This is a genomic window from Pseudomonas sp. MONT-RG-20F-20-E-7-02, from assembly GCF_022662395.1.
Classification (GTDB): Bacteria; Pseudomonadota; Gammaproteobacteria; order Pseudomonadales; family Pseudomonadaceae; genus Aquipseudomonas.
Genome location: NZ_JAKNQN010000008.1, coordinates 55,190 through 112,088 on the forward strand (window position 1 = coordinate 55,190; position 56,899 = coordinate 112,088).

Here is a 56,899-nt window from a genome sequence, read left to right on the forward strand (position 1 = left end):
AACAGACCGGGCCTGCTCAATCTATGCGAATGCGCCTTATGTTACTGGGCGGCGGGAATGCCCTCGGGCAGGCGCTGATTCGCCTCGGTGCAGAGGAAGACATCGGTTTCCTCGCACCCAAACCGCCCCAAGACGGCTGGGATGCCGCGAGCCTCACCCAATTGCTCGACGACACCCGTCCCGATGCGTTGATCAACCTCGCCTACTATTTCGACTGGTTCCAGGCCGAAGCCGTCAGCGAAACCCGCTTGGCTGCCCAGGAATTCGCCATCGAACGCCTGGCTGAGTTGTGTCAGCACCACAGCATCACCTTGCTGCAGCCTTCCAGCTACCGCGTGTTCGATGGCTCCCGTGCCACCGCCTACAGCGAAAAAGACGAGCCGGTGCCGCTTGGCCTGCGCGGCCAGGCGTTGTGGCGTATCGAACAGAGTGTGCGCGCGACCTGCCCGCAACATGTGCTGCTACGTTTTGGCTGGTTGCTGGATGACAGCGTCGACGGCACCCTCGGGCGCTTTCTGGCGCGGGCCGAGAAGCCGGATGAATTGCTGATGGCCGATGACCGGCGTGGCAACCCGACGCCGGTGGACGATGCCGCGCGGGTGATCATCTCGGTGCTCAAGCAACTCGATTGCGCGGCGCCGCTGTGGGGCACCTATCACTACGCCGGGCACGAAGCGACTACGCCGTTGGCGCTGGGCCAGGCGATCCTCACCGAAGCGCGTAACTTTCACCCGTTGGCGATTGAATCGCCTACCGCCCAGGCCCACGCGGCCCGGCCGGATGCGGCGGATGAACCGCAACACGCGGTGCTGGCCTGCAAGAAGATCCTGCACACCTTTGGTATCAAGCCACGGGCGTGGCGGGCGGGGTTGCCGGCGTTGCTGGATCGGTTTTACCGGCATAGCTGAGCGTCACACAAAACCAAATGTGGGAGCCGGTTTTGTGTAGGAGCTGGCTTGCCTGCGATGCTGACACCTCGGTGTATCAGTGATACCGAGGTGATGCTATCGCAGGCAAGCCAGCTCCCACACAAGCCCGCTCCCACAGGGGTTATGCAGTGTTACTTAGAACTTGTAACCAATACCTACCATGTAAACCATCGGGTCAACGTCCACATTGACCTTGGCGCGTGTGCCTTGGCCCAACGCGTTGTTGTCCACGGTGGCCTTGGTGCTGATGTCGATGTAGCGCGCCTGGGCGTTGATCATCCACTTGTCGTTGATCATGTAGTCGGCACCGATCTGCGCAGCCCAACCCCAGGAGTTTTCAGCCTTGAAGTTACTGAAGCCGGCCTGCTCGGCGCGGCTGCCGACGTGCTCGTCGTAGATCCAGGTGTAGTTGATACCGGCGCCCACGTACGGTTGGAAGGCAGATTTGTTGTCCAGCGGGTAGTACACGACGCTCAGGGTTGGCGGCAGGTGTTTCAGGGTGCCGAGCTTGCCATTGGCGGCGCCGAGGGCGGTGTTCTTGATCTTCACGTCATGCTCGAACGGCGTGGCCGCCAGCAGCTCGATCCCGACGTGGTTGGTGAGCATGTAGGCAAAGTTCAAGCCCAGTTGGGTGTCGCTGCTCATGGTCGCCTTGCCGCCCAGGTTGGTGCCGGCCAAGGGGCCCTGGTCAACTTTGACGCTGCCGCTGTCAGCCTTCGGATTCACGGTAATTGCACCGGCGCGAATCAGAATGTCGCCCGCTTCGTGGGCGTGTGCGACCGGGGAGGCGAGGGCGAGCGCGAAGAGGGACGCGCCGAGCAGAGACTTGTTCATGGGAGCTCCAAAAGGACGTTAAAAGTTGTACGTCCAATGGTAAAGATCGTTCCGTTCGATCCTTTGACTCAGCTCAATGAAAGGGCGATCAGGCCTTATTCCTGCAGCTCGTAGACATAAATCTTCTCGGCATCCATCTGGTAACCGGCATCTGCCAGCTCACTCGAAGACGGCTTGACCTGCATCGAACCTTCGATCCAATACGGCTGATACAGCTCATCAAGTTTCACCCCGACTTCGCTTTTCACATGCACGATCTGGTTCGACGGCGGTGGCGGTACGTGGATGCACGCGCCGAAATACGGCACCAGCAAAAACTCGGTGGTGCGGCCTTCCTCGCTGACTTCCAGCGGCACGATATAACCCGGCAGGCGGATGTGCTGGCCATCGAGGCTTTGCACCACCGGCGCGTTGGGCAAGTCCTGCTTGGCGGCCGGCGCCGACTCCACCGACAACGCATCGGCCATGTTCGACAGGTCGTGCAGCGGCTTCATATTGGGGATTTCCGGCGGTGCATCCGGCGGGATCATTTCCTGCCAGGACAAGTCCTTGGGCTGATCTTCCGCCCAGGCCGGCAGCGCCACCAACAGCAACAATGCAAACAGGGCACGACGCATCGAAGCCTTCCTCATAAACGTATGGACAGGCCATCGGCCAGGGATTGTCGATAGGCGCGCCACGCGGGCACGCTGCCCATCAACAGCGCCGCCGCGAGGATGCCGGCGAGCAGCGTCCATTCATATTCGCTGGGCCATGACATCGGCAAGTCCAGGCCGTAGTTGGCCTGCAAATACCCGCGCGATGCGGCGATGCACACGTACAGCAGACCAACGCCCGCCACCACGCCAGACAGCGCCAGGGCGAAGGCTTCGAAAATCAGCAATGTCGCGATATGCCAAGGCCGTGCGCCCACCGAGCGCAGGATCGCCATCTCGCGGCGGCGTTCATTGAGGCTGGTGAGGATGGCTGTGAGCATGCCGATCAAACCGGTCAGCACCACAAACAGCGAGATCACGAACAGCGCTTTTTCGGCGGTGCCCATCATGCTCCACAACTCTTGCAGCGCCACGCCGGGCAGGATCGCCAGCATCGGTTCGCCACGGAATTCATTGATTTCGCGTTGCAAAGTAAAGGTGGAAATCTTGTTGTTCAGCCCGAGCATAAACGCGGTGATGGCTTGCGGGGTCAGGTCCATATTGCGCGCCTGATCGGCGCTGATGCGGCCTTTGCCCTGGGCCGGCACGCCGTTGTGCCAGTCGATATGGATCGCCTCCATGCCGCCGAGGCTGATATGCAGCGTGCGGTCCACCGGCGTGCCGGTGCGTTTCAGAATGCCGACCACGGTGAACGGCTTGTCATCGTGCTTGACCAGGCTGACCACCGCGACACCATGGGCCAACACCAGCTTGTCGCCGAGCTTGTAATGCAGCGCATCGGCGACTTCGGCACCGAGCACCACTTCAAACGGGTCGGTGGCAAAGGCGCGGCCGCTGGCCAGTTCGAGGTTCTGTTTGCGGCCGTATTGGTAGTGCTCGAAGTAGGATTCGTTGGTGCCCATCACGCGGTAGCCGCGATGGGAGTCGCCGAGGGAAATCGGGATCGCCCATTTCACCTGCGGGCTGGCGGCGAAGTGCTCGTAGCTGTCCCAACGGATGTTGTTGGTGGCGTTGCCGATGCGGAACACCGAGTAGAGCAGCAAGTTGACCGAGCCGGAACGCGCGCCGACGATCAGGTCGGTGCCGCTGATGGTGCTGGCGAAACTGTTGCGCGCCTCAACGCGCACGCGTTCTACCGCGAGCAGCAAGCAGACGGAAAGCGCGATGGCGAAGGCGGTGAGGATCGCGGTAAAGCGGCGGTTAGCCAGGCTGGCCATGGCTAGACGAAACAAATACATCTCAAACCTCTGCGGGCGTGGCGGCGCGATTGAGTTCGGCCAGCGACAGGTGGCGGTCGAACAGCGGCGCGAGGCTCTGGTCATGGCTGACAAACAACAGGCTGGCACCGGCATCGCGGCATTCGGCGAACAACAATTGAATGAAGGCTTCGCGGGCGTCGTAGTCCAGTGCCGAGGTGGGTTCGTCGGCGATCACCAGTTCCGGTTGGCCAATCAATGCGCGGGCGGCGGCCACGCGCTGTTGTTGGCCGATGGACAGCGAGTCGGCGCGGCGCTCCAGCAGGTTTTTATCTTTCAAACCCAGGTGCGCCAACAAGGTCGCGGCGGCCTGGTCGACGCTGCCGTGGCGTTGAATCGCACGTTGCGCACGCAGCTTGGAAAAGTGACAAGGCAGCTCGACGTTCTCGCGCACCGACAGGAACGGCAGCAAGTTGAACTGCTGAAAGATGTAGCCGGTGTGGTCGACGCGAAAGCGGTCGCGGGCACCGGCCGACAGTTCGGTCAGCTCCTGGCCGAGCAGGCGAATGCTGCCCTGGCTGGGTTTCTGCACGCCGCCGAGCAAACCGAGCAGGGTGGTTTTGCCACTGCCGCTCGGGCCTTTGAGAAACAGGGTTTCCCCGGCTTCCAGGCGGAACGCGGGGATGTCCAGCAACTGTGGGTGGCCGGGCCAGTTGAAGCCCAGGTCAGACAGTTCAATCAGTGCTTGGGTCATAGGAAATCAGAATTTCAGGGTGGCTGCGGTGGCCGTCGCTTCAACACCTTGCTGACCGCTTGGGCCGATCAGTTGTACTTGAATTTTCTGGGTGGCGGGGAAGGTTTTGAACACTTGGGTCAGGTCGAGGTTGCTCAAGGCCGACGGCGTGGCGCAGGTGAATTGGTAGTGAGCGTGGATTTCGCTGTGATCGTGATGATGTTCGTGGGCCGCCGCGCCTTTGCCGTCGGTGGCGTGGGCGTCATCGTCGTCGTCATGATCGGCTTCCGGCTTGTCGCCGAACAACGGGCTGTTGAGTTCCTGGGTGCTGATCACGCAGCCGGCAGACTTGGGCAGGTTGAACAGGGCCAGCGGGTTTTCCAACTGCTTGCGGGCGGCAGAGACTTTGGCTTTGTCGGCGGGCGTCGTGGCCTGGTGTTCAAAACCCACGAGGTTCATGGCAGGGCTGTCGAATTCCAGCTCAAGCGCCTGGCCGTCGAGTACCGCGTTGAGGCGGCCGACACCGTGTTCATGAGCGCCGAGGCTGGCGTGTTCATGCTCATGATCGTGCTCATCGCCAGCGTGGGCGATAGCCAGTGGCAACAGGGCAAACGGCAAAGCAAGCAGCAGACGGCGCATGAGAAGGCTCCAGAACATGAAAGTTTTGTTATGTGATCTTATAACAATAGTGCCAGAGTTTGACCGCCCGCTTGGCGTTGCGCAAGCCGCGTGGGAGCATGCCGGTCAGAAAAGTGCAGGAGTAAGGACGATGTTGCGAATTCGTGGAACCGTCGGCGACGTGCCGGTGGACTTGACCCTGGAGCTGGACGACGGCGATTGGGCGCGGTTGGGCGCGCACTTGCAGGCGGCGCCAACGCCGAGCGCGCCGGCTGCGGCGCCAGTCAAACAGAACGATGATTTATGGCAGAACGCCCAGGACCTGCTGCGCAAGGCCGGGCAACTCAACGGGCTTGAGTTGCTCGATCAGTTGGAAGGCCTGGCCGGCGATGCCGCTTCCGGCAAACGCCTGCTGGTGCGCCTGCGCCATAGCGCCAAGGTGAAAGTGGCCAGCGGCGGGGATACGCCGCTGTACAGCTGGGTCGGCGATTAATACAGCGCGGCGAACAACTTGCGGCGGTACACGGTGACCAGCGGATGGTCATTGCCGAGCAGCTCGAACACCTGCAGCAACGTCTTGTGCGGCAGGCCTTCGCTGTAGCTGCGGTTGCGGATAAACAACTTGAGCAAGCCTTCCAGCGCCGCATCGTATTGCTGGCGCGCCAGTTGCTGAATGGCCAACTGATAGGCCGCTTCATCGTCCTGCGGGTTCTGCGCCAGTCGGCTTTTCAAGTCGGCGGCATCCGGCAGGTCGGCAGCCTGGCGCAGGAAAGTTATTTGCGCCTTGGCCCCGGCGAGGGCGGCTTTGTGGTCGTCGCTTTTTACCGCGTCGAGCACGGTTTGGGCTTCGCCCAATTCACCGCGTTCGGCCAGGCAGCGTGCGTACAGAATCAGCGCGCCGGCGTTGGTGTTGTCTTCGCCCAGCAGCGCGACCAGCACCGCTTCGGCGTCGCTGATACGCCCTTCGGCAAACAGCGCCTGGGCCTGTTCCAGCGGGTCAGCTGCAGCGGGTGGCGGCATCTGCACATGCGGCTCCAGCATCGCCCGCACCGCCGACTCCGGCTGCGCCCCGGCAAACCCGTCCACCGGCTGGCCATCCTTGAACAGCACCACGGTCGGCAAGCTGCGAATGCCAAAACGCGCAACGATATCCTGCTCGGCTTCGCAATCGACCTTGGCCAGCAGCAACTCGCCCTGATAACTCTCGGCAATCTGCGCCAGAAGCGGCATCAACGCCTTGCACGGTGCGCACCACTCGGCCCAGAAATCCACCAGCACGGGTTTTTCGAAAGAGTTCTGGATCACCGCCTGGTCGAAGTTGGCGGTGGTAACGTCGAAGATGTACGGCGTGGGCTCACTCATGGGGCGTCTCGAATAAAGCGGGAATGGGGCAACTATAAGGTGATGGAGTCCAGATCGCTATCGCGGGCAAGCCCGCTCCCACACTTGACCGCATTCCCCTTGTGGGAGCGGGCTTGCCCGCGATGGCTTTAAGCACGCCGCGAATGGTACAGGCTCACCTTCCGAAACTCCCAAGGCTCGGCCAAATCCGGCAACGTCAGTGCATCAAGGATTTCCAGGCGCTGATAAGCCTGGTGCTGAAAGTCGCGTACGCGTGAGTCTGCCACCAAGGCTTCGCGGCCGCGGGTGAGGAAGTGATCGAGCAGCGGCAGGTTGGCGCGGTCGTAGAGCACGTCGGCCACCAGGATCAGGTCGAAGCGGTCGGCTTCGGCGAAAAAGTCGGCTGAATAATTCAGCGCCACACCGTTGAGTTCGGCATTCGCCCGGCAGGCAGCCAGCGCCAGCGGGTCCAGGTCGCAGGCCACCACTTCGAGCGCGCCGGCTTTGACGGCGGCAATCCCGGCCACGCCGGAGCCGGCGCCAAAATCCAGCACGCGCTTGCCGGCCACCCATTCGGGGTTCGCTGCCAGGTAGCGTGCCAGCGCCAGGCCGCTGGCCCAGCAAAAACTCCAGTACGGCGGTTCATGCAAGATGCGCCGGGTTTCTTCGGGGCTGAAGGCGCGGTCCATGTTGTCGGCGTCCAGCAGCCACAACGACAGCTCGGTGCCCGGCAGCGGGCAGGGCACCAGTTGCGCGTCGCCGATCAGCTCGCTCAGGGCGCGTTGCAGGCCCAGCGGTGGCGTCATGGTGCCTTGACGAGTTGCAGGGGGCCGGTGGTTTGGGTGATCGCCTGGGTGATGCGCACGGCGGGCAGGTGCAGGATCAACTGGCCGGACTGGCTGGCGCGGCCGCGCAGTTCAACCCGCGCACCGGCGGGGAAGGCTTCCGGGTTGAAGCGCAAGCGGAAGGCCAGTGGCTTGCCGTTGCCGGTCAGCACGCTGCTGGCGAGCAGTTGTTGCGGGCGGTTGCGCTCGTCGATCACCAGCAAGGCCAGTTCGACTTCAGCGTTGGCCGGTACGCCGTTGAGGGTGCCGTTGATTTCACGTTGGTAAGCCGGCAATGGCCCGAGGTCTTCAATGCCTGGGACTTTTTTCTCTTGGGCGGGCGTTGGTTGAGGCGCCGAAGGCTTGGGGGCTTCGCTGCTGCAGGCGACCAGAACACTGAACAGGGCGAGTAAAACAAGTGGTCGTAACTGCATGTACGGCTCCAGAAAGGGCAAAATCCGTGGCTTGAAGATTAAGAAACATAATAGTCAGCCTATATACCGTAAAGGCTATGGCTTGTCTTGCCACGGGGATGCGCTACCATGGCCCTCCCTTTTTTTGTTGCCTGCCACCATGCACTGTCCCTTCTGCGGTGCCAACGACACCAAGGTCATTGACTCGCGTCTGGTCGCCGAGGGCGACCAGGTACGTCGCCGGCGCGAATGCCTGGCCTCTGGCTGCGGTGAACGTTTCACCACCTTCGAAACCGCCGAACTGGTATTGCCACGTCTGATCAAGTCCGACGGCAGCCGCCAGCCTTTCGACGAAGACAAACTGCGCGCCGGTATGCAGCGCGCCCTGGAAAAACGCCCGGTGAGCGTCGAGCGGCTGGAGGCGGCGCTGGTGCATATCAAGCACAAGCTGCGTGCCACCGGCGAGCGCGAGGTCAAGAGCCTGGTGGTTGGAGAGCTGGTGATGGGCGAGCTGCAAAAGCTCGACGAAGTCGCCTATATCCGTTTCGCCTCGGTGTATCGACGCTTCCAGGACCTCAATGAGTTCCGCGAAGAGATCGACCGCCTGGCCCGTGAGCCGGTCAAGAAATGAACCCACCTTCTGCTGAACAAGCCGTCCTCGACGCCCATTACATGGCCCGCGCCCTCGAATTGGCGCGCAAGGGTGTGTACACCACCCACCCGAATCCGCGTGTGGGCTGTGTGATCGTGCGCGATGGGCAGATTGTCGGCGAAGGCTGGCACGAGCGCACCGGCGAACCGCATGCCGAGCCGAATGCCCTGCGCGCCGCGGGCGACAAGGCGCGTGGCGCCACGGTGTATGTGACCTTGGAGCCGTGCAGCCACCACGGGCGCACGCCGCCGTGTGCCGATGCGCTGGTGACTGCCGGTGTGGCGCGCGTCGTCGCCGGCATGCAGGACCCGAACCCGGAAGTGGCCGGGCGTGGCTTGCAGCGTCTGGCGCAGGCCGGTATCGAAACCCACAGCGGCGTGCTGGAACAGGAAGCGCGCGCGCTCAACCCGGGTTTCCTCAAGCGCATGGAACACGGCCTGCCCTTTGTGCGGGTCAAGCTGGCGATGAGCCTGGACGGCCGCACGGCGATGGCCAGCGGCGAAAGCCAATGGATCACCGGCCCGGCTGCCCGCGCCGCCGTGCAGCGCCTGCGCGCCGAGGCCAGTGTGGTGTTGACCGGTGCTGACACGGTCTTGGCCGACGGCGCCCGCTTGACCGTGCGTGCTGCGGAATTGGGCCTGGATGAAGCCACCACGGCCCTCGCCATGTCGCGCCCGCCGTTGCGCGTGCTGATCGACGGCCGCCTGCGGGTGCCGCTCAACGCGCCATTCTTCAAGGCTGGCCCGGCGTTGGTAATCACCTGCGTGACGCCGGAAAACCAGTTTCCGCGCGGCCCCGAATGCCTGGTCGTGCCGGGCGTTGAAGGCCAGGTCGACCTGCGCTCGGCGTTGGTTGCCCTGGCGGCCCGTGGCGTCAACGACGTGTTGGTAGAAGCCGGCCCGAGCCTAGCGGGTGCGTTTGCCCAGCAGGGCTTGGTCGACGAATACGTCATATTCGTTGCCGGCAAATTCCTCGGCTCCGCCGCCCGGCCTTTGCTGGATTGGCCGCTTGAGAAACTGGCCGACGCCCCCCAACTCAAGATCACTGAAATGCGCGCTGTGGGCGACGACTGGCGAGTCACTGCCATCCCGCTACCACCAGCGAGCGTATAATTCTGACCGGGCGCTCAAGTGCCCGTCCCGTTTTCCAGGAGAAGGCCATGTTCACCGGCATTATCGAATCCATCGGCAGCATCCGCGCCATGACCCCCAAAGGCGGCGACGTGCGCCTGCTGGTTGAAACCGGCAAGCTCGACCTCGGCGACGTCAAACTGGGCGACAGCATCGCCGTCAGCGGCGTGTGCCTGACCGTCATCGAGCTGCCGGGCAACGGCTTTGCCGCCGACGTCAGCCGGGAAACCCTGGACTGCACCGCGATGAACGACCTCAAGGCCGGCAGCCCGGTCAACCTGGAAAAAGCCCTGACCCCGACCACCCGCCTGGGCGGCCATTTGGTCAGCGGCCATGTCGACGGCGTCGGCGAAGTGGTTGCCCGCAGCGAAAATGCGCGTGCCGTGGAATTCCGCATTCGCGCGCCCAAAGAGCTGGCCAAGTACATCGCCCACAAAGGCTCGATCACGGTCGACGGCACCAGCCTGACCGTGAACGCCGTGAATGGCGCCGAATTTGAACTGACCATCATTCCCCACACCCTCAGCGAAACCATCATGGCTTCTTACCAGCCAGGTCGCCGAGTGAACCTGGAAGTCGACTTGCTTGCCCGTTACCTGGAGCGCCTGTTGTTGGGCGATAAGGCCGCAGAGCCTGCTGCCGGGAACATCACCGAAAGTTTTTTGGCCGCTAACGGCTACCTGAAATCCTGACCAAGGGGGTGCCGCGTGGCGCTCAATAGCATCGAAGAACTGGTTGAAGACATCCGCCAAGGCAAGATGGTCATCCTGATGGATGACGAAGACCGCGAGAACGAAGGCGACATCATCATGGCCGCCGAGGCCTGCAAGGCCGAGCACATCAACTTCATGGCCAAGCACGCCCGTGGGCTGATCTGCATGCCCATGAGCCGCGAGCGCTGCGAACTGCTCAAGCTGCCGTTGATGGCGCCGCGCAACGGCTCGGGTTTCGGCACCAAGTTCACCGTGTCCATTGAAGCGACCACCGGCGTCACCACCGGCATTTCTGCCGCAGACCGCGCGCGCACGGTGCAAGCCGCCGCCGCCAAAGACGCCAAGGCCGAAGACATTGTCAGCCCAGGCCACATCTTCCCGCTGATGGCCCAACCGGGCGGCACCCTCGCGCGTGCCGGCCACACCGAAGCCGCCTGCGACCTGGCGCGCATGGCCGGTTTCGAGCCGAGTGGCGTGATCTGCGAAGTGATGAACGACGACGGCACCATGGCCCGTCGCACTGAACTTGAAGCCTTTGCCGCCGAGCACAACCTCAAGATCGGCACCATTGCCGACCTGATTCACTACCGCATGATCCACGAACGTACCGTTCAGCGGATTGCCGAGCAGCCGCTGGACAGCGAACTGGGCCAATTCAATTTGGTGACCTACCGTGATTCAGTGGAAGGCGACGTGCACATGGCCCTGACGCTGGGGAACGTTTGCGCCGAAGAGCCGACCCTGGTGCGCGTGCACAACATGGACCCGCTGCGCGACCTGCTGATGGTCAAGCAACCTGGCCGCTGGAGCCTGCGGGCCGCCATGGCTGCGGTCTCCGAGGCCGGCAGCGGTGTGGTGCTGTTGCTCGGTCACCCGTTGGATGGCGATGTATTGCTGGCGCATATCCGCGAAACTGCCGACCACACGCCGGTGAAAAAACCGACCACCTACAGCATTGTCGGTGCCGGTTCGCAGATCCTGCGTGACCTCGGTGTGCGCAAAATGCGCCTGATGAGCGCACCAATGAAATTTAATGCGATATCCGGTTTCGACCTGGAAGTTGTAGAATACGTGCCCTCCGAATAAAGGCTGGCTATTTTTGCCCCTTGTTCGCGGTTAAATCATCACTGAGGGACGCACTTTTCGCGTCCCGGCTCTTTAAGAGATTTGTCGAATGACCCTGAAGACCATCGAAGGTACCTTCATCGCCCCCAAAGGCCGCTATGCCCTGGTGGTTGGCCGCTTCAACAGCTTCGTGGTTGAAAGCCTGGTGAGCGGTGCCGTTGACGCCCTGGTTCGCCACGGTGTGAGCGAGAGCGATATCACCCTTATCCGTGCCCCTGGCGCCTTCGAAATTCCACTGGTTGCGCAAAAAGTTGCTCAACAGGGTGAATACGCGGCAATTATCGCCCTGGGCGCAGTTATTCGTGGCGGCACCCCGCACTTCGAATACGTGGCCGGCGAATGCACCAAGGGCCTGGCCCAGGTGTCCATGGAGTTCGGCGTGCCGGTTGCCTTCGGCGTACTGACCGTAGATTCCATCGAGCAAGCCATCGAGCGTTCCGGCACCAAAGCCGGCAACAAAGGCGCTGAAGCTGCCCTGTCCGCGCTGGAAATGGTCAGCCTGCTGTCGCAGTTGGAGGCCAAGTGATTTCCGACGAGAGCGATCAGTTCAACCCCCAGGACCCACGCCCTGCGGATGCCGGCAAGCCGTCCAAAAGCGAAAAACGCCGTAAGGCGCGTCAACTCGCGACCCAGGCGCTGTACCAGCGCTTGATGGCCAACGCTTCGCTGAACGAAATCGAAGCGCAGTTCCGCGTCGATAACGACTTCACGTTCGCCGACCAGAGCTACTTCCACGACATCCTGCACGGTGTGCATGCCAACCTGACCGAGATCGACACGGCCCTGGCTCCATGCCTGGACCTGACCATCGAAGAACTCGACCCGGTTGAACTGTGCGTACTGCGCCTCTCCACCTGGGAACTGCTCAAGCGCGTCGACGTGCCGTACCGCGTGGTGATCAACGAAGGTATCGAGCTGGCGAAAGTCTACGGTTCCACCGACGGCCACAAGTTCGTCAATGGCGTGCTCGACAAGCTGGCCCCGCGCCTGCGTGAAGCCGAAGTGAAGGAACACAAGCGCTAATCTGCGCTTGAGTTCCTGTGCCTTGCCTTACCAATGCGTTACTGTTTTGGTGAGTGGCTGTTGCTGCCAGACAAGGCGCCGCGACGACTCATAGCGTGCTATGGGGAGGAGCGGCAACGCAGTATGGCGGCAACAGACGCCGCCAAAAAGGAACCGCAGTGGTGAGGCAGGGCACATTGATGGGTGAGTTCGAGCTGATCCGCAACTACTTCGCCGCCGCGCCCTGTGCGCAGGGCGGCGAAGGCATTGCTCTTGGGATCGGCGACGACTGTGCCTTGCTGACGCTCCCCGCCGGGGAGCAGCTGGCAATCTCCACCGATACGTTAGTGGCCGGCGTGCACTTTGCCGACCCATGTGACCCGTTCCTGCTCGGCCAGCGCTCGTTGGCCGTGGCAGTCAGCGACCTGGCCGCCATGGGCGCCCATCCTCTTGCCTTCACCCTTGCCCTGACCACGCCGACCGTCGATGCCGATTGGCTGCAAGGCTATGCCCAGGGTTTGAACGCCATGGCGCAAAGCTGCGGCGTGGGCCTGGTGGGCGGCGACACCACGCGCGGGCCGCTGAGCCTGACCCTGACCGTGTTTGGCCGTGTGCCGGCCGGGCAGGCGTTGACGCGCAGCGGCGCGCAACCCGGTGACTTGCTGTGCGTAGGCGGTGAGCTGGGCAATGCTGCCGGTGCTTTGCCGTTAGTGTTGGGGCAACGCACGGCGGATGCGGCGATTGCTGGCCCGCTGCTGGCCCATTACTGGTCGCCACAGCCGCAATTGGCGTTGGGCCTGGCGCTGCGGGGAAAGGCTACGTCTGCCATGGATATCTCCGACGGGCTATTGGCCGATTGTGGGCATATCGCCAAGGCGTCGGCTGTCAGCTTGTTGATCGAGCGCCAGCGCTTGCCGTTATCCAGGGCTCTGCTGGCGTTTGTCGGCGATGACGAGGCGCGAGTCGCCGCGTTGAGTGGGGGCGACGACTACGTACTGGCGTTTACCCTGCCACCTGCTGAGCTTGCGCCTTTGTTGGCCAGTGGCTGGCCGATCCACGTGATCGGCCGGGTTGAGGCCGGGCAGGGCGTCACCTTGCTTGACCCCAAGGGCCAAGACATCACCCCGGCCGTGCGCGGCTATCAGCATTTTCGCGAAACTCCGTAAGCCCGCCACCTGCGCTACCCTCTATACGGATATTACGGTGTGTGAGGTTGTGTCGTTATGGATGTGTGTCGTTGGCTGCTGGTTGTGCTGTGTGCCCTCGTCTCGCTGGCCCAAGCAGATGACGCCCCGGTCCCCGGCAAAATCATGCTGGCCAGTGAAGAATGGAGCGACTACACCAACAAGGATGGCAGCGGCCTGGCCTGGGATGTCTTGCGTCAGGTCTTCGAGCCGGCGGGCATTACCGTGCAAATCCGCAGCGTGCCCTACACACGTTCGGTCGGCCTGGCCCAACGCGGCGAGGTAGACGGCTGGGTCGGCGCCTATCGTGATGAAGCCAGCGGCGTGTTGTACCCACACTGGAATTTCGACGCCGACCATATCTACGCCCTCAGCCTGGCAACCACGCCGACACCCAGCATCGCCACGCTGGGCAATTACCGCCTGGCCTGGGTACGCGGCTACAAGTACGAGGAATACTTGCCGAACGTGCACCGCTTCAACCAGATCGAACGCCGCGACGGCATCCTGCCCATGTTGCAGCACGCCCGCGCAGACCTCTATATCGACGCCCTCACCGAGGCCAAGTATGTGCTCAGCCAGGCGGATGACGCGGCGCAATTCAAGCTCACCCACATCGCCGAACTGCCGCTCTACATAGGCTTTGCCGACACCGAGCGCGGGCGGGCCTTGATGGCGGTGTATGACCAGCGTATGCCCGCACTGGTAAAGAGCGGCGAACTGAAACCGATTTTCGAGCACTGGAAACAGCCGTACCCGTTCTGACCTGCATAGAACCGGGATGAAGGCCAATCGAACCTATTGATCTTTATCAGCGATAATTCAGCTTAAGCGTCTGTAGGAACCTGCTGTTACAATGACGCCCTCTGTGAAATCTGAAATCAGGAGCACACGGTGCCCGTCGTTTTCGTCGCCGCTTCCAAGCTGCCTACCCCTTTTGCCACGTTCACCATGAACGGCTTTCTCGAAGAGGCCACCGGCCGCGAGCACGTCGTGCTCAGCCTGGGTGACATCGCCGACGGTGCGCCGGTACTGGGCCGCGTGCACTCCGAGTGCCTGACCGGCGACGCACTGTTCAGCCAGCGCTGCGACTGCGGTTCGCAACTGGAAGCCGCCATGCGCGCCATCGCCCGTGAAGGCCGTGGCGTGTTGCTGTACTTGCGTCAGGAAGGCCGTGGCATTGGCTTGATGAACAAGATCCGCGCCTACGAACTGCAAGATGGCGGCGCCGACACCGTTGAAGCCAACGAGCGCCTGGGCTTTGCCGCCGACCAGCGCGACTACGCGATCTGCCTGCCGATGCTTGAGCATCTGGGGGTGAAATCCCTGCGCCTGATGACCAACAACCCGCGCAAGGTCAAAGCCTTGACCGAGATGGGCATCACCGTGGCCGAGCGCGTGCCGCTGCACACCGGGCAAAACCCGCACAACAAACTCTACCTGGCGACCAAGGCCAGCAAGCTCGACCACATGATGGGCAACGAGCATCAGGGCGAGGTCGACCGCGCGTGACCCGTGGCCAGGTGAAGCGGCGACTGTCCTTTAACTGGTGGCAGTACCTGGCCCTGGCACTGCTCCCGCTGTTCGTGCTCAACCTGGTGTTTGGCCAGGCCCAATCCCTGCTTCCCGTGCTGGCCATGCCGTTCTTTATCGCCGGTGTGGCCTCGATGTTTCTGAGCCTGCGTTATTTTCATGGCTATAAACACGCGCTGATCGCCACCGCAAAAGCCCTCGATACCCCTGAAGAACCGGCTGCCTGGATCACTCTCGCGGCCCGTCGTCGCACCGCTCTGCTGGTTGCCGCCGTTCCGGCCTGGATCGGTGCGCTGGCGGTGTTCGTTGGCCTGGAAGCGGTGCCGCTGTTTTTGCTGGCGCTGTCGACCCTGGTGCTGTTTTACCTCTACCGCATCCCCCGTCAACTGGGATGAGGCGCCATTGGCTGGCGGTTATGCTGCTGGTATTCAGTGCCCAGGCGATGGCGGTCGAGCGCGTGGTCAGCCTGGCGCCTTCTCTCTCTGAAATCGTGGTTGAACTGGGCGCCGCCGACCTGCTGGTGGGCGTGCTCGACGGTGGCGAGCGCCCGGCGGCATTGGCGCAAGTGCCGTCGGTTGGGCAGTACGGGCAACTGAACATGGAGCGCCTGCTCAGCCTCAAGCCCGACTTGATCCTGCTGTGGCCCGGCAGTGTCGGCCCGGCTCAGCGTGAGCAATTACAGCGCCTGAACATCCCCGTGTATGTCGCCGAACCCCATAGCCTCGAACAGCTGACCACCCAGGTTCAGAGCATCGCCGAGCAATTGGGCCGCGCCAACGCCGGCCAGCAACTGGCCGCACAGCTACGCCAGCGCCTGGCCGAACTGCGTCAACGCTACCAGCGTGCCGAGCGGTTGCGGGTGTTTTATCAGGTGTGGAACCAGCCGCTGTACACCGTGGGCGGTGGGCAGATCATCAGCGATGCGCTGAGTGTGTGCGGCGCGCGCAATGTGTTCGATGACCTGAAGCTGCCCGCGCCGCAGGTCAGCATTGAGTCGGTGTTGCAGCGCAATCCCGAAGTGATTCTGGCGGGGGATCAGCCGCAGTTGGACGCGTGGAAGGCCTGGCCGCAGGTGACCGCCGTGGCGCAGGGGCGTTTGTTATTGGTGCCGGATAAAGGCCTCGAGCGGCCCAGCGGGCAGATGTTGGAGGCGGTGGCGCGGTTGTGTCAGGTGATTGCACCGAGCCGGTAAGGCCGCATGCGTGAGCAAGCCCGCCCCCCCACATTTGAACGATGACTGCCTTCAAGCGGTAGAGTGCGCCGGCTCGCAAAGAGGGGCGCTGGTCAAATGTCCGGCGTCCACGTCACCCCAACCATCCAGGTGCGGCCTTCTTCCCGGTAATGCTGATTGTTCTGGAAGTTCGGGTCCTGATAGTTGTACATCGCCCGGGCGTAGCGCTTGTCCAGAACGTTATCGACCTTCAACGACAACAATACTTCCCGGTTCAACGCCCAACTGCTACGCAGCCCCAGCAAGGCATAACCGCCCAGGCGATTACGGTTGTCTTCAGCGTCATAGCTGCGGCTGATGGCTTGCCAGCTGGCACCTACGCCCAACGTGTCGAATTGCCGGTCCAGGTCCAGGCTCAAGGTGCGCCGCGCGCGACGCGCCAGGGTGTGGCCAGTATCGCGGTCGCGCGGGTCGACGAATGCGACGCCCAGGTTGCCCTGCCAACCCCACAGTTCTTGCTTGAGTGCCGCCTCAAAACCGTTGATACGCGCCGACGCCACGTTTTGCGGCTTGTCGTTGCTGTCGAGAATGATCGCGTCGCTCAAGTTTGTGCGGTACAGCGAAGTTTCCAGGCGCGTGCTTTCACTCAGTTGGCTGCGCCATTGCAGCTCGTAGCTTTTGGAGGTTTCGGGCTGCAAGTCAGGGTTGCTGTACTGCGTCAGCGGGTAATAAAGGTCGTTGAAGGTCGGCGCGCGAAAGCCTTCGCTGTAGCTCAGCAGCACGTCATTGTCGGGGTTGATCGGCACGGTGAGGGTGCCGCTCCAGCTGTTCTGGCCGCCGAACTGCTGGTTCTGGTCGCGGCGCAGGCCCAGTTCGGTGGAGAACCACTCGCCGTGGAAGCGATGCTGCACAAAGGCGGCCCGGTTCCAGCGGCTGTTTTCGGTGAAGGTGCTGGAGCCGTGGAAGCGATCTTCGTACCAGTCGCCGCCGAGAATCAGGCCGTTCTGGTCATTGAGCGTCAGGTCGTTCTGCCAGTTGACCGAGTCGCGATAGGTATTGAACACGCTGAAAGCGTCACTGAGCTTATCGCGCTTGGTATCACGGTTTTCGCTGTGGCCCAGCTCCAGGCGCGATTGCCAGTGCTCGTTGAGCCTGGCGTCGACATAACCGCTGGCGCTGCTGACGGCGTAGTCGGTGTAGGGCTTTTGCCCGACCGTTTGCTGGGTCACGGCGTCGTAGCGACCGAAGCTGTTGTCGTACTCTGACTTGCCACGGTTATCCAACAGATTGAAACCAACCTCCAGTTCGTCGCTGAAAGCATGGCTGAGGTTGAGGCTGATGGATTGATTGCGATAGGCATCATGGTCGCCGTCGCTGGGAAACGACTCATGCGTTGAGTTGATACCCGCCGTGTCATCCAGGCTCGCGCCCAGGTTGAAACGCGTGTGTTCATCCCCGCCGGAAAGGCCAAGGCTGCGTTCCCAGGTCTGGCGGCTGCCAAACCCGAGTTTCAAGCGTGGCTGCAGGCCCTGTTCGGCATTGCGTCGGGTAAATATCTGGATCACCCCACCAATCGCATCGCTGCCGTAGATCACCGAGCGCGACCCGCGCAGGACTTCCACGCGTTCAATCTGATCGACGTTCAGGTATTGCAGCCCGCTGTCGCCGGAGGTGGTGTTGGCGATGCGTTGGCCATCGACCAGCACCAGGCTTTGTGCGGTTTTGGTGCCACGAATATAGATGCCCGGCAAACTGCCGCGGCCACCGGTGGGCGCCACTTGCACGCCGGGTACGCGGCTGAGCAGGTCGGTCACGCTGGTGGGTTGCAGGCGGTCGATGTCATCACGGGTGAACACCGTGTTGCGGCGCTGCTGTCGTTGCGCGCCTGTACCTGGCGGTTGGCGCTTATGACTACGTCGGGGAGTTTCAGCGCGTCGTCGCGCTCGAACGAATCGGCCAGCAGGTCGGGGGCGGGGAGCAGCAGCAAGGGCAGGGCAAAGCGAAGGTGGTTCATGGGCTGTCCATAGCATTTATCAGCAATACAAAACCAATGTGGGAGCTGGCTTGCCTGCGATGCAGGCACCTCGGTTTGTCAGTAAGACCGAGGTGATGCTATCGCAGGCAAGCCAGCTCCCACATTTTTTGGCCGGTTTCTACAGACCCAGCAGCGCCATGCGCGCGCGCACCGACGCCTCAATCCCGGCTTCATCCAGCCCGCATTCCGCGAGCATCTGCGCCGGCTTGGCGTGTTCAACGTACACATCCGGCAAGCCCAGGTGCAGCACCGACTTGAGGATGTTCTCCCGCGCCAGGAACTCGCTGACTGCCGCACCGGCGCCGCCCATGATGGCGTTTTCTTCAACCGTCACCAGCAGCTCATGGCTGGCGGCGATATCGCGCACAAGGGCTTCGTCCAGCGGTTTGACGAAGCGCATGTCGACCACGGTCGCGTCAATCTTCTCGGCGACTTTCAGCGCCTCGGCCAATTGCACGCCGAACACCAGGAACGCCGTTTTACTGCCTTGGCGACGTACGATGCCTTTGCCGATTTCAATCGGCTCAAGGTCTTTCTCGATCACTGCATTCGGGCCATTACCGCGCGGGTAACGTACAGCGGCCGGGCCGTTGTACAGGTGGCCGGTGCTGAGCATCTTGCGCAGTTCGTTCTCGTCGCTCGGCGTCATCACCAGCATGCCGGGGATGCAGCGCAAGTAGGACAAGTCGAAGCTGCCGGCGTGTGTCGGGCCGTCTTCGCCGACCAGGCCGGCGCGGTCGATGGCGAACAGCACGTCGAGGTTCTGCACCGCCACGTCATGCACCAACTGGTCATAACCGCGCTGCAGGAAGGTCGAGTAGATCGCCACGACCGGCTTGGCGCCTTCGCAGGCCATGCCGGCAGCGAATGTCACCGCGTGCTGCTCGGCAATCGCCACGTCGAAATAGCGCAGCGGGAAACGCTCGCTGAACGCCACCAGGTCGGAGCCTTCCTTCATCGCCGGGGTAACGCCCACCAGGCGCGGGTCGGCGGCAGCCATGTCGCACAGCCATTCGCCAAACACACCGGAATACTTCGGCCCGCCGGCTTTTTTCGGCGCGGCGGCGGGGGCGTCCACAGGTTCGAGCTTGGTGATCGCGTGGTAACCAATCGGGTCGACTTCCGCCGGGGCGAAGCCTTTGCCTTTTTTGGTGACGATATGCAGGAACTGCGGGCCCTTGAGGTCACGCATGTTGCGCAGCGTGGCGATCAGGGTGGGCAAGTCATGGCCGTCGATCGGGCCAATGTAGTTCCAGCCCAGCTCTTCGAACAGCGTGCCGGGCACTAGCATGCCCTTGGCATATTCTTCGGTACGTCGGGCAATTTCCCACGCACCGGGCAGGCGCGAGAGCACTTTCTTGCTGCCTTCGCGCATGCTGGCGTAGGTGCGGCTGGAAAGAATTTTTGCCAGGTAATTCGACAGACCACCGACATTGCGCGAAATCGACATGTCGTTGTCGTTGAGGATCACCAGCATATTGGCGTCCACTTCCGGCGCATGGTTCAGCGCCTCGAACGCCATGCCGGCGGTCAGCGCGCCATCCCCGATCACCGCAATCGCTTTGCGCTCGCTGCCTTGCAGGCGGGCGGCAATGGCCATGCCCAGCGCTGCACTGATGGAGGTGCTGGAGTGGCCGACGCCGAAGGTGTCGTACTCGCTTTCGGAGCGGCGCGGGAAGGCAGCCAGGCCGTCCTTCTGGCGCAGGGTGCCCATGCGCTCGCGACGGCCGGTGAGGATTTTATGCGGATACGCCTGATGGCCCACGTCCCACACCAACCGGTCATCCGGGGTGTCGAACACGTAATGCAGGGCGATAGTCAGCTCGATGACGCCCAAGCCGGCACCGAAATGCCCACCGGTCTGACCGACCGTGTAGAGCAATTCCAGGCGCAACTCATCGGCCAGGGTTTCCAGCTCGGCTTCACCCAGTCGACGCAGGCCGTCCGGCGTGGCAGCACGGTCGAGCAGGGGCGTGGACGGGCGCTTGCGGGGAATCTCTTGAAACGTCGTGGGCATCAGGCGAATCGTTATAGGTATAGAAGAGGCGGCAGTTTACCTCAAGCGGTGCAAACTGCCCACGCAGAGCGCCGAACTTGGCCGATATGCGGCTGCAATGGCCGCACTTATCAGTGGCGGCGTTCGACGATATACCGCGCCAAGTCACGCAGTGGCTCGGCCGCCGCGTCGAAAGGTCGCAGGGCGTCCAGGGCCTGGTCGCGCAGTTCCAGGGCATACGCCTTGGCCGCGTCGAGCCCAAGCAGCGCCGGATAGGTCGGTTTATCGCGGGCGGCATCCGCCCCTTGGCGTTTGCCCAGGGTTGCAGTGTCACTTTCTACGTCAAGAATGTCGTCCTGCACCTGGAATGCCAGGCCGACGGCCCGCGAATAGGTCTGCAGTGCCGCCAATTGTGGCGCTTCGGCACGGCCACTGGCCAGGGCGCCCAGGTGCACAGCGGCCTCGATCAGCGCGCCGGTCTTGTGGCGATGCATATGTTCGAGGGCATGTTGATCCAGCTTGAGGCTGACCGAGCCCATATCGATTGCTTGCCCACCGACCATGCCGGCCGGGCCTGCGGCCAGGGCCAATGCCGTCACCATGCGCAGGCTTATCTCGGCGTTGACGCTGTTCAAGCGCGGGTCCAGCAACGCGCTGAACGCCAGGCTCTGCAAGCCGTCACCGGCCAGGATCGCATAGGCTTCATCAAAGGCTTTGTGGGTGGTCGGCTGGCCGCGACGCAAATCGTCGTCGTCCATGGCCGGCAAATCGTCATGCACCAGGGAGTAGGCGTGAATCAGCTCCACCGCACACGCTGCGCCATTGGCCTGCTCGGCGGGGGCGCCCAGGGCTTCACACGCCGCATACGCCAGCAACGGGCGCACGCGCTTGCCGCCATTCATCACGCTGTAGCGCATGGCCTCATAGAGGCGATTCATTTCGGGGCTTGGCGCAACAAACAAGGGCTCGAGCGCCGCATTCACTCGGGCTTGGCTACTGGCCTGATACGCGTCGATCATTCGGGCTGTTCCGCATCGAAAGGTTCTTCGGCCAACTCCCCGTCACGTTCCAGCAACACCTGGACCTTCTGCTCCGCCTGCGCCAACGCGCTCTGGCAGTCGCGAGTCAGGCCGATGCCTTGCTCAAACGCCGTGAGCGAGTCTTCCAGCGACAACTCGCCGTTCTCCAGACGCTCGACCAGGGTTTGCAGGTCGGCGAGGGATTGTTCGAAATCGAGTGCTACTTTTTTGCGGGCCATGGCGGCTATTCCGGTAGACGGTAAACCGGCGCGACACTAGCAGACATGCGGATTCTGGGCAAATGAGTGGGGCGTCAGTGATCCTCTATTGAGTCGAGTAAAATGCTTATTCGGCTCATTTTGTGAGCCGATTACGCCTTTTATTCGGCTCAGCGCCCACTCGAACACTGCCCCTGCGCGTCGTTGAGCTGCGCTTCAAACGCCAACAACTGCGCCTGCATCCGCTGCAACCCGGCAATCTGCCCGGCCAGCTCCTGCTTTTTGCTGGCGATGGCCTGGTCTGCCCGTTCCAAGGGCAACCTATCACCCTGATGCCCGTGCAAGATCCCTTGCAACTCCTTGAGCTTGAATCCCAACTGCTGGGCGCATTTGATCAACGTCAGCAGTTCGACGCTTTGCGCCGAATAGACCCGATAACGGCCCTCCCGCTGCGGCGCTGGCAGCAGTCCAATCGCCTCATAGTGACGAATCGCCTTGATGGTCGTGCCCGACAGTTGCGCGGCTTTGCCGATGTACATGAAAACTCCCTTTTTCAAATAGTGCGCCGACCTGTTTCAGCCACTTTTCGCGCTGCGTCGCTGTTGATCCCAGTACCGGTCCGAACATCAGCGTCTGGGTCGGCTTGATGCCGCAAAAGGCCAGGGTCGTGCTGCGCACCTGATGAATGCCCGGCATGCGATAGACCCAGCGGTAATACCACGGCGGCGTGTCCAGGGTCACCAATAAATGGGCGGTGCGGCCCTGCAGCAGCTTATCCGGGAATGCCTTGCCCTTACGGTATTTGAAGGCAAAGCCGGGTAGGAAAATGCGGTCGATGAAGCCTTTCATCAATGCGGGGATGCCACCCCACCAGATCGGGAAAACCCACGCCAGATGAGTCGCCCAGAGAATATCGGCTTGGGCGCTGAGCAAATCGGGCTCCAAGGCTTGGGGCTGGGTGTAGCCGTTATGCAGGACCGGGTCGAAAGCCAGTCCGCCCAGGCGCAGGACGCGGACCTCGTGGCCGGCGATTTTCGCCGCGTGAATGTAGGTGTCAGCAACGGCTGAGCAGAAACTGGTGCTGGAGGGGTGGCCGAGAATGAGCAAGATGCGCTGAGTCATGGTGCCGAAGCCTGAAAGTGGGCCTTTCAGGGTAGGGTGTGCTGTATAGGGGAGAGTCAAGGCACGGCGCCGCAATGCGCCGATTTGCAAAGGCCAGCAGGACGTTTCTGTGATCTGTGCAAGGCCCTTCCTGAACCGTTCGCAGCCCCTTGTGACAGTAAAAACCACTGACTAGCCTGTGCCCCTCCAGTCAAGAGTGAAACGGGCATGAGCGAAACCTCTATCGGCTTGATCACGCCTCCTGTGGGCTACAGCGACTGGCTGAGCGATCTTAAATTGCGCATCCAGACGGCCCAACAGCGGGCGACGCTGGCGGTGAACCGCGAACTGGTGCTGCTTTACTGGCAGATCGGCCACGATATTCTGACCCGTCAGGCCGCGCAGGGTTGGGGCAGCAAGGTGGTTGATCGCCTTGCCCAAGACTTGCGCGCGGCCTTCCCCAAGATGAAGGGCTTTTCGCCGCGCAACCTCAAATACATGCGCGCTTTTGCCGAGGCGTGGCCGAATGCCGAATTTGTGCAACAGGCTGCTGCACAATTGCCGTGGGGCCACAATGTGGTGCTTCTAGACAAACTCCCCGGCCCCGAAACGCGCCGGTGGTACATCGCCCAGGCAATTGAACACAACTGGTCACGTAACACCCTCGTGATGCAAATCGAGCATCGCCTGCTGGAGCGCAGTGGCAAGGCCGTCAGCAATTTTGAAGATCATTTGCCCAAGCCCCAATCCGACCTGGCGCGCGAATCGCTCAAGGATCCTTACCGCTTCGACTTCCTCAGCCTGGCTTTGGATGCACAGGAGCGCGATATAGAAAACGCGTTAATCAAGCACGTCACCGACTTCTTGCTTGAGTTGGGCGCAGGTTTCGCCTTTGTCGGCCAGCAGGTGTTGTTGGATGTTGGCGGTGATGAGTTCTTCGTCGACCTGTTGTTCTATCACCTGAAGCTGCGCTGCTACGTAGTGATCGAACTCAAGACAGGCAAATTCAAGCCTGAACACCTCGGCAAGCTGAGTTTTTACCTGTCGGCAGTGGATGCCCAGCTTAAACACCCGCAGGACGGGCCCACCATCGGCCTGTTGTTATGCAAGAGCAAAAATGAAGTGGTGGCTGAATACGCATTGCGCGACAACAACCGGCCGATCGGCGTGGCGGAATATCAGTTGGTGGAATCGTTACCGGCAGAGCTGCAAACAAGTTTGCCAAGCATTGAGCAGATTGAGCGGGAGCTGGCAGGCTAGGTGCGTATAACGGTCACAGCCTGCCGTTCAGGCCAGGCTGTAACCGTTGAATGGATAAAATCAGGCCCTTTCCTTTTTGCCCGTGTCCATGTCCGTGCTGCCCCACGGCCGCCAGTCATCGGTGTGCCGTTCACTGCCGTGCGGCCCGCTGGAGCTGGTGCCGCCCGCCAGGAATTTCTCCCACAGGTTTTTGCTGTCGGGGTCGCTGTCTTTGTGCAGGTACGGCGCCAGACGCGCCAGGGAGCTGCCTTTTTTGTCTTCGGTTTCCTTGAAGTGTTTCCACTCATCCGACTGGTACTCGAACATCGATTTGTCGTCCGGTGTGTCGCGGCCGCCGTACATGTAGGTGGCATAACGCGCGTATTCGAGCTTGTCGCCCCAGTCGTCCTTGGTCACGCCGGCGTCGGCGAGGTCCTTGAAGAACTTGCCTTGGGAATCGGTGAGCTTTTGCATTTTGGCGTGCTCGACCGCTTCGGCAATCAGCGTGCCTGCTACCCCGAAGATCACACCGGCCACGGCGAAAACCGGCCCTGCAATGCGGGCGCCGATGGCAAGCCCGCGGACCACGGTTGCGGCAACATCACCGGCCAGCTTCCCAGCCAGGTGAGCACCTTTGGGGGCGAACATCGCGATGGTATTGGCGATCGCCATACCGGTGCCGGACGCACCACCGCCCAGCGTGAAGGCCGCGTCAGTTTTTTCCAGTGCGGTCTTGGCGTTTTTCAGTTTGCGCGCGCCGGAAACAATGTCCATCACGCCGCCGGTCAAGTCCAGGCCGGCACCGCCCATAAAGCGCAGGAACGAGCGCCCGGAGGCGATGGCGATTTCGGATTTTGACGCCGGGGTGCCTTTGCCGGGGATGTCCTTGACGCCCATCTGCTCGCCAAGGGACTTGGCGGCGTTGTCGTATTCCTTGACCTCATCGGCCGACAGGTTGCCCACATCGAGTTTCTTCAGGGTTTCGGAAGATTCTTTGACACGGGTACTGATGGAGGCAGCCAATGCGTCAGATTTTTCCGTGGTTTTCTTGCCCCAGATATCCGGCAGGTTCTCATCGATCAGGCCAAGCCATTCAGTGGCTTTGATTTTCGGCGGGCCCTTGCCATCTTTGTCCACGGCCGGGTCATAGGTTTTAGTGCCACCCAGGGTTTCTACGATGTTCGAACCGAACTTGAGAAAGTCATTGGTAAAGCTCAAACCGGACACCAGGTCTTTCGCGGCGGCGATTTTCTGGTCGTCGGTCATGTTGCCGCCGCCGTTGGCGAGCTGCAGCGCGCCGCTGACCAGGTTCATCGTGCCCGCCATGGCGCTCAGCCCGCCGGTGGAGCTGGCTGTGTGCAGCACGGTCTTCAAGGAGCCGGCGGCCGCCTCGCGATTGGCGCCCAGGCCCTTCAATTGGGTGTCGACCACCTTGTCGATGGCCTTCGGGTCGCCGCTGGCAGCCGCGAGACGAATGGCCGCGGCGATCTGTTTGTTTTCTGCCGGGGTCAGGCCTTTGATATGGCCGTCGAGGATGTCGATCTCATCCTTCATCTTCTTGTACATGTCGTAGGCTTTGTCGCCCTTGTCCAGGCCACCCAAAGCGGCGTTGATACCGCCCTTGATCATCGTGAACGAAGCCTTCAGGCCACTTTCGGCATTTTCCGGCGAGACTTTGTCGGGGTTTTCCATGTAGGTGTTGAGCTGGTGCGTCATCATGTTCTGGTCAAACGTCTGACGGCGCGCGGTGTAGCTGTCGGGTTCCAGAATGCGCAGCGACTCGAAATAGCGGTCCACGTCCAACTCAGCCGTTTCAGATTTTTTCGGATCACCCGAATCGTTCATGGCAATTACATAGTCTTCAAAGTTCAAGTTGGCCTCACGCGTGCCATCTTTGAAGAGTGCCGGGAACACTTGTTCGCGCACTTCACTTAACCGATCTTCCGACAAACTACCGACACTTTTCTTTAGTTCAGCGTCGTAACGGTCCTTAATGCCTTCCTTGCCCATCAGTGTGGAAATTTCCTTGGCGAGTTTGTCCTCGTCGACCATTTCCTTCACATCTTTGCCGTTCAACTTGGTCGGCGTTTTATCCGTCTCACGGTAAGTGCCGCTGCCCAGATTGATACTTTCCGCGTAGCCGTACAGGTCATAGCCACTGTCCAGCGCGGCCTGGGCGTCCATCAGCTTGACGATCCTGGCTTCATCCGAGTCTTCGGCCAGCTTGCCACTCTTGATGTCATCGCGGATGCCCTGCACAAAGTTCTCGGCCGTCTGGCCGCCCACGGTCTTGTCGTTGGGCAACTCCATGTCCATCAGCCCTTCGGCGCCGAAGGTCGGGATGTTGTACTTGTCACGCAGGGCCTGTACGTCTTGCGGCTCATCGGGCGGCGCGGCCTTGTCGGAATGGGTGGCGTCTTTGACGTGCATCAGGTCGCCTTTGAGGCTCGAGTAGCCGTACTTGCCGAAATCCTGCAAGCGGCCGGCCTCGGTGCCGTGGCGGGCTTCCTTGTCTTTGGTGAAGCCATCAATGCTGTCGTTGTCTTTATTCCTGGCATCGATGCCGGTCAGCAAGTTGCCGTTTTCATCGAGGCTCACCACGTGTTCCAGCACCTGGGTGGCGCGATACGCGGCGTCGGCGTCGTTCTCGAAGTCACCCACCTGCTTCTTGAGGTTGTCCTTCACATCGCTCTGGTTGCCAAGGTTTTTCAGCAGGGGCGTTGCGTCGATAATCTCTTTGGCCGAGCGCGTATCACCGTCGGGACGCTTCTGCTGATCGCCCAAATCCGACTTCACCACCTCGCCGCGCAGGCTCGAATAGCCATACTTGCCGAAATCCTGCAGGCGGCCCGCCTCAGTGCCATGCCGCGCCTCGCCATCTTTGGTAAAACCGTCGATGCTGCTGTTGCCGACGTCCTTGCCATCGGTCAGCTTGCCGTCTTCGTCGACGTATTCGACATGCTCCAGCACTTTGGAGGCGCGGTAAGCCGCATCCGCGTCCTTCTCAAAATCGCCGACCTGCTTTTTCAGGTTGTCCTTCACCCCACTCTGATTACCGAGTTTGGCCAGCAGCGGCGTGTCATCAATAATTTGCTGGGCCGAGCGCGTATCACCTTCGGGGCGCTTCTGGCCTTTACCTAACTCATCCTTCGGCGCAGCGGCTTTTTTGACCGATTTTTCCCAGGCAGCAACGGAGCTTTTATTCGTGACCGCAGCGTCCTTTGGGGTCGTTTCTACCTTCGCTACCATGGTGCTTCTCCTGATGTAATTGTTGCGCCGGCCACTTTTAAAACGCGCAGGGTCGCACAACTTCCTGGTTAACTACCCGAGGCTGTTTATTGAATAACAAGAGGGCGACCTTAGTTGGCAGGCCGCTGTGCAAGAATGCTGTGAATTGCAACGTCACGGAACTTAGCACGGACTTTTGCTCAATTCGCAAAGCCTTCACAACAATTCACAACGCCAGGGCTATTTGGGAACATTTATGCAGTAAGGCAAGCGCACACAAAAAAGCCCACCGTTCAAGGCAGGCTTATCGTAGAGCGCGGCAAGCGCAGTGTTGATGCGGTGTCAGCGCCGAATAACCGTTCATCAGATTGCGATGCTGTCGTGACAGCCTTGGGCGGGGGGGGCATTTAGGTCGAGCGGAAACACCAGGAAAAATCTCACGCGTGAGCTATTGAGTGGGCCGAGAATTACCTGTAGATTTTCTCACGCGTGAGTTTTTCACAACGAGGTCAGTACCATGAAAAGCAGCTCTCCATCGAGCCCGCCAGCAGGGCCCGATACCGATTCAGCAAGCCGCAAGGGAGAGCGCTTGAAGTCGCCCGCGAAAAAGCCGTCGAGCTTTTACATGAAGCAGATGCGCGCGGGCCTGGCAGCCGCCGGTTATGTGAAACACGAGACTTGGGTGCTTCCCGAAAACCGAAGCCTGCTCAAGCAGATGGAGAAACAGCTTCGCCAACCGATTCTGGCTGGCTCATTCATGTCGGAGAATTTCATGAGCGCAGGTACCAACTGGAATATCGATCGCCTCTTCACAGCGCTTCAGGCTCTGGATGAAGTGGTTTCCAACGACATTACGCTTTCTCTCGTTCAAGGCGCCGAATCCAGCATCAAGTTGGAAATGAACGACTTCGGGGGCTTGCCGATTTACATCGCGGTAGTGGGCGAGCAGATCATCGTGGACACCGTGCTGGTCGACGTCGAGTCCATCAACGACGTAACCGCCTTCAATGACGCGGTGCTGCGCAGCCGGGAAATGTTCCCGTTGTCTTCGATCGGTATCGAGTCCATGCCTAACGGGCAAGTTGTTTACAACATGTTCGGCGCACTGAGTTCCGACTCCAGCCTGACCAACATCGTGACCGAGGTGAAAACCCTGGTTGATAACGTGCAGCGCGCCAGCGAAGCCTTCGAACGTTTCTTCAACTAATTATTCTGGAGTATCCAATGACTCAGTCCATCTGGAGCAAATTGTTCACCGCGCTGCGTGGCGGTGCCAGCGAAGTCGGCGAATCGATCGTTGATCAACAAGCCCTGCGCATCCTCGACCAGGAAATTCGTGACGCTGACACGGCGCTGGCCAATGCCAAGCGTGAGCTGGTCAGCATCATGGCCAAGCACAAACTCGCGGTTGATCGCGTCGGCGAGTACGACGCCAAGATCAAGGACCTGGAGTCCAAGGCCATGGCCGCTATCCAGGCCAATCGTGAAGACCTGGCCATGGAAGTGGCCGAAGCCATTTCGACCCTGACCAACGAACGTGACGTCGAGCAAAAGCAGGCCACCGAGTTCGGCGGCTACGCCGACGGCATGCGCAAAGACATCACCAAGGCCGAAAGCCGGATCAAAAGCCTGCGCCAGCAAGTGGACATGGCCAAGGCGCGCGAGAGCGTACAAAAGGCTCAGGTCAGCGCGTCCATCGCCAGTGGCGGTGCCAACGGCAAGCTGGAAACCGCCGTCGGTACCCTGAACCGCTTGCAAGCCAAGCAGCAGCAACGCGCCGCTGAGCTGCAAGCCCAGGATGAACTGGCTGAGGCATCCACGGGTACCGACCTGGAGCGCAAGTTGCGCGACGCCGGCATCACGCCGGATACAGGCAGCGCCAATGCGATTCTGGAACGCCTGAAGCAAAAGTCAGCCGAGTAAGCATAAACGATAGGGCGAGCAACCGATAACCTGTGGCGAGGGAGCAAGCTGCCTCGCCACAGTGACAGTGTTCCTCTTTATATCGAGTTCAGGATGGACGCCATCAAGGGTTTCAAGACAATCGCAGGCCTGGCCGTGTTTATGGTCGCGCTGCAACTGCTCAATGTAGCCACCGGTTACAACCTCATGGCATTCGGCCTGATCCCGAGAACGGTGCAGGGGCTGTTCGGCATCCTCGCCTCACCTTTTTTACACGCGTCCTTCGCGCACCTGAGCGCCAACCTGATTGCCTTTTTGGTACTGGGCACCCTGGTCATGGTCGAAGGGCTCAACCGGTTCATCGCCGTCAGCGCGATCATTATTCTGCTGGGCGGCTCGCTGGTCTGGCTGTTCGGTTTCAGCGGCGTACATATCGGTGCCAGCGGCTGGGTATTCGGGCTATGGGCCTACCTGCTGTCTCGCGCCTGGTTCCACCGGAGCTGGAGCAACCTGTTCACCGCCGCTGTCGTGGCGGTGCTGTATGGCGGCCTGATCCTTGGCTTTCTGCCGCGGCAGGGCATTTCCTTCGAAGGTCATCTGTTTGGTGCGCTCGCCGGGTTTATTGCGGCCAAGGTACTTCTCTCTACGCCGCGCAGCAGGTTTAATGCCGGGTGAATTCCGAGGCGATGACGTCATCAGGAATCAAGTACCCAGGGAATCAGGGACGACATGTCGATTTTTCTTTTGCTGCGCCTCTACGCCGCCTCCCTCTTTCACCGCTTCGGCTGGGCAGGGCTGCTCATTGCCTTGGGCGTACACCTGAGCACGGCGTATCTGGGCCTGGTGTTTCTGGGCGAACACCACCTCACCGCGCCCGCCACGTTTATTTACTTCTATCTCACCACCACGCTCACTGTCGGCTATGGCGACCTCGCACCGCAGACCTCGGCGGGGCGAATTTTTGTCGCCACTTGGGTCATGCTCGGGGGCATTGCGCTGCTGACGGCAGCCATCGGCAAAACCACCAGCAGTGTTATCGATGCATGGAGAAAAGGCATGAAGGGCAAAGGCGATTTCACCGGCAAGGTCGGCCACACCGTGCTCATCGGCTGGGAAGGCGCGACCAGCGAACGGGTCATTGAGTTGTTGCTTCAAGACGAAACTTCGAACGACAACCTGATCGTCATTTGCGATTGCACGCTGGACGAAAACCCGATGCCGGGCAAAGCGGCGTTCGTCAGAGGCGAAAGCCTGTCCTCCACCGCGTTACTACGGCGCGCAGGTGTTCCCGGTGCCGAGCGGGTGCTGGTGCGAACCCCGTCTGACGACCTGACGCTGGCCACCGTGCTGGCGGTGAATCAATTGAGCCCTGTGGGGCATGTGGTCGCCCACTTCAATGAAAGTGAAATTGCCGCACTCGCCAGCTCCTACGCCCCCAGCCTGGAATGCACCTCAAGCATGGCCATCGAAATGTTGGTGCGCGCCTCTCAGGATCCGGGCTCGTCAGTGGTCATCAATGAGCTGCTGTGCGTGGGGCAAGGCGCCACCCAATACCTGATGAAATTGCCCGAGGCCTTTGAGGCAACGTTCGGCGACCTGTACATCCGGATGAAAGAACAGCACAACGCCACCCTCATCGGCTATCGCGCCCAAGGCGCTCAACAACCGTCAATCAACCCGCCTGGCGCCACGCGCGTTGAAGGCGGCGAACTCTTCTACATCGCCTCCACCCGCCTCAAGGAAATCTCCAATGGGATGGTTTAAACAGTTGATGGGGCTTGAGGCCCCGCAAGCGAATACAGAATCGAAATGGACCGCAGGCCAAACCCTGCCGGTCACCGGCCCGTTGGGCCTGGCGCCGGGCAAAGGCGTGATATTCGACACGAGCCTGAAATTGCTGCTCGATGAGAAAACCACGGTGGTGATCCCCGGCTCTCAGGAGATCTGGGCCAACGGCACCGTTGACCTCGGGCAATCGACCTGGCTGTCGCGCTACTACATGAACGACGAAGATTACTGGCTGCAGGTGCACACCACCGGCGACATCGCCGGGCAGGTCGAGTCGGTGATCCTGTTCAACTACCTGAGCGTCGTCACCCTCAGCAGTGAAGCGGAACTGCGTCGGCTGGCCGGGCCACAAAGCCTGATCGGGCTGCCGACCTACACCCACGATGGCGTTGAATACGCCCGTGTGTGGGGCAGCGAGGCTGGCCAGACAGAACTGGTGGCGATGACCGAGCAGGTGACCAACCCCGAGACCGCCTACACCGTCGAGCACCGTTCGATGCTGTACGCCCGCGACACAGGCCTGACCGATCGTCGAGAGTTTTTGCTGTTTTCCGTCGAAGAAGACGCCGAAGGCACCATCAGCCTGAGCACCTCGCTGGGCATTTCGCTGTACACAACCGACCTGAATGCGCTCTAAAAAAGGAAGAAATCCATGCTAGAAGCTCTCTCCATCTCCCTGAACAAAGCGGCCGTGTTCGGGTTTGTCACCTACATCCTGGGGGCTGCCGTCATCTTCGCGCTGTTCCAGTTCATCTACACCCGCGTCACACCGCACAAAGAGTTCGAACTGATCCGTGCGGGCAACGTGTCGGCGGCGGTCGCCCTGGGCGGTGCCATCATCGGTTTCGCCATTCCGGCCAGCAACGTGATTGCCTACTCGATCAGCATCCTCGACTTCGTCGTCTGGGCGGTGATCGCAGCCGTCGTCCAACTGTTGGCCTTTCTGTTGACCAGCCTGGTGCTCAAAGGCACGTCCGAGCGCATCAAGAACGGCGAACTCGCGGCCGGTATCTACGTGGCCGCCGTGGCCATCAGCGTCGGCATGTTGAATGCCGCGTGCATGACGCCTACCCAGAACTGATCGCGCACGGAGCTCCCGATGAAACGAAGCAAGTACGTCCAGCTGTCGCTGGCAGCGTCGGTCGCGATGGCGATATCCGGCTGTGGGCCGACCGAAAAAACCTACGATTTGCAGAAGAAGTACAACTTCCAGTCTGTTCAGCAATGCGCCGATGAAAAGCTGCCGGTCGACGTGTGCTCGGACGCCTATATGACGGCCATGGCCGAGCATCGGCGCATTGCCCCGGTGTACGACAGCCAGGCCGATTGCGATGCCGACTTTGTCGCCAACTGGTGTCAGCAGGACTCCAACGGCAAGTTCATCCCCAAGCTGGGCGGTTTCGAACTGACCGCCGCCGGCCAGGTGACGCAATCCCAAATCGATGCGGCCAACGCGCAAGTCGGCGGCGCCCAAGCGAACAGTGGTGGCTCAGGGTTCTCCACCAGCAGCCTGCTGACCGGCCTGCTGATCGGCAACATGCTCAGCAACAATCGCAACAGCTACCGTTCCGAGCCGGTGTACCGCTACCGCGATGATCGCGGCGATTACGGCTCTTCGACGCTCAACCAGCGGGTCTCGAATGGGGCGACATTCGGCCGGTCCAACCAGGCCAGGTACGGCAGCAGCAATTACACCAACACGCTGCGCTCCTCCAGCAAGCCGGTGTCCGTGGCGTCCTCTACCTCCCGTGGCGGCTTTGGCAGCAAAGCCAGCGCCCGCAGCGGCTGGGGCGGCGGCGGGTCGAGCAGTTAAGGAAACCGGGCCATGAAAAAGATCCACTGCGCAGAGCGTCATGACTGGAAACAGACCGCCGACAGCCTCGGCTTTCTGTTCCACACCATCGACGGCGAACCCTACTGGGACGAGCGCGCGTACTACCAATTCACGCTCGAGCAAATCGAGCGCGACCTCGAAGACCCGACCACCGAGATCCATGACATGTGCATGGACCTCGTGGCCCGCGTGGTTCAGAGCGAAGAGCTGCTGGAACGCCTGAGCATTCCCGCGCCGTTCTTCGACATGATTCGAACCTCATGGCTCGAAGGCCATCCGCACTTGTACGGGCGCATGGACTTCTCCTACAACGGCAGCGGGCCCGCCAAGCTGCTCGAACTCAACTACGACACACCGACCAGCCTCTACGAGGCGGCGGCGTTTCAATGGGGCTGGCTGGAACAGTGCATCGAACGCGGCCTGCTGCCCAAGCATGCCGACCAGTTCAACAGCATCGACACCAAACTGCACCAGGCCTTCGCCCAATTGCAGGTCAACCAGCCGTTCTACTTCGCCTCCATGAAAGACTCGGTCGAAGACAAAGGCACCACCGACTACCTGCGCCTCGTCGCGGAAAAGGTTGGCATCGAATCACGTCACATCGACATCGAAGACATCGGCCTGACCAGCGACGGCCGTTTCGTCGACCTCGAAGATCGCTGGATCCCGCACCTGTTTAAACTGCACGCCTGGGAATTCATCTTCCACGAGCCCTTCGGCACCGCGATTGCCCAGTGCGATACGCAGTTTTTCGAGCCCGCCTGGAAATCCATCCTCTCCAACAAAGGCATCCTGCCGCTGTTGTGGGAGTTCAACAAAGGCCACCCCAACCTGCTCGCGTCCCACCTGGATACCGAGCCCGGCAAAGCCGTGCCAAAGGGCTGGGTGCGCAAACCGTTCTTCTCCCGCGAAGGCGCCAACATCGAACTGCAAACCGCCGACGGCCTGATCGTAAAAGAAGACGGCCCCTACACCGATGCGCCGTTCATCCTCCAGGAGTTCGCGCCGCTGCCGCGCTTTGGCGACAGCTACACGCTGATCGGGTCGTGGGTGATTGGCGATCAAGCCGCCGGCATCGGCGTGCGCGAAGACAATAGCTTGATCACCAAAGACTCAAGCCGGTTCTTGCCGCACCTGATCCTCGACTGATGATCGCTGATCGTTCCCACGCTCCGCGTGGGAATGCCTCCTGTGACGCTCCGCGTCAGATGGCGAGCGGGCTTGCCCTAATGCTCAAATCAGCAAAGTTCAAATGTGGCAGCCCCCCTCAGCCTCAGCCCTGACGCGCCGTCAACGCCGCATACCCATTCATCAAATTCCGATAGTTAGGAATCCGCTGAGACAACAAATTCCCCAGCCCTTCCATGTCATTGCGCCAGTCACCCTGCAACTCACACGCCACCGAAAACCAATTCATCAACTGCGCCCCGGCCTGCGTCATCCGGCTCCACGCCGCCTGCTGCACCGTGGTATTGAACGTGCCCGACGCATCCGTCACCACAAACACCTCAAACCCCTCCGCCAGCGCCGACAACGTCGGGAACGCCACACACACATCCGTCACCACACCCGCAATGATGATCTGCTTACGCCCAGTCGCCTTGACCGCCTTGACGAAATCCTCGTTATCCCACGCATTAATCTGACCAGGGCGAGCGATATACGGCGCCTGCGGAAACATCTCCTTCAACTCCGGCACCAGCGGGCCGTTAGGGCCTTGCTCGAAACTGGTGGTGAGGATGGTCGGCAGGTTGAAGAACTTCGCCAGGTCGGCCAGGGCCAGCACGTTGTTCTTGAATTCGTTGGGGGAGAAGTCCTGCACCAGCGAGATCAGGCCGGTTTGGTGGTCGACCAGCAGGACTACGGCGTCGTCTTTGTTCAAGCGGCTGAGGGTTGGAGTGCTCATGGTTGAAATCCTTTTTTTGGTTGGGTTGGGTTGGGCGTTGCGTTCAACATGGGCATAGATTAATGGGTGGGTGATGGGGGATAAATCGGGTGGGAGGGATAATACTGTCAACTTAGAGGTGACAATTGCATTTTCGGAATGAAGATCTTGGGCTTTTGCATACGGGTGTTTAGCGTGAAATTGGTTTAATATTTTTGTTAATAATCACCTTATAGGTGCATATAGGGCATGAAAATAAACCATTTGCTGTCTGATTGGCCCGAAGGCGTTGTTGTGGCACAAGTGTGGCTACACGAGCATGGTGTGGGCCCAAGTCTCATCCAGAAGTACCAACACAGCGGCTGGGTAGAGCGAGTGGGCCATGGCGCGTGGAAGCGCAGCGGCGACAATATTGACTGGCAGGGTGGCGTATTCGCACTACAGCAAGGTGCCACGTTGCAGGTGTGGCCAGGCGGAGCGACGGCGCTGAGCTTGGCCGGTTACAGTCACTACATGACATTCGGCAAGCAGGCGGTCGATTTGTTTGGCACCCAGGGCGCGACGCTTCCTGGCTGGCTGCGTAAGTATCCGTGGAACGTTGATATAAACTTCCATGCCGGCGGACTTTTCCCTGCAATGGAAGACATGGCGTTACAACTATTCCAAGTCCCCTACAGCCGGTTTGAGATAAAAATCTCCACCCCGGAACGCGCCGTGCTTGAGCTTATCAATCAAAGTGACAACGAGGTGCTCTTCAGCAGCGTGGCTGATGTGCTCGACGGCCTGGCCACGCTAAGCCCCAAGCGTCTGCAATATCTGCTTGAGGCGTGCAATTCGATTCGCGTCAAACGCGTTTTCCTCCTGCTTGCGCGCAATGCGGGTCACGCATGGTACGAGCGGCTGGCCCGCTCCAGCATTGATCTAGGCAAAGGCAAGCGGCAAGTCATCCGGGGTGGTCGACTCGATAAAGAGTTTCTTATCACTGTGCCGGAGCGTTTCGCCAATGCCCCTTGATCCACGTTATGCCGCCCAGGTTCGATTGTTGGTGCAGGTCATTCCTTACGTTGCGTCAGAGCGCTGTTTTGCACTCAAAGGCGGAACGGCGATTAACTTGTTTGTGCGTGACCTGCCGCGTTTGTCGGTGGATATTGACCTGGCGTATTTACCCAATTCTGATCGCCAGCACGCATTGAACGATGCTCGTCTGGCGCTACAGCGGATAGCAGATGCAATAGGGCGAGGAATACCTCAGGCGGTTACAACCGTTCAAGGGAATCGAGATGACGAACTGCGGGTGCTTGTAAGGAGCGCTCAGGCGCAGATCAAGATTGAGGTTTCGCCCGTGCTGCGGGGGGCGGTGCATCAGCCGCAAACGCGTGATGTGGTGCCCCTGGTTGAGGATGACTTCGGGTTTGCTTCCATTGCAGTGGTCTCCTTGCCCGATTTGTATGGCGGAAAAATCTGCGCTGCATTGGATCGGCAACACCCCAGAGACCTGTTCGACGTAATGCTGATGCTTCGCGCAGAAGGACTGACTCGCGAAATTTTCGAGGGCTTTCTGGTCTACTTGATCAGCCATGGCCGACCTATGGCTGAATTGCTCGCACCCCGTTGGAAGGCGCAGGCGGGGATGTTCCAGGCTGAGTTTGCAGGCATGACCCGGGAGCCGGTGACGCTTAAGCAATTGGAGGCGACCAGGGAGGTGCTGCTTGCCGCGATACGCGAGCAGTTTAACGAACAAGATGCTGCTTTCCTGCTTTCGCTCAAACGAGGAGAGCCAGACTGGGCGCTGTTGAAATTGGTTGGGATTGCTCAACTGCCGGCGGTGCAGTGGAAGCTGAGAAATATCATGGGGATGTCTGCTGTGAAGCGGGCAGAGGCAGTAGCGAAACTGGAAGTCGTTGTGGGCCAATTATTGGAGGGCTAACGGTTTATGTCGCTGTTTTTTGATTTCTGCGACATGTTTTATGCTTGTGTCGCTGGTAGCGGCATGAGGTTAAACGTGTTTTTGAGACGGGTTTTCGCGAGATACCAGCCGACTATCCATGTAAAAAGTGCTTGAGTGCAACTGGAGCGGTGCAGAGGGGCGAGTGCCCTGATGACGGTCCCTAATTGTCCAACAGCTGTTTGGACAATTGGTTTGTAATTCTCACGCGCATTAAAAAGCCGGCTTGTGGCCGGCTTCTCGGGGACCGCTTCAGCTTGTTTTTGACAAACCTCACCAGCCTTCAAATCGCTCAGCCCACATCACGTCGGGCTGAATAGTAGGGGCATCCGCGGGAACTCCTCCGCATCGCCGGGCAGGGTGAATAGCGCAAAGCCACCCCCTGCCAAATGTGCGGCGGATGATACCCACATTCACCTCAAATGCCTACCTCCGGGTCCGATTTAGAGCCTTCCCAGCCCAGCAGGTGTTCGTCCAGTGGGACGGGGCGGCGGTTGTTGAGGGTGGACCACCAGAACACCCAACCCACGATCTGGAAGTTCTGTTCGAAGCGTTGCTCGTAGGTGAGGTATTCGTCGGGGTGTTCGCTGGCGTTGTGGCTGCGCATGCGCAGGCCGCCGCCGGGGCGGTTGTAGAGGTATTTGATGCGTAGCATGCCGTCGTGTTCGACGGCGTAGATTTCGCCGTCGGTGATTTGGCTGCGGCCGCGGTCGATGGCGAGGGTGGCGCCTTGTTGGATGATGTCGATCATGCTGTTGTCGACCATGTAGGCGCCTATGGCGCGGTCGGGGTTGACGTTGAGGGCTTCGAGGGTGTGCAGGGTGACGCGGATGCGTTCGTTGGAGGTGAAGGTGGGGTGGAGGGCGATCTCCACGTCGATTTTTTCCGGGAGGCAGGCGGGGCCTGTGAGGTATTTGCCGCTTTCTTCGCGGGTGCGCAGTCCTTTGGCGGTGTCCGGGCCTTCCAGCAGGAAGTTGGCCGGTGGGTGTTTGAGGCCTTCGCCGGTGCGCAGCCAACGGCTGGAGACGCAGAGCAGTTCTGCGATCTCGTTGAGTCGGCCCATGGGCACGCCGCGTTTGAACCAGTTGTTCACGTGTTGAGGCGTGACACCACGGTTCTTGGCGAAGTCGGAGGCGGAAAGATGAACTTCCCGTAATAACGCTTTTAGTCGATCACCTGATGTATTCATAAACGCAGAGTTTACTGGCCGGAAAAAGACATCAAATAAACTATGCGTTGAATGTCGCGTGTAGGGATTTGCTTAGTTGTAGGCCGATATTTCAATGTTTTAACTTTATTAAACGCTGCGCATTAAACATTGAACTTGGGGTTTAATTTTTCCCACAAAAAAAGCCCCGAATCGTCGGGGCTTTTTTGATTGCCGGGGCAATGAGGAGCGGGTATCAGCCTTTGTAGGCAGCTACCGACTTCATGATCTCGGCGCGGGCGGCGTCTGCGTTGCCCCAACCGTCGATCTTCACCCATTTGCCTTTTTCGAGGTCTTTGTAGTTCTCGAAGAAGTGCTTGATCTGTTCCAGCAGCAGTGGCGGCAGGTCGGTGTATTCCTTCACGTCCACGTACAGCTGGGACAGCTTGTCGTGTGGCACCGCGATAACTTTGGCATCGCCGCCGCCGTCGTCGGTCATGTTCAGGATGCCGACTGGGCGCGCGCGGATAACCGAGCCTGGGGTAACCGGGTAAGGGGTTACAACCAGCACGTCGAGGGGGTCACCGTCGTCAGCCAGGGTGTTCGGGATGAAACCGTAGTTGGCCGGGTAGAACATCGGGGTGGCCATGAAACGGTCAACGAACAGGCAGTCGCTGTCTTTGTCGATTTCGTATTTGATCGGCGCGTGGTTGGCCGGAATTTCGATGGCGACGTAGATGTCGTTCGGCAGGTCTTTGCCAGCCGGAATCTTGCTGTAGCTCATTGGGCGATGCCCCCGTAGTTGGCCATGAAACATGGCCGGATTGGCCTAAAAGTGGCGGCGATTATAGGCATATTCTGACGCCGATGCCATGCGTCAGACGTCGTACGGCGCTTGGCGTTCCGTCTGGTAGCGCGCATCGCCGGCTTGCAGTTGGTGCAGGCGGGCAAGCGGGTCCTGGCGATAAAAGCGGCTCAATTGTTCGTACACCTGTGGATAACTGTTGACCAGTAAATCCGGGGCACTGAAAAAGTATTCGCTGGTGACGGCAAAAAACTCCGCCGGGTTTTCGGCGGCGTAGGGGTCTATTTCGGTGTCGACGTCCGGGTTGGCGTCCAGCTGGCGGTTGAGGTCATCAAACGCGCTTTGCATCACGCTGGCCCATTCCTGCACGCGCATGTCGTGGTGCAGCGGTGGCAGGCCGTTGGCGTCGCCGTTGAGCATGTCCAGCTTGTGCGCCAGTTCGTGGATGACCAGGTTGTAGCCTTCCCAGTTGCCGCTGGCCAGCACGCCGGGCCAGGCGAGGATCACCGGGCCTTGTTGCCAGGCTTCGCCGCTGTGTTCGCCGTCCCACTCGTGTTCGACGCCGCTGGCATCGCGATGGCGCTGGGGGCTGATGAAATCGTCGGGGTACAGCACGATTTCGTGGAAACCTTGATACCAGTCGAGGTCGCCGAGGTTCATCAACGGCAACTGCGCCTGGGCGGCGAGCAGCAGGCGTTGTTCCTGGTGCAGCTCGACGCCGGGCAGGGCGGTGAGGTGTTTTTCGGCGAGGAACACCACGCAGGCTTCACGCAGCCATTGGTCTTGTTCGGCCGTAATGCCGTCGAGGAAGCTAAGGTGGTGGCGCACCCGCTGCCACGTGTCATCGGCAATCGGGTGCTTGGCCAGCAGGCGCTGGCGACGCCAGGCGCTGAGGGACCACATCGCCGGTTACTGCGGCTTGGCTTCGGAAGAACTGCGACCGAAGCGGCTGCGGAACACACCGATGATCATCGGCACCAGCGACAGCAGGATGATAAACACCACCAGCAGTGACAGGTTTTTCTTGATAAACGGCACGTTGCCGAAGAAGTAACCCAGGGTCACCAGGCCGCCAACCCAGAGGATGGTGCCGAACACACTGAACCCGAAAAAGCGCGGGTAGGGCATTTTGGCAATGCCGGCCACGAACGGCGCGAAGGTGCGCAAGATCGGTAGAAAACGCGCCAGGGTCACGGTTTTGCCGCCGTGCTTGTCGTAGAAATCGTGGGTTTTTTGCAGGTAGTCGCGGCGGAAGATTTTCGAGTTCGGGTTGCTGAACAAGCGTTCTCCCACTGTTCGCCCGATGACATAGTTGGTGCTGTCACCGAGGATCGCCGCCAGCATCAGCAAGCCGCCCAAGAGGATTGGGTCCATGCCGCCGCCTGCAGCGATGGCGCCGGCGATAAACAGCAAGGAATCGCCAGGCAGGAATGGCATGACCACCAAACCTGTTTCGCAAAAGATAACCAGGAACAGAATGGCGTAGATCCACACTCCGTAGTTTCTCACCAGCATGTCGAGGTAGACGTCGAGATGCAGGATAAGGTCGAGCGGGTTGAAATCCATGGGTGGCACCTGTGTGAATGGCCCGGCTCAGCAGGCCTGTGCGGAAGCTCGGGTAAGTAAGGCTACAAAGGCATGCCGTATTTCTTACAACCCTGAAAGGTCCGCATTATACGTATTGAGAGGTGAAAAGCGTGTTGGTTTTGTAGCGGGGGATGTCGTGGTTATTCCGGGCAAGTTTGCGCCTCAGGTCACTGCAGATCTAATTGTGGGAGCTGGCTTGCCTGCGATAGCTGAGTGTCAGTCAACACTAGGCTGACTGGCCTACCGCTATCGCAGGCAAGCCAGCTCCCACAGAAGACGAGTGGTGTTTGGAAGTCAGTCTTCACTGATCGGCAACACGTAGTTCTTGAACTCCGTATCTTCGCGAAACCCAATCGACTCGTACGTTTTCTGCGCCACTTCGTTGTCACTGCTGGTCGACACCCGCAGCCGCACCGCATGCGTCTCCTTGGCCATTTTCTTCGCCGTGCGCATCAGGTTGTCCGCCACCAATTGCCGACGCGCATCTTCTGCGACGTAGATGTCATTGAGGATCCACACACGTTTAAGCGACAGCGACGAATAGCTCGGGTACAGCTGGCAAAAACCCAGCAGGCGCTTGTCGTCATCATCGGCCAGGGCCAGGTAAATCACCGACTCCTTGCGGCGCAGGCGTTTTTCCAGAAAGGCCCGCGACGAGTCCGGGAACGGCAGCGCCCCATAAAACTCACGGTATTTGACGAACAGCGGCGTCAACAGGTCCAGGTGTTCAAGGGTCGCTTGAGTAATCCGCATGCCAGGCCTCAACTTCCAAAGGGGGGATGACCACACAAGCGGCCGTGACCGGATGCTGCCTAATGGCGCAAAAAAGCGCAATCGTGCAGCGATCAGTCATTCCGGCGGGCTGAGCAGGAAATTGCCTTTCATCAGGTCAGGATCATCCGATTCGATGGTCTGAACCTGCGCCTCGTCCTTGAGATTGACCCCCGACAGCTGCCGACGACACGCTTCTTTCATCAAGTAAAGCAGGCGGTGCGCGGCCATGCCGTAGCTCAGGCCTTCCAGGCGCACATTGGAGATGCAGTTGCGGTAGGCGTCGGTGAGCCCGACCTTGGGGTTGTAAGTGAAATACAGCCCCAGGCTGTCCGGCGAACTGAGGCCTGGCCGCTCGCCGATCAAAATCACCACCATCTTGGCGCCCAGCAACTGGCCGACTTCATCCGCCACCGCCACACGGCCCTGTTCCACCAGGATCACCGGCGACAAGGACCAGCCTTCAGCGTGGGTCTGTTCCTCCATGCGTGTAAGAAACGGCAACGTGTGTTTATGCACGGCCAGCGCCGACAGCCCGTCGGCCACCACCACGGCGAGGTCCACGCCGCCAGGGTTGGCGGCGGCATACTCGCGCAGGCGCTGCGCCGATTTGTCACTCAAGCGCCGCCCCAGGTCCGGGCGTTGCAAATACATATGCCGGTCAACGGCGGCGCTGTGCAGCAGCAGGCTGTCACGGCCGCGCTCAGCCATTTGGCTGCTCAGGCCCTCATGGTCGAACGGCAAATGCACGGCATCACGCGCTTGGGCGTGGGCGAATTGAAAATCCAGCTGCGCGCTGGTGGGGATGCTGGTGCCGGTGCGGCCTAGCGCGATGCGCGCCGGCGTAAGGCGGCGCAGTTCCAGCCACGGGTTGTCAGGCAGGTCGAGTTGCACAGGCGGCTCCTTCATCCCAATTGCTTCAAGGCGTGGCGAAATGCCGGTGGCAGGCTGTTGCCGAAGTGCACCTTGCCGTCGGCTTGCGTGAAGATGCCCATTTTCGCCAGCCACTGTTCAAACTCCGGCGCCGGTTTTAAACCCAGTGTTTGGCGGGCGTATAAGGCGTCGTGGAACGAGGTGGTCTGGTAGTTGAGCATGATGTCGTCGGAACCGGGGATGCCCATGATGAAATTGATCCCGGCCACGCCCAGCAGGGTCAGCAGGGTGTCCATGTCGTCCTGGTCGGCTTCGGCGTGGTTGGTGTAGCAGATGTCGCAGCCCATCGGCACGCCAAGCAGCTTGCCGCAGAAGTGGTCTTCGAGGCCGGCGCGGATGATCTGTTTGCCGTTGTACAGGTACTCGGGGCCGATAAAGCCTACAACGGTGTTGACCAAAAACGGCTTGAAGTGCCGCGCCACGGCATAGGCACGGGTTTCGCAGGTTTGCTGGTCGACGCCAAAGTGCGCGTTGGCCGACAAGGCGCTGCCCTGGCCTGTTTCGAAATACATCAGGTTCTGGCCCAAGGTGCCGCGATTCAGGCTCAAGCCCGCGTCATAACCTTCCTGCAGCACGCTCAGGCTGATGCCGAAACTGGCGTTGGCCGCCTCGGTGCCGGCAATCGACTGAAATACCAGGTCCAGCGGCACGCCACGGTTGATGGCTTCGATCGACGTGGTGACGTGGGTGAGTACGCAAGCCTGGGTGGGGATTTCGTAGCGCTGGATGATCGCATCGAGCATCTCGAGCATGGCGCAGATCGAGGCGATGCTGTCGGTGGCCGGGTTGATGCCGATCATGGCGTCGCCGTTGCCGTAAAGCAGGCCGTCGAGAATGCTCGCGGCAATGCCGGCCGGTTCGTCGGTGGGGTGGTTGGGTTGCAGGCGCGTCGACAGGCGCCCGCGCAGGCCCATGGTGCCGCGAAACTGGGTGACCACGCGGATCTTCTGCGCGACCAGCACCAGGTCCTGCACGCGCATGATCTTGGACACGGCGGCGGCCATTTCCGGTGTCAGCCCGGGCGCCAGGGCGCGTAGGGAATGTTCATCGGCTGCGTCGCTGAGCAGCCAGTCGCGCAGGCCGCCGACGGTCAGGTGGCTGACCACGCTAAACGCCTGTTTATCGTGAGTGTCGATGATCAGCCGGGTAACTTCGTCGCGCTCGTAGGGGATCAGCACTTCTTCGAGGAAGTGTTTCAACGGGATGTTCGCCAGCGCCATCTGCGCGGCCACGCGCTCGCCGTCGTTCTGCGCGGCGACGCCGGCGAGGAAGTCCCCGGAGCGCGCCGGGCTGGCCTTGGCCATCACGTCCTTGAGGCTGTCGAAGCGGTAGGTCTGTGAACCTACCGCGTGGGAAAAGCTTGCCATACAGTGTCTCCTTGGCGACGCGGGCAGAATGAGAGAGCACCCGCGTCGAGGTTTACGGCAGTTAGTGCAAGGCGGCCTCTGCGGCCTGGATCGCCGCGAATTCTTCTTCGGGCGTGCCTGCTACCAAGTGATGCCGGCTGTAGAAAGCAAAGTAAGCAATTAATACTCCATAGATGATCGCGGCGCCAATCACCACCCGTGGATCCACCAGAAAGCCCGCCACCACGGCCACGCAGGCCAGCACCAAGGCGACGCCGGAAGTGAAAATGCCGCCCGGCGTGCGATACGGGCGATCCATTTTGGGGCGACGGATGCGCAAAGTGATGTGCGCGGCCATCATCAGCACGTAGGAAATGGTCGCGCCAAACACCGCCACCAAGATCAGCAAATCGCCCTGGCCGGTCAGCGACAGGCCGAAACCGATAATGCCGGGGATCACCAAGGCCAGCACTGGCGCCTTGCTTTTGTTGGTTTGCGACAGCTTGCGCGGCAGGTAGCCGGCGCGAGACAGCGCAAAGATCTGCCGCGAATAGGCATAGATAATCGAGAAAAAGCTCGCAATCAGCCCGGCCAGGCCCACGAGGTTGACGAAGCTGCCCATCCAGGTCGAACCGCCGTAGGACAGTGCCAGTGCTTCAACCAGCGGGTTGCCCGACTTGATCAGTGCGTAAGTGCCCGCGCCGCCCGGTGCGATGACCAGAATCAGCAGGGCAAAACTGGTCAGCACCACAATGGCGCCGATCAGGCCACGGGGCAGGTCGCGTTTGGGGTTTTTGGTTTCTTCGGCGGCCAGCGGCACGCCCTCGACGGCGAGGAAAAACCAGATTGCGTAGGGAATCGCCGCCCACACGCCGACGTAGCCGAACGGCAGGAAGGTGCTCGCGCCCTTGGCCTCGGTGACCGGAATATCCAGCAAGTTGGCGACGTTGAAGTGCGGCACCATCGACACCAGGAACACGCCCAGGGCAATCGCTGCGATGGCGGTAATCACAAACATCAGCTTCAAGGCTTCACCGACGCCGAAGATGTGGATGCCGATAAAGATGATGTAGAACGCCAGGTAAATCATCCAGCCGCCAATGCCGAACAGCGACTCGCAATAAGCGCCGATAAACACCGCGATGGCGGCGGGGGCAATGGCGTATTCGATCAGGATGGCGGTGCCGGTAAGGAACCCGCCCCAAGGGCCAAAGGCGCTGCGGGCAAAGCCGTAGCCGCCGCCGGCGGTGGGAATCATGGAAGACAGTTCGGCCAGGGAGAAACACATGCACAGGTACATGGTGGCCATGAGCAAGGTGGCGAGGAACATGCCGCCCCAGCCGCCCTGGGCCAGGCCGAAGTTCCAACCGGCGTAGTCGCCGGAGATGACATAGGCAACGCCAAGGCCAACCAGCAGCACCCAGCCGGCGGCGCCTTTTTTCAGTTCGCGTTGTTGGAAGTAGTGGGAGTCGACTTTTTCAAAGTCGACGGAAGAGCCAGTGGGTTCGCTAGGCATGGGAAAGTACCGTCCATTCTTATTGTTTTTTTTAGCAAGAGCGATCGTTCCCACGCTCTGCGTGGGAATGCATCCGGTGACGCTCTGCGTCACCTTGCACCCGGCTTGAGCCCTGTGCAGACATCGGGACGCGGAGCGTCCCAGGCGGCATTCCCACGCAGAGCGTGGGAACGATCGGGGAGGGTTAGAAAAAGCCCAGCGGATTAATGTCGTAGCTCACCAGCAAGTTCTTGGTCTGCTGGTAATGGTCCAACATCATCTTGTGCGTCTCACGGCCCACGCCCGACTTCTTGTAACCGCCGAACGCGGCATGCGCCGGGTACAGGTGGTAGCAGTTGGTCCACACACGGCCAGCCTTGATCGCGCGGCCCATGCGGTAGGCGCGGTTGATGTCGCGGGTCCACACGCCGGCGCCAAGGCCGAACTCGGTGTCGTTGGCAATCGCCAGGGCTTCGGCTTCGTCCTTGAAGGTGGTGATGCTCACCACCGGGCCGAAGATTTCTTCCTGGAACACGCGCATTTCGTTGGTGCCCTTGAGCAGGGTCGGCTGGATGTAATAACCGCCGGCCATGTCGCCGGTGAGCTGCTCGACCTTGCCGCCGGTGAGCAGTTGCGCGCCTTCGCCCTTGGCGATTTCCAGGTAGGACAGGATCTTGTCGAACTGCTGCTCGGACGCCTGGGCGCCGACCATGGTGTCGGTGTCCAGCGGGTCGCCGCGTTTGATCTGCTCGATTTTCTTCATCACCACTTTCATGAAGTCGTCGTAGATCGACTCTTCCACCAGTGCGCGCGATGGGCAGGTGCACACCTCGCCCTGGTTGAAGAAGGCCAGCACCAGGCCTTCGGCGGCTTTTTCGATAAACGACGGTTCGGCTTTCATGATGTCGGCGAAGAAGATGTTCGGCGACTTGCCGCCCAGCTCAACGGTGGACGGAATAATGTTCTCGGCCGCCGCGTGCATGATGTGCGAACCCACCGGCGTGGAACCGGTGAAGGCGATCTTGGCGATGCGCTTGCTGGTGGCCAGGGCTTCGCCGGCTTCTTTGCCGAAGCCGTGCACCACGTTGAGCACGCCGGGCGGCAACAGGTCGCCGATCAGTTCCATCAGCACGTTGATGCCCAGCGGGGTTTGCTCGGCGGGTTTGAGCACCACGCAGTTACCGGCCGCCAGGGCCGGGGCGAGTTTCCACGCAGCCATCAGCAGTGGGAAGTTCCACGGGATGATCTGGCCGACCACGCCCAATGGTTCATGAAAGTGATACGACGCGGTAAGTTCGTTGATTTCGGCGCTGGTGCCTTCCTGGGCGCGGATGCAACCGGCGAAGTAGCGGAAATGGTCGGCGGCCAGCGGGATGTCGGCGTTGAGGGTTTCACGCACGGCCTTGCCGTTGTCCCAGGTTTCAGTGATGGCCAGCAGTTCGAGGTTCTGTTCGATGCGGTCGGCGATTTTCAGCAGCACCAGCGAGCGGTCCTGGGCTGAGGTTTTACCCCAGGCATCAGCGGCGGCATGGGCAGCGTCGAGGGCTTTGTCGATGTCTTTGGCCGTGGAGCGCGGGAATTCGGCGATGGGCTTGCCGTTGACCGGCGAGGTGTTGGTGAAGTAGTTGCCATCCACCGGCGCAACGAATTCGCCGCCGATGTAGTTACCGTACTTGGCCTTGAACGAAACGATCGCGCCGTCAGTACCGGGATGTGCGTAACGCATGGTGGTTATCTCCTGCTTTTATGTTTATTGGAGTACAGCGGTCTTGCGCTTGATAAAGCGTAGAGCAAAGGTCGGGCCACTGCTGTGCAGGCCAGGTAAATCAAGGGGATAGGGTTTGTCGCAAGGCGTTGCTGTGACAGGGTTGGTACAGGTCGGGTGACAGTTTGTGCCATAAACGGTACAGCCTGCGACGGGTGGGTCAGCCCGGGATTGCAATGGTCGGGAGGCTAGGGGATGCTGACTGTTCTCCCGCAGAGAGAATAATAAGAACATGCAAAACGATCATTTCAGTCGCCATGCCCAGCAAGTCCTTACCGTTACGCGCGGGCAAGACCTTGCGCACGGCCCCGCCAGCGACCCGTCCATCGCGCGCTCCTGGCTGCGGTGCATCGAGGACTACCACCTCGACCCCGCGCTGAGCATCGCCCCCACCGTGCTCGAACACGGCCGCTTGCTGGAAAGCCGCGAGCGTCTGCAACAGGTGCTGCACATTGCCGGCACCGAGATGAACAGCCTGCACCAACAGCTTTCCGGCGCCGGCCATGCGGTACTGCTCACCGACGCGCGCGGGGTCATCCTCAACTGCGTCACCGCGCCGTCGGAGCGCAAGATTTTCGAGCGCGCCGGCCTGTGGCTCGGCGCCGACTGGAGCGAGGCGTGCGAAGGCACCAATGGCATCGGCACCTGCCTGGTGGAGCGCCAATCGCTGACGATTCACCGCGACGAGCACTTTCGTGGCCGCCACACCGGCTTGACCTGTTCGGCGAGCCCGGTGTTTGACCCTCATGGCGAATTATTGGCGGTGCTGGACGTGTCCTCGGCGCGTGAGGCGGTGTCGCGCCAGAGCCAGTTCCACACCATGGCGCTGGTGAATCTGTCGGCGAAGATGATCGAAAGCTGTTACTTCCTGCGCCACTTTGAAAACCACTGGCTGCTGCGTTTTCACCTGCAGGCGGAGTCCGTGGGGCTGTTCAGTGAAGGGTTGCTGGCGTTTGATGGCGAAGGGCGCGTCTGCGCGGTCAATCAGAGCGCGCTGAATCTGCTCGGCCAGGTGCGCGGTGGTTTGCTGGGGCAGCCGGTGGAGGCGTTGTTCGACTGTTCCCTCGACGGACTGCTCGGTCGCGCCTGCGCCACTGCCACAGCCAGTTGGCCGCTGCGAACCCGTGATGGCCGGTGTTTGTTCGCCGCATTGCGTGGGCAGCCGCGCAGTGTGCCGTTGCCACTGGCCAAGCCCGAGGCGCCACGGCTACCCGGCATCTGCCTGGGGGATCCGGCCCTGCAGAATGATTTTCGCAAGGCGCTGAAGGTGTTCGAGCGCGACGTGCCGTTGCTGATCCGCGGCGAAACCGGTTGCGGCAAAGAGGCCTTTGCCAAGGCTGTGCACCACGCCAGCCTGCGCACCCGCAAGCCTTTCGTCGCCATCAACTGCGCCGCCATCCCCGAGAACCTGATTGAAAGCGAGTTGTTCGGCTATCGCGGCGGCAGTTTTACCGGGGCCCTTAAAGAAGGTATGCGCGGCAAGCTGCAAGAGGCCGATGGCGGAACGTTGTTTCTCGACGAGATCGGCGATATGCCCTTCGCGTTGCAAACCCGCCTGTTGAGGGTGTTGGAAGATCGCATGGTGGTGCCTATCGGCGGGGCTGCGCAGGCGGTGGACGTGCGCATCATCAGTGCTACCCACCGTGATTTGAGTGAGCGAGTCCAGGCCGGCAGTTTTCGGGAAGACTTGTATTACCGGCTCAATGGTTTGGAGGTCGCGCTGCCGGCACTGCGTGAGCGCACTGACAAGGCTCAATTGCTGGATTTCATTCTCGATCAGGAGTCAGCAGGGCAGGCGGTCACAGTAGACAGGGCGACACGAGAGGCGCTGCTGGCTTACGCCTGGCCTGGCAATGTGCGGCAATTACGCATGGTGTTGCGCACGCTGGTGGCGTTGGCTGAGAACGGCCGTGTTGTGGAGGCCGATTTACCTGTGAACGTGCGCACCCCAAGCGTTGCGCCTTTGAATACGTCGCTGCTGGATGAGGCGGAGCGAAAAACCCTATTGACTGCGCTTGAACAGCAACGTTGGCATATTACCCGTACCGCTGAACAACTGGCCGTCAGCCGTAATACGCTCTACCGCAAATTGCGCAAACATGGCGTGGTGGTGTCCAAGCGCAATGATTAGGGGGTAAAGAGGAATAGGCGCACGTGCGGGTGTTAGTTCATAGGGCAGCTCTATAGGGTTGTTAGTTATATTCAATCGATATAGCCGCTGCCTGGCTTAGTTGTTCTGGAACTGTTCGGGTGGTGACGGCCACTTAATAACTGAGGGCCAAGAGAGCCTCTGTTCAATGTCAAGTACTGGCAGGTTAGCTTTGCTGATCAGTCGGTCTGCGCTCATGTTATAGGGATTTAAAACAGCTCGCCAGTTTGGGGCTGTTCGAACGGTTGACTCTGAAAGTTGGCGCTCATTAAGTGGGCGTTAAACTTGGCCGGCTTTATACAATGTGTTCGCGAATCGCGCTGTTGATTCAGGTGCGTTTGTGAGCCGTTCATCAAAACCGTGAAAGAGATTACTTATGACTGTGCATAATATAAATATTGCGCCCTTTGGCTCGCCAACTAATGATGTCCCTCAGTCCAACCGTAGTGCGAGCAGTGCCCCGTCCACGACGCGTGAGAACACTTCGGCGGGTAGCACTGAGGCTTCCCGAGCGGCGGCGGATGTACGTCTCAAGCAAGATACTTTGAAGCAGCATTCAGCCGGATCGCGCCTGCGGGTTCCACCGGAGTCGACCTTGGGCGGGTGGCTTGAAGCGCTGAGGTTTGCGACCAACTCTTCTGCGTTCACGCAACTGGAGAACCTGTTCGGTGGGCGGGGTGCGTTTACTCACATTGAGCACAATAAAGGTGAGATCTGGTTTGACGGCGGGCACAAAAAAATAAATAGAGACTCGCCTGAACTTAACGCTATTGCGGGCGGTACAGCGTTGTTTGACAACTTGATGATCATCGCTAAAAAGTTGGCGCCTCATAGCACCTTCAGGCGTGACGATGTTTTTAAAATCGAAGAGTTAGGGCAAAGCATATACACGGTCGATTTGAACCTTGCTCGTCAATTTATTGATCGCCCAAAGCCGAACTCAATGGCTGATGATCACGTGCCTGCGACTATTTTAAACAAGACTGGCGAAGCCGATACCCAGCATAACCTGCTCGCCGCTTTGAAAAAACAGATTGAGGCGCCCGGCGCGACGCCGGACCTGGAATCCATCGTCGTAGAGATCGCACCGCACTCCGCCTTTTGGCGTGAAGAACAGCCGCAGCCGATCACGATGAACCTCAAGCAATTGATGGCCGCCTACGGTTTGCAAGTTCCAACCACACTGGAGGCACTTGCCAACTTGGAGTGCGTATTGTTCGCACCGCCGTTAAGTGCGCCACGTGAAGGTAATTATGGTGGGTTGCTGACTAAAAGTGTGCCGCTGGGCGAGGATGCTCAGAAAAAGATAATCGAAAGCGTCAGTGCCTGGAAGGCGCTTCAAACTCAGGTTCCGCTGGACGCAGAGGGTAAGGCTCCCAGTCTTTTTGAGTACCTGAAACGTGCGGTTCCAGAGTCTTTGAGGGCCCTGGCCGACACCCATCCAGAGGCGTTTCTCAAAGCCTTGATCGACACCCCTCAAGCCCATGCATTAGGTAAGCAACTGCAGGAAGCGATTGGCGCATTGCCTACCTCTACCAGTGGCCAGGAAGCACTGCTCACGGCATTGGGGTTGGAAACCAACAAGTCAGCAGCGGGGTTGGAACGCGATAATTTGGCCGGCTATAACTTGCGCCAACCAGACAATGTGGGGCGTACGCCAGCCGAGATCGTCAAGCGTTTTGAAACCCATATGGCAGGTATCGTCGGCCCCGAGATGGCGAAAGTAGCCACCTACCAATTGCTGGCGATGTCGGCTCCGGAGTTTTTGGTCACGGATGTGCCGGAATCGGTAACGTTTGGCTCCCCGCAATGGGTCATGTTCAGCGCTGAAGTATTTCGCCGCGAGCAGAGCACCCCCGGATCGTCGGCGGGCCAGAGCTATGTTCAGATCAGGGAACAAGCGGATCTGGAGCCCGTTACCCTGGAACAGGAGTCTCAGACGAAAGCTGCTGCTCTGCAGGCCGTGGTCGACTGGGGTCTGGCCAAAGGCATCATTAAGGAAAACAGTGAAGGCTATAGCGCTGAAACCATCGCGAGTGTAACGGCTGCCCTGGAAGAGGAAACCAGCCGTATGGCGACTGCTCTGAAAGGTGTTTTAGCGCCACTGCCGACTCGCCGGGATTTGGCGCTGGCGGCATTAACGCGGGTATACGGCGAAGAAAATGCACACCTGTTTGAGAAAAAAATACTCACCCGCCCCATGGGGCTGAATCTGAAAAAAGACTCCTTGTTGAATCTTTATATGTCTGGTGAGCTCACGGCGAGCTGGAGTTCTAAGGATTCAACCTTTACGACTGCCGTTTTACACGCAGGCATTAAAAAGCTGCCTGATATCAAGAAAGAATTCGTTGAGAAATTTGATGAGTACTCCGATAGCTTCAGCAAGGCTGCAGGTGAGATGTTCGCGTATCAAGTGTCGCAGCTCCCGGATGAAGATCTGAAGAGATTTGATTTTGGCAAAATGGAAATGAGGCATTTGAGCCAGCCGGCGGGTTCTAATTTTCCTAAAGACAGTGAGAGTAATGCGTTATTTCAGATGTTCGGAAGTGGTGCGTTTCTGATCACTACGGTATTGGAGGGTAAAAAGGTTGAGTATATTTACTCACCACAGTTAGGCAGGATTATCAAGAATGGTGACCCTCTGCCGGGCGTCCCTGAGGGGTGGAGTGTAAATTCCAGTCGCACCGCACCTTTCTTCAGTGTGAGTGTTGGGGGGAAACGTTACAACTTAAAACCTATTTGGAAGTACGGCGGTGCTGAGGAACTGCCACCGCCGCATATTCTTAAGCCGAGGAATACGCCATCGCCAAGGGTCGGCATTTTGGCCGGGCAGGTAACTGAACTTTATAAAAAAGCGGTCGATGAGCTTAAAGACGCGGCTAACGGTATGAGCGACTCCGAAAAAAGAAAAGCTCGAACGAAGATGTTCAAAAACTTCATGTTGAGCCTGCTTCCCTTCCACGACCTTGTAAAAAATATAATTGAAGGTAATAAGCATGAGGCGGTTGTCAGCGGGGTTTTTGACTTTGTCGGCTTGTTTATACCGGGTGCTAAAGGCGGCTTCCAAGGTGTTAAAGTCGGCGCCAAAGGGGTAAGTTCAGCCGTTGCTTTTTTCAAAGGGGCAGTCAAGTCAGGGGTTAAGGCTGCTAACCCGATAGGGGCGTTTTATGACTCCGGGAGTGGTTTGTTCAAAGTATGCAAGACCGCTTTGAATGCGGCGCCGCCTGTTAACTTGTCCTCGTTTTCGAGCAAACTTCGCATCCCTGGGCGTAGTTGGGACATCCCACACGGAGGTTACAAACAGACCATCGCCGAAGGCACATATCAGCCGCTGGGTGAAAGCGGTCCCAAGGTTCCCGTCGTTGCCGTGAAGCAAGGTAACAACTGGTACGGCTTTGATCACCAGGCGCTGGAACACTACGGCCCTCAGTTGCCAGGCTTCACGCCCATTAAAGTGAAAGAGTTGCGTGATCTTCGTTATGACACAGGTACTGCTGTAAAGGATGGTAATGGTCATGCTGAGACGGTAGGAGAGTTTCAGGAAAACGCGTCGGGCCCGACACCGCCCCAGCAGCCTATTCAACCGAAGGCAGCCCAGTAGGCACTGGTAAGACACCCGAACTGCATGAGGGTGACGTTCAATAAGGTGCGTATTTTGATCGTCACCGCAGGGAGGCGAGTTCAAACAGGCTGTTGAAGCGCGCTGACACACGTTGATGCGCCCATCGCCTCTGCGGACGTTTCACTGTGGTTCGAGGTCGAGTGAAAAGCGCTGTTGCGCGCCCTTGAGCAGCAGCGCTGGCCTATGAACCATACCGCCCAAACACTTGGCATCCGCTGCCGGAAGTTAAGAAAGTATGAAGGGAGTCACTGGTAATGTTACGCATTGAGTAGCGATAGCAGATTTTTCTTACTGGGAAAGTTAAGCGCTAGTGAGGGTGTTACATAGCGCGTGATGAAGGAATATTTTACAGCGTGCAAAGTTTCGTTTGGACATGACTTGCTGGGGAACCGATTGAGGGGGCAGGATCACACATAGGGTAGAGAGCAAGGAGGGCATCTCATTATTCAATGATATGTTTGATATAGGTTTTCTAACGATGCTAAATATTCCTTCGGTAAATGTTTTTGTTCCTTCTTTGGATCCTGTTTCTGACAGTGCCCCTGATGCGTTGGACCATAGTAGGGCGCCTAGGGGAACGACACGTCGTGGTTCTAGAGGAAATAACCATACAGTTGATACAGGATCCACGACAGGATCCAGTACAGGGTCCAGTACAGGAACTCCCCATAAAACCAATAAAGACACTCATGACGCGCCCCGTGCTACCCATGATGCCAGTAATAAAATTATCAGGCCCGAGAAAAAGCCCGGTCAGAAGACGGACGCCGAAGGCTGGCCGTTGAATAGTTCAAATCAACGGGTAGATGTTAATGGTCATGCGATAGACAAGCAGGGTTATAAGATCAATAAATATAACCAGCGTATTGATACTCAAGGGGTCGCTAAAGATCATAAAAACCGCCCAATTGACCCACAAGGTCGCCTGATCAATCGGGAAGGGCGGCTCATTAATGAGAAAAAAGAATTTATCGATAAGGACGGCAACCGAGTTAACAAAGAGGGCTATCGGGTTGATGCTTACGACAGGCCTCTGAACAAAGACGGAAAGGTGGCAAGGTCTATGGCAACTGCGGTGAAGGGTAATAATGAACCTCATAAGCAGACCGATGACGTTCCGAAACCGCTCAGAGGTCCTGGCAGCATTCATTCTCAACAGGCTGCGAAGCCTCCTGCGCCGCAACTCACCACTGATGACGCAGCCAAAAACGCGAGCTGGACCAGTAAGTTGCTCCAGTCGGGGGCAATCCCCTCGCGTCCAGAATTGGCTAGAACAGCAATTAACGGTGCCGTCTCAGAGTCAGCAGGTACGTTGGCAGCGATACCCATCAAAATAGGGGAAACTGTCCTTACAACCATGACGGCAGAAGAAATCAAGAAAAAATATCTGCCTGCACCGCCTACGCCCCCGGCTACCGCGCCTACGCCAGGTACGAATCAGTCCCCTGAAGCGGATAAGGCCAACACTGAGGCAGAAAATAAACTGCCGGCGGCGCTTCGCGTGCGCATGGAAAATGCCCAGGTCAATATATTCGAGACCATGAACGCGGTGGTGAAACTAACTTATGGCAACGGTGATAAGGAGCTGGGGCCGGGTGAAGAATGGCCGGTAGACCCGATAGCGATCATGGATAAGCTGGAAGAGCGGATGGATGCACTTGAGGGGGATATGAAAGACTTGGCAGAGAAATATAATGTAGCTTGCTATACTGATAAGTTGCCGCCAGAAGAGGCGCCCCCTGGCCTCGAAGGGCTCGAAACACGGACCAAGACACTAGAAGCTCGGCTTGATGTAGTGATGACGTCGCGAAAGGATATAGAAGAAAAAGTTGCACGTAGGTTGAACATCACCCCTTGAAGTGGCGCATATAAATCAAGGTGTCGGTAGCCTTGGTTCTTGGTGCACCAAACGAGTCTTACGCGTTCACTCAGTCTGGAGCTCTTGTGTTAACAAGGGCGCCAGACTTTTTTATGGCTTTATTAATTCAAGCGTCCACGTGAGCGCTGTTAATTTTCCCTGCACGTAACAACGCTTAATCCGATCATCGTGAGGTGAGGTATGACGGTTCCCGCTGTTAACTCGGAGCGTATTGGCGTTACTGGCACGGATGCTCGCCCATCAAGTATTAATACAGAGGCTGCATCGCCCAAGACGAGCAAACGTCGTCTCGTGCCAGATAACGAGTCTACTAGCGTGGCGGGTGACAACAACGCGCGTATGGAGATTTTACGCAAGACCGGCGAAGCCCGGATGCTGAATAACATGCTCGACGTTTTGAATACGCAGAGTGCGGCACCCGACGCCCAGGTGGATTTGGAATCCATTAGGGTACAGATCGCGCCGCATTCCTTGCTCTGGGACGAACAGCAACCGCAACCGATCACGATGAACCTCAAGCAGGTGCTCAAGGCCTATGGCTTGCAAGTGCCCACCACACCGGACGCCGTCGCCAACCTGGCGCGCGTGCTGGCCGCACCGCCATTAACTGCACCCAGTGTGGCTGATTACGGCGGGCTGTTAAGCAAAGACGTGCCGTTGAGCGAAGACAGCCAGAAAAAAATACTCGACACCGCCGGCGCCTGGAAAGCGCTTCAAACACAGGTGCCACTGACTTCTTCCGGCCAGGTCCAGACTCTTTTGGACTACCTGAAGCGTTCGCTGACACCGGCACAGCTTGCGCTGGCCAACTCAAATCCCGGTGCGTTTCTCAACGCATTGATCAATACCCCTAACGCCCAGGCATTGGGTAAACAATTGCAAGAGGCAATTGACGCAGTGCCCACTCAAACCAGCGGCCAGGAGGCACTGCTTACCGCGTTAGGGTTGGAGGCCGACCCTGAGGGAGGGCGGCAGCGCAATAATTTGGCTGGGTATGATTTGCGCCAGCAAGACAACTGGAAGCGGACGCCAGAGGATATCGTCTGGCGTTTTGAGAGGCACTTGGAAGGCCGAGTTGGTAAAGAGATGGCGAAAGTGGTGGCTTATCAGCTGTTGGCCATGTCTGCCCCGGAGTTTTTGGTCAAGGATTTTCCTCCCACGCTGGTTTACGGTTCACCGCAATGGGCATCGTTCAGCGCGGCGGTGTCGCGCCGCGAGCAGGACACGCCCGGCTCTACGGCTGGGCAAAGCTATGCTCAGATCATGCAATACGATGCGCTGGAACCCGTGACAGAGGCGGGCCAGTACCAGTCTGAGCTTGCGGGCCTGCAGTCGGTGATCGACTGGGGTATAGCCAATAAGGTTATTGATGAAAATAGTGAGGGGGACTACAGCGCACAGACCATTGAACGTGCAGCCGCTGCAATGGAGAAGCAAGTCGGTGAGGTAGTCGAAGCCGTCAAGACAATGACAGGCCCAATGCCGACTCGCCGTGAGCTGGCACTGGTTGAGTTGACACGGGTATACGGCAAGGAAAAAGCGCACCTCTTTGAGCTGGAAATGTTCAAAAGCGCCAGCCAGACGAAGCACAGCACGAATAGATATTCTCTGCTGGATCTTTATATGTCAGGTGAATTGAAGTCGCGCTTCCGTGTTCCTGATGGCAATGATTTTTCTGTGGGTGAATTTGCGGCTGATATTCTCCATCTGCCGGATATCGAGGAAAAATTCGACGAAGCGTTCCACCACTACACAGCCGGCATAGGCAACGCAGTGGGCGTGAACTTCAAGTATCAATTGTCGCAACTGCCGGATGAAGATCAGCAGATGCTGGAACGCGGGAAACTTACAGTCTTACACCTGAAGCCTCTGACGGGGTTCGACGAATCGAAGGCGATCGATACGCCAATGTTGCGTTGTATAAAAGAGGGCGGCGTTGTCATTGGCGCGGAGCTTGAGGGCAAGAAGGTTCGTTATTGGTATTCGCCAACCCAAGGGAAAATCTTCAAGCAGGTTGAGCCCTTTAATGATTACGGTATGCCCGTGCCTGCCGAGCTGTTCGGCAGTCCAAGGGGCAGGAATGACTCGCCTGCCTTTAGCCGAAAAGTAGGCGCCTACGATTTAAAGATGCTCGAATTGGACAAAAAGCATTTGGACTCGGTGGCGACAGCAGCGCCTTCAGCAAGGCACGCTGCGCTGGGCGATGCGGTGGGCTCTTTTTATACGCGAGAGTTCAATACGGCAAAAGCATCGGCCAAAGGGGAAACCAAACAGGAAAGGGAAAAGGCTCAAAGAAAGGCCTTCCACAGGTTCATGCTGGGCTTTGTTCCCTTCTACGACTTCGTTAAATGCATCGTTGAAGGCAAGACGGGCGAAGCGATTATTTATGGATTGCTCGATCTTATTGGGTTGGTCATACCCGCCCTTAAAGGCGGAATCAGTGCCGCGAGTTCGGGCGTCAAGGGGCTCAGCACAGGGTTCAGATTTCTAAAGGGTTTCGCCAAGGCTGGCGTGTTGGCTGCTAACCCGCTCGGGTGCATTTTTGATGCGGGGAAGGGGGTATACACGCTGGGCAAATCCGGGATCAGAAGGTTGGGGGGTACAGACTTTTCCGCGTTTAATAAATTGCGGCATATACGCGGTCGCAGTGGCAGTTGGAACATACCCAAGCCTGGGAAGAAAGGTGCCATTGCCGAGGGGGTTTACCGGCCTCTGGGCGGGAATACGGCACCTGTAAATGTCGTTGCGGTTGAATGTAATGGCAAGTGGTACGCCTGTGATCCCAAGACCCAAGGGCCTTACGGCGCTCCGTTGAAAGGTTTCACGCCCGGTGTCGGGTTTGCCAGGCAAGCAGCGCAAGCGACCGTTAGCGCAATTATCGATGCCGGGGTGAACTTTGGTATTGACCAAGCGTTAAAGGCCGTCCGACAGCCGCAGTTGATGCTGCACCCACTTCAACGCCAAACCCAGGCGCAAACCGAGTCCGCGCTACAGAACACCGCCGACAGCGTTGACCGGCTTGCCGATCAAACACGGCTCGCCCGCGTGCAGACACTTTGGCGCGAGCTCAAGCAGGCCAATAAGGACCTGACGGCGCTGGCAGGTGGCGAGGTACAAGACGTTGATCACGCGTCAGAAGGCAGGCTGGCCGACATT

52 protein-coding genes and 1 pseudogene (1 of these 53 only partly in view) are annotated in these 56,899 nt (G+C 59.4%); 28 read left to right on the forward strand and 25 right to left on the reverse strand.

Features of this window, described 5'->3' with window-relative positions; genetic code table 11:
• The first annotated feature begins 23 nt into the window (after positions 1-23).
• Positions 24-908 carry a sugar nucleotide-binding protein gene (locus tag L8I05_RS22370; RefSeq protein ID WP_116629445.1) on the forward strand — a complete coding sequence of 295 codons (885 nt, stop codon included), beginning with the start codon at positions 24-26 and terminating at the stop codon, positions 906-908.
• 156 nt (positions 909-1,064) lie between these two features.
• On the opposite strand, the gene L8I05_RS22375 is transcribed toward L8I05_RS22370, so the two are convergent.
• The 5 genes from L8I05_RS22375 to L8I05_RS22395 form a co-directional block, all read right to left on the reverse strand.
• Positions 1,065-1,763, reverse strand: coding sequence for an OmpW family outer membrane protein (locus L8I05_RS22375; protein WP_242171555.1), 699 nt, complete (start codon positions 1,761-1,763; stop codon positions 1,065-1,067).
• A 95-nt stretch (positions 1,764-1,858) separates the two neighbouring features.
• Entirely contained in the window at positions 1,859-2,380 is a 522-nt protein-coding gene (locus L8I05_RS22380) for a DUF3299 domain-containing protein (RefSeq protein WP_197626630.1), read from the reverse strand.
• An 11-nt stretch (positions 2,381-2,391) separates the two neighbouring features.
• Entirely contained in the window at positions 2,392-3,657 is a 1,266-nt protein-coding gene (locus tag L8I05_RS22385; protein WP_242171557.1) for an ABC transporter permease, read from the reverse strand.
• A gap of 1 nt (position 3,658) precedes the next feature.
• Positions 3,659-4,369 (reverse strand): ABC transporter ATP-binding protein, encoded by a 711-nt coding sequence (locus L8I05_RS22390; protein ID WP_242171559.1) that lies wholly within the window; start codon positions 4,367-4,369, stop codon positions 3,659-3,661.
• Positions 4,370-4,375: 6 nt separating this feature from the next.
• On the reverse strand, positions 4,376-4,987 hold the full coding sequence (locus L8I05_RS22395; protein ID WP_242171560.1) for a DUF2796 domain-containing protein: 612 nt from the start codon (positions 4,985-4,987) through the stop codon (positions 4,376-4,378).
• A 130-nt stretch (positions 4,988-5,117) separates the two neighbouring features.
• Between L8I05_RS22395 and L8I05_RS22400 the strand changes: the two genes are divergently transcribed.
• A complete protein-coding gene (locus tag L8I05_RS22400; RefSeq protein ID WP_242171561.1) occupies positions 5,118-5,459 on the forward strand; it encodes a hypothetical protein in 342 nt (113 codons plus the stop codon).
• Here L8I05_RS22400 and trxA read toward each other — a convergent pair.
• The 3 genes from trxA to L8I05_RS22415 form a co-directional block, all read right to left on the reverse strand.
• Complete coding sequence (gene trxA, locus L8I05_RS22405; RefSeq protein ID WP_242171562.1) at positions 5,456-6,328, reverse strand: thioredoxin; 873 nt, start codon at positions 6,326-6,328, stop codon at positions 5,456-5,458. The genes L8I05_RS22400 and trxA overlap by 4 nt on opposite strands.
• Positions 6,329-6,456: 128 nt before the next feature.
• Complete coding sequence (locus tag L8I05_RS22410) at positions 6,457-7,113, reverse strand: 50S ribosomal protein L11 methyltransferase (RefSeq protein WP_242171564.1); 657 nt, start codon at positions 7,111-7,113, stop codon at positions 6,457-6,459.
• The gene (locus L8I05_RS22415; protein WP_242171565.1) at positions 7,110-7,565 is read right to left on the reverse strand and encodes a YbaY family lipoprotein; all 456 of its coding nucleotides are present in this window, start codon (positions 7,563-7,565) and stop codon (positions 7,110-7,112) included. Before L8I05_RS22415 ends, L8I05_RS22410 begins: the two co-directional genes overlap by 4 nt.
• Positions 7,566-7,704: 139 nt before the next feature.
• Here L8I05_RS22415 and nrdR point away from each other — a divergent pair, with 139 nt between their 5' ends.
• From nrdR to L8I05_RS22470, 11 genes are all read left to right on the forward strand, one after another.
• On the forward strand, positions 7,705-8,175 hold the full coding sequence (gene nrdR / locus L8I05_RS22420) for a transcriptional regulator NrdR (protein ID WP_162530299.1): 471 nt from the start codon (positions 7,705-7,707) through the stop codon (positions 8,173-8,175).
• Positions 8,172-9,308 (forward strand): bifunctional diaminohydroxyphosphoribosylaminopyrimidine deaminase/5-amino-6-(5-phosphoribosylamino)uracil reductase RibD, encoded by a 1,137-nt coding sequence (ribD, locus tag L8I05_RS22425; RefSeq protein ID WP_242171566.1) that lies wholly within the window; start codon positions 8,172-8,174, stop codon positions 9,306-9,308. Before nrdR ends, ribD begins: the two co-directional genes overlap by 4 nt.
• A 47-nt stretch (positions 9,309-9,355) precedes the next feature.
• Positions 9,356-10,018, forward strand: a complete 663-nt coding sequence (locus L8I05_RS22430) for a riboflavin synthase (protein WP_029299435.1) — start codon at positions 9,356-9,358, stop codon at positions 10,016-10,018.
• 15 nt (positions 10,019-10,033) lie between these two features.
• Positions 10,034-11,125 carry a bifunctional 3,4-dihydroxy-2-butanone-4-phosphate synthase/GTP cyclohydrolase II gene (gene ribBA, locus L8I05_RS22435; protein WP_242171567.1) on the forward strand — a complete coding sequence of 364 codons (1,092 nt, stop codon included), beginning with the start codon at positions 10,034-10,036 and terminating at the stop codon, positions 11,123-11,125.
• Between the two features lie 88 nt (positions 11,126-11,213).
• Positions 11,214-11,690 carry a 6,7-dimethyl-8-ribityllumazine synthase gene (gene ribE / locus L8I05_RS22440; protein WP_003194576.1) on the forward strand — a complete coding sequence of 159 codons (477 nt, stop codon included), beginning with the start codon at positions 11,214-11,216 and terminating at the stop codon, positions 11,688-11,690.
• A complete protein-coding gene (gene nusB, locus L8I05_RS22445; RefSeq protein WP_159960246.1) occupies positions 11,687-12,187 on the forward strand; it encodes a transcription antitermination factor NusB in 501 nt (166 codons plus the stop codon). Before ribE ends, nusB begins: the two co-directional genes overlap by 4 nt.
• Positions 12,188-12,366: 179 nt before the next feature.
• On the forward strand, positions 12,367-13,332 hold the full coding sequence (thiL, locus tag L8I05_RS22450) for a thiamine-phosphate kinase (RefSeq protein WP_242171727.1): 966 nt from the start codon (positions 12,367-12,369) through the stop codon (positions 13,330-13,332).
• 57 nt (positions 13,333-13,389) lie between these two features.
• Positions 13,390-14,115, forward strand: coding sequence for a transporter substrate-binding domain-containing protein (locus L8I05_RS22455; RefSeq protein ID WP_242171569.1), 726 nt, complete (start codon positions 13,390-13,392; stop codon positions 14,113-14,115).
• 129 nt (positions 14,116-14,244) lie between these two features.
• A complete protein-coding gene (gene ribA / locus L8I05_RS22460) occupies positions 14,245-14,862 on the forward strand; it encodes a GTP cyclohydrolase II (protein WP_017135999.1) in 618 nt (205 codons plus the stop codon).
• A complete protein-coding gene (locus tag L8I05_RS22465; protein WP_159960240.1) occupies positions 14,859-15,278 on the forward strand; it encodes a nuclear FMR1 interacting 1 family protein in 420 nt (139 codons plus the stop codon). The genes ribA and L8I05_RS22465 overlap by 4 nt, the downstream gene beginning before the upstream one ends.
• The gene (locus tag L8I05_RS22470; RefSeq protein ID WP_242171570.1) at positions 15,275-16,075 is read left to right on the forward strand and encodes a cobalamin-binding protein; all 801 of its coding nucleotides are present in this window, start codon (positions 15,275-15,277) and stop codon (positions 16,073-16,075) included. The genes L8I05_RS22465 and L8I05_RS22470 overlap by 4 nt, the downstream gene beginning before the upstream one ends.
• Positions 16,076-16,167: 92 nt before the next feature.
• On the opposite strand, the pseudogene L8I05_RS22475 reads toward L8I05_RS22470, so the two are convergent.
• The 6 genes and pseudogenes from L8I05_RS22475 to L8I05_RS22500 form a co-directional block, all read right to left on the reverse strand.
• Positions 16,168-18,068, reverse strand: a pseudogene (locus L8I05_RS22475) (TonB-dependent receptor).
• A gap of 139 nt (positions 18,069-18,207) precedes the next feature.
• Positions 18,208-20,106: a 1-deoxy-D-xylulose-5-phosphate synthase gene (dxs, locus tag L8I05_RS22480; RefSeq protein WP_242171571.1), complete on the reverse strand. Its 1,899-nt coding sequence runs from the start codon at positions 20,104-20,106 to the stop codon at positions 18,208-18,210.
• 110 nt (positions 20,107-20,216) lie between these two features.
• Complete coding sequence (locus L8I05_RS22485) at positions 20,217-21,104, reverse strand: farnesyl diphosphate synthase (protein ID WP_242171572.1); 888 nt, start codon at positions 21,102-21,104, stop codon at positions 20,217-20,219.
• Positions 21,101-21,343: an exodeoxyribonuclease VII small subunit gene (locus L8I05_RS22490; RefSeq protein ID WP_003176346.1), complete on the reverse strand. Its 243-nt coding sequence runs from the start codon at positions 21,341-21,343 to the stop codon at positions 21,101-21,103. Before L8I05_RS22490 ends, L8I05_RS22485 begins: the two co-directional genes overlap by 4 nt.
• Positions 21,344-21,492: 149 nt before the next feature.
• Positions 21,493-21,861 (reverse strand): MerR family transcriptional regulator, encoded by a 369-nt coding sequence (locus L8I05_RS22495; protein ID WP_242171574.1) that lies wholly within the window; start codon positions 21,859-21,861, stop codon positions 21,493-21,495.
• Positions 21,800-22,444, reverse strand: a complete 645-nt coding sequence (locus L8I05_RS22500; RefSeq protein WP_242171576.1) for an NAD(P)H-dependent oxidoreductase — start codon at positions 22,442-22,444, stop codon at positions 21,800-21,802. Before L8I05_RS22500 ends, L8I05_RS22495 begins: the two co-directional genes overlap by 62 nt.
• Before the next feature lie 207 nt (positions 22,445-22,651).
• Here L8I05_RS22500 and L8I05_RS22505 point away from each other — a divergent pair, with 207 nt between their 5' ends.
• The gene (locus L8I05_RS22505; protein ID WP_242171578.1) at positions 22,652-23,683 is read left to right on the forward strand and encodes a PDDEXK nuclease domain-containing protein; all 1,032 of its coding nucleotides are present in this window, start codon (positions 22,652-22,654) and stop codon (positions 23,681-23,683) included.
• Positions 23,684-23,743: 60 nt separating this feature from the next.
• Here the strand turns inward: L8I05_RS22505 and L8I05_RS22510 are convergent, their stop codons facing one another.
• Complete coding sequence (locus L8I05_RS22510) at positions 23,744-26,911, reverse strand: hypothetical protein (RefSeq protein WP_242171580.1); 3,168 nt, start codon at positions 26,909-26,911, stop codon at positions 23,744-23,746.
• A 604-nt stretch (positions 26,912-27,515) separates the two neighbouring features.
• Between L8I05_RS22510 and L8I05_RS22515 the strand changes: the two genes are divergently transcribed.
• From L8I05_RS22515 to L8I05_RS22550, 8 genes are all read left to right on the forward strand, one after another.
• Positions 27,516-28,097 carry a YjfI family protein gene (locus tag L8I05_RS22515; RefSeq protein WP_119741422.1) on the forward strand — a complete coding sequence of 194 codons (582 nt, stop codon included), beginning with the start codon at positions 27,516-27,518 and terminating at the stop codon, positions 28,095-28,097.
• Between the two features lie 17 nt (positions 28,098-28,114).
• Entirely contained in the window at positions 28,115-28,813 is a 699-nt protein-coding gene (locus L8I05_RS22520) for a PspA/IM30 family protein (RefSeq protein WP_242171582.1), read from the forward strand.
• Between the two features lie 93 nt (positions 28,814-28,906).
• Positions 28,907-29,467 carry a rhomboid family intramembrane serine protease gene (locus L8I05_RS22525; RefSeq protein ID WP_242171584.1) on the forward strand — a complete coding sequence of 187 codons (561 nt, stop codon included), beginning with the start codon at positions 28,907-28,909 and terminating at the stop codon, positions 29,465-29,467.
• A 54-nt stretch (positions 29,468-29,521) separates the two neighbouring features.
• Entirely contained in the window at positions 29,522-30,556 is a 1,035-nt protein-coding gene (locus L8I05_RS22530; protein WP_242171586.1) for an ion channel, read from the forward strand.
• Positions 30,543-31,217: a DUF2491 family protein gene (locus L8I05_RS22535; RefSeq protein WP_242171588.1), complete on the forward strand. Its 675-nt coding sequence runs from the start codon at positions 30,543-30,545 to the stop codon at positions 31,215-31,217. The genes L8I05_RS22530 and L8I05_RS22535 overlap by 14 nt, the downstream gene beginning before the upstream one ends.
• A gap of 15 nt (positions 31,218-31,232) precedes the next feature.
• A complete protein-coding gene (locus tag L8I05_RS22540; protein WP_159960214.1) occupies positions 31,233-31,661 on the forward strand; it encodes a DUF350 domain-containing protein in 429 nt (142 codons plus the stop codon).
• A gap of 18 nt (positions 31,662-31,679) precedes the next feature.
• Entirely contained in the window at positions 31,680-32,393 is a 714-nt protein-coding gene (locus L8I05_RS22545) for a DUF1190 domain-containing protein (protein WP_242171590.1), read from the forward strand.
• A 12-nt stretch (positions 32,394-32,405) separates the two neighbouring features.
• On the forward strand, positions 32,406-33,563 hold the full coding sequence (locus tag L8I05_RS22550; RefSeq protein ID WP_242171592.1) for a glutathionylspermidine synthase family protein: 1,158 nt from the start codon (positions 32,406-32,408) through the stop codon (positions 33,561-33,563).
• Positions 33,564-33,687: 124 nt separating this feature from the next.
• Here L8I05_RS22550 and ycaC read toward each other — a convergent pair whose 3' ends face one another.
• Positions 33,688-34,320, reverse strand: a complete 633-nt coding sequence (gene ycaC / locus L8I05_RS22555; protein WP_242171594.1) for an isochorismate family cysteine hydrolase YcaC — start codon at positions 34,318-34,320, stop codon at positions 33,688-33,690.
• Between the two features lie 228 nt (positions 34,321-34,548).
• Here ycaC and L8I05_RS22560 point away from each other — a divergent pair, with 228 nt between their 5' ends.
• Together L8I05_RS22560 and L8I05_RS22565 are read left to right on the forward strand one after the other, a co-directional pair.
• Positions 34,549-35,313 (forward strand): type IV toxin-antitoxin system AbiEi family antitoxin, encoded by a 765-nt coding sequence (locus L8I05_RS22560; protein WP_242171595.1) that lies wholly within the window; start codon positions 34,549-34,551, stop codon positions 35,311-35,313.
• The gene (locus L8I05_RS22565) at positions 35,303-36,226 is read left to right on the forward strand and encodes a nucleotidyl transferase AbiEii/AbiGii toxin family protein (protein ID WP_242171596.1); all 924 of its coding nucleotides are present in this window, start codon (positions 35,303-35,305) and stop codon (positions 36,224-36,226) included. Before L8I05_RS22560 ends, L8I05_RS22565 begins: the two co-directional genes overlap by 11 nt.
• A gap of 436 nt (positions 36,227-36,662) precedes the next feature.
• Here the strand turns inward: L8I05_RS22565 and L8I05_RS22570 are convergent, their stop codons facing one another.
• The 9 genes from L8I05_RS22570 to L8I05_RS22610 all read right to left on the reverse strand — a co-directional run bounded on the left by L8I05_RS22570 (position 36,663) and on the right by L8I05_RS22610 (position 46,054).
• Positions 36,663-37,433: a helix-turn-helix transcriptional regulator gene (locus L8I05_RS22570; protein WP_177018070.1), complete on the reverse strand. Its 771-nt coding sequence runs from the start codon at positions 37,431-37,433 to the stop codon at positions 36,663-36,665.
• Between the two features lie 214 nt (positions 37,434-37,647).
• Positions 37,648-38,175, reverse strand: coding sequence for an inorganic diphosphatase (gene ppa / locus L8I05_RS22575; protein ID WP_003176323.1), 528 nt, complete (start codon positions 38,173-38,175; stop codon positions 37,648-37,650).
• A 93-nt stretch (positions 38,176-38,268) separates the two neighbouring features.
• Positions 38,269-39,099, reverse strand: a complete 831-nt coding sequence (locus L8I05_RS22580; RefSeq protein ID WP_242171597.1) for a M90 family metallopeptidase — start codon at positions 39,097-39,099, stop codon at positions 38,269-38,271.
• 6 nt (positions 39,100-39,105) lie between these two features.
• Entirely contained in the window at positions 39,106-39,762 is a 657-nt protein-coding gene (locus L8I05_RS22585; protein WP_159960201.1) for a DedA family protein, read from the reverse strand.
• A 315-nt stretch (positions 39,763-40,077) separates the two neighbouring features.
• Complete coding sequence (locus tag L8I05_RS22590; RefSeq protein ID WP_159960199.1) at positions 40,078-40,536, reverse strand: GNAT family N-acetyltransferase; 459 nt, start codon at positions 40,534-40,536, stop codon at positions 40,078-40,080.
• 96 nt (positions 40,537-40,632) lie between these two features.
• On the reverse strand, positions 40,633-41,463 hold the full coding sequence (gene eutC / locus L8I05_RS22595) for an ethanolamine ammonia-lyase subunit EutC (RefSeq protein WP_242171598.1): 831 nt from the start codon (positions 41,461-41,463) through the stop codon (positions 40,633-40,635).
• Complete coding sequence (locus L8I05_RS22600) at positions 41,460-42,854, reverse strand: ethanolamine ammonia-lyase subunit EutB (protein WP_242171599.1); 1,395 nt, start codon at positions 42,852-42,854, stop codon at positions 41,460-41,462. The genes eutC and L8I05_RS22600 overlap by 4 nt, the downstream gene beginning before the upstream one ends.
• A 61-nt stretch (positions 42,855-42,915) precedes the next feature.
• Positions 42,916-44,349, reverse strand: coding sequence for an ethanolamine permease (eat, locus tag L8I05_RS22605; RefSeq protein ID WP_197626652.1), 1,434 nt, complete (start codon positions 44,347-44,349; stop codon positions 42,916-42,918).
• Positions 44,350-44,533: 184 nt separating this feature from the next.
• Positions 44,534-46,054, reverse strand: a complete 1,521-nt coding sequence (locus tag L8I05_RS22610; RefSeq protein WP_159960184.1) for an aldehyde dehydrogenase family protein — start codon at positions 46,052-46,054, stop codon at positions 44,534-44,536.
• Between the two features lie 271 nt (positions 46,055-46,325).
• Here L8I05_RS22610 and L8I05_RS22615 point away from each other — a divergent pair, with 271 nt between their 5' ends.
• The 4 genes from L8I05_RS22615 to L8I05_RS22630 form a co-directional block, all read left to right on the forward strand.
• The gene (locus L8I05_RS22615; RefSeq protein WP_242171600.1) at positions 46,326-48,224 is read left to right on the forward strand and encodes a sigma-54-dependent Fis family transcriptional regulator; all 1,899 of its coding nucleotides are present in this window, start codon (positions 46,326-46,328) and stop codon (positions 48,222-48,224) included.
• A gap of 394 nt (positions 48,225-48,618) precedes the next feature.
• Positions 48,619-51,843 carry a hypothetical protein gene (locus tag L8I05_RS22620; RefSeq protein WP_242171602.1) on the forward strand — a complete coding sequence of 1,075 codons (3,225 nt, stop codon included), beginning with the start codon at positions 48,619-48,621 and terminating at the stop codon, positions 51,841-51,843.
• A gap of 499 nt (positions 51,844-52,342) precedes the next feature.
• The gene (locus tag L8I05_RS22625) at positions 52,343-53,722 is read left to right on the forward strand and encodes a hypothetical protein (protein ID WP_242171604.1); all 1,380 of its coding nucleotides are present in this window, start codon (positions 52,343-52,345) and stop codon (positions 53,720-53,722) included.
• A 201-nt stretch (positions 53,723-53,923) separates the two neighbouring features.
• Positions 53,924-56,899 carry the 5' portion of a hypothetical protein gene (locus L8I05_RS22630; protein ID WP_242171605.1) on the forward strand. It continues 225 nt past the right edge of the window, so 2,976 of the gene's 3,201 nt are visible here — the first part of the coding sequence; the start codon lies at positions 53,924-53,926; the stop codon falls past the right edge of the window.

Coding starts and splice junctions, on each gene's coding strand:
- L8I05_RS22370 (WP_116629445.1), top strand. CDS start 24: ATGCGAATGCGCCTTATGTTACTGGGCGGCGGGAATGCCCTCGGGCAG.
- L8I05_RS22375 (WP_242171555.1), bottom strand. CDS start 1,763: ATGAACAAGTCTCTGCTCGGCGCGTCCCTCTTCGCGCTCGCCCTCGCC.
- L8I05_RS22380 (WP_197626630.1), bottom strand. CDS start 2,380: ATGCGTCGTGCCCTGTTTGCATTGTTGCTGTTGGTGGCGCTGCCGGCC.
- L8I05_RS22385 (WP_242171557.1), bottom strand. CDS start 3,657: ATGTATTTGTTTCGTCTAGCCATGGCCAGCCTGGCTAACCGCCGCTTT.
- L8I05_RS22390 (WP_242171559.1), bottom strand. CDS start 4,369: ATGACCCAAGCACTGATTGAACTGTCTGACCTGGGCTTCAACTGGCCC.
- L8I05_RS22395 (WP_242171560.1), bottom strand. CDS start 4,987: ATGCGCCGTCTGCTGCTTGCTTTGCCGTTTGCCCTGTTGCCACTGGCT.
- L8I05_RS22400 (WP_242171561.1), top strand. CDS start 5,118: ATGTTGCGAATTCGTGGAACCGTCGGCGACGTGCCGGTGGACTTGACC.
- trxA (WP_242171562.1), bottom strand. CDS start 6,328: ATGAGTGAGCCCACGCCGTACATCTTCGACGTTACCACCGCCAACTTC.
- L8I05_RS22410 (WP_242171564.1), bottom strand. CDS start 7,113: ATGACGCCACCGCTGGGCCTGCAACGCGCCCTGAGCGAGCTGATCGGC.
- L8I05_RS22415 (WP_242171565.1), bottom strand. CDS start 7,565: ATGCAGTTACGACCACTTGTTTTACTCGCCCTGTTCAGTGTTCTGGTC.
- nrdR (WP_162530299.1), top strand. CDS start 7,705: ATGCACTGTCCCTTCTGCGGTGCCAACGACACCAAGGTCATTGACTCG.
- ribD (WP_242171566.1), top strand. CDS start 8,172: ATGAACCCACCTTCTGCTGAACAAGCCGTCCTCGACGCCCATTACATG.
- L8I05_RS22430 (WP_029299435.1), top strand. CDS start 9,356: ATGTTCACCGGCATTATCGAATCCATCGGCAGCATCCGCGCCATGACC.
- ribE (WP_003194576.1), top strand. CDS start 11,214: ATGACCCTGAAGACCATCGAAGGTACCTTCATCGCCCCCAAAGGCCGC.
- thiL (WP_242171727.1), top strand. CDS start 12,367: ATGGGTGAGTTCGAGCTGATCCGCAACTACTTCGCCGCCGCGCCCTGT.
- L8I05_RS22455 (WP_242171569.1), top strand. CDS start 13,390: ATGGATGTGTGTCGTTGGCTGCTGGTTGTGCTGTGTGCCCTCGTCTCG.
- L8I05_RS22470 (WP_242171570.1), top strand. CDS start 15,275: ATGAGGCGCCATTGGCTGGCGGTTATGCTGCTGGTATTCAGTGCCCAG.
- dxs (WP_242171571.1), bottom strand. CDS start 20,106: ATGCCCACGACGTTTCAAGAGATTCCCCGCAAGCGCCCGTCCACGCCC.
- L8I05_RS22485 (WP_242171572.1), bottom strand. CDS start 21,104: ATGATCGACGCGTATCAGGCCAGTAGCCAAGCCCGAGTGAATGCGGCG.
- L8I05_RS22490 (WP_003176346.1), bottom strand. CDS start 21,343: ATGGCCCGCAAAAAAGTAGCACTCGATTTCGAACAATCCCTCGCCGAC.
- L8I05_RS22495 (WP_242171574.1), bottom strand. CDS start 21,861: ATGTACATCGGCAAAGCCGCGCAACTGTCGGGCACGACCATCAAGGCG.
- L8I05_RS22500 (WP_242171576.1), bottom strand. CDS start 22,444: ATGACTCAGCGCATCTTGCTCATTCTCGGCCACCCCTCCAGCACCAGT.
- L8I05_RS22505 (WP_242171578.1), top strand. CDS start 22,652: ATGAGCGAAACCTCTATCGGCTTGATCACGCCTCCTGTGGGCTACAGC.
- L8I05_RS22510 (WP_242171580.1), bottom strand. CDS start 26,911: ATGGTAGCGAAGGTAGAAACGACCCCAAAGGACGCTGCGGTCACGAAT.
- L8I05_RS22515 (WP_119741422.1), top strand. CDS start 27,516: ATGAAGCAGATGCGCGCGGGCCTGGCAGCCGCCGGTTATGTGAAACAC.
- L8I05_RS22520 (WP_242171582.1), top strand. CDS start 28,115: ATGACTCAGTCCATCTGGAGCAAATTGTTCACCGCGCTGCGTGGCGGT.
- L8I05_RS22525 (WP_242171584.1), top strand. CDS start 28,907: ATGGACGCCATCAAGGGTTTCAAGACAATCGCAGGCCTGGCCGTGTTT.
- L8I05_RS22530 (WP_242171586.1), top strand. CDS start 29,522: ATGTCGATTTTTCTTTTGCTGCGCCTCTACGCCGCCTCCCTCTTTCAC.
- L8I05_RS22535 (WP_242171588.1), top strand. CDS start 30,543: ATGGGATGGTTTAAACAGTTGATGGGGCTTGAGGCCCCGCAAGCGAAT.
- L8I05_RS22540 (WP_159960214.1), top strand. CDS start 31,233: ATGCTAGAAGCTCTCTCCATCTCCCTGAACAAAGCGGCCGTGTTCGGG.
- L8I05_RS22545 (WP_242171590.1), top strand. CDS start 31,680: ATGAAACGAAGCAAGTACGTCCAGCTGTCGCTGGCAGCGTCGGTCGCG.
- L8I05_RS22550 (WP_242171592.1), top strand. CDS start 32,406: ATGAAAAAGATCCACTGCGCAGAGCGTCATGACTGGAAACAGACCGCC.
- ycaC (WP_242171594.1), bottom strand. CDS start 34,320: ATGAGCACTCCAACCCTCAGCCGCTTGAACAAAGACGACGCCGTAGTC.
- L8I05_RS22560 (WP_242171595.1), top strand. CDS start 34,549: ATGAAAATAAACCATTTGCTGTCTGATTGGCCCGAAGGCGTTGTTGTG.
- L8I05_RS22565 (WP_242171596.1), top strand. CDS start 35,303: ATGCCCCTTGATCCACGTTATGCCGCCCAGGTTCGATTGTTGGTGCAG.
- L8I05_RS22570 (WP_177018070.1), bottom strand. CDS start 37,433: ATGAATACATCAGGTGATCGACTAAAAGCGTTATTACGGGAAGTTCAT.
- ppa (WP_003176323.1), bottom strand. CDS start 38,175: ATGAGCTACAGCAAGATTCCGGCTGGCAAAGACCTGCCGAACGACATC.
- L8I05_RS22580 (WP_242171597.1), bottom strand. CDS start 39,099: ATGTGGTCCCTCAGCGCCTGGCGTCGCCAGCGCCTGCTGGCCAAGCAC.
- L8I05_RS22585 (WP_159960201.1), bottom strand. CDS start 39,762: ATGGATTTCAACCCGCTCGACCTTATCCTGCATCTCGACGTCTACCTC.
- L8I05_RS22590 (WP_159960199.1), bottom strand. CDS start 40,536: ATGCGGATTACTCAAGCGACCCTTGAACACCTGGACCTGTTGACGCCG.
- eutC (WP_242171598.1), bottom strand. CDS start 41,463: ATGAAGGAGCCGCCTGTGCAACTCGACCTGCCTGACAACCCGTGGCTG.
- L8I05_RS22600 (WP_242171599.1), bottom strand. CDS start 42,854: ATGGCAAGCTTTTCCCACGCGGTAGGTTCACAGACCTACCGCTTCGAC.
- eat (WP_197626652.1), bottom strand. CDS start 44,349: ATGCCTAGCGAACCCACTGGCTCTTCCGTCGACTTTGAAAAAGTCGAC.
- L8I05_RS22610 (WP_159960184.1), bottom strand. CDS start 46,054: ATGCGTTACGCACATCCCGGTACTGACGGCGCGATCGTTTCGTTCAAG.
- L8I05_RS22615 (WP_242171600.1), top strand. CDS start 46,326: ATGCAAAACGATCATTTCAGTCGCCATGCCCAGCAAGTCCTTACCGTT.
- L8I05_RS22620 (WP_242171602.1), top strand. CDS start 48,619: ATGACTGTGCATAATATAAATATTGCGCCCTTTGGCTCGCCAACTAAT.
- L8I05_RS22625 (WP_242171604.1), top strand. CDS start 52,343: ATGCTAAATATTCCTTCGGTAAATGTTTTTGTTCCTTCTTTGGATCCT.